This is a genomic window from Tsukamurella sp. DT100, assembly GCF_049844855.1.
Lineage (GTDB): Bacteria > Actinomycetota > Actinomycetes > Mycobacteriales > Mycobacteriaceae > Tsukamurella.
Genome location: NZ_JBNCLV010000010.1, coordinates 1 through 55301, shown reverse-complemented (window position 1 = coordinate 55301; position 55301 = coordinate 1). Strand labels below are relative to the sequence as shown.

Annotated in this window: 53 protein-coding genes and 1 pseudogene (1 of these 54 running past the window's edge); 19 read left to right on the top strand and 35 right to left on the bottom strand. The window is 71.3% G+C overall.

Going from position 1 to position 55301, the window contains the following annotated elements; translation table 11 throughout:
- The 3 genes from ACLQ3K_RS21470 to guaB form a co-directional block, all read right to left on the bottom strand.
- On the bottom strand, positions 1-323 hold the start of the coding sequence (locus tag ACLQ3K_RS21470) for a GMC family oxidoreductase N-terminal domain-containing protein (protein ID WP_224650247.1). 1447 nt of this gene lie to the left of the window's left edge; 323 of the gene's 1770 nt are visible here — the first part of the coding sequence; it begins with the start codon at positions 321-323; its stop codon lies beyond the left edge, outside the window.
- Between the two features lie 112 nt (positions 324-435).
- Positions 436-1614: a GuaB3 family IMP dehydrogenase-related protein gene (locus ACLQ3K_RS21465; protein ID WP_224650249.1), complete on the bottom strand. Its 1179-nt coding sequence runs from the start codon at positions 1612-1614 to the stop codon at positions 436-438.
- A 59-nt stretch (positions 1615-1673) separates the two neighbouring features.
- A complete protein-coding gene (guaB, locus tag ACLQ3K_RS21460) occupies positions 1674-3212 on the bottom strand; it encodes an IMP dehydrogenase (protein ID WP_304941293.1) in 1539 nt (512 codons plus the stop codon).
- A gap of 84 nt (positions 3213-3296) precedes the next feature.
- Here guaB and ACLQ3K_RS21455 point away from each other — a divergent pair, with 84 nt between their 5' ends.
- Positions 3297-3686, top strand: a complete 390-nt coding sequence (locus ACLQ3K_RS21455) for a DUF5319 domain-containing protein (RefSeq protein WP_068522523.1) — start codon at positions 3297-3299, stop codon at positions 3684-3686.
- A 77-nt stretch (positions 3687-3763) separates the two neighbouring features.
- Here the strand turns inward: ACLQ3K_RS21455 and ACLQ3K_RS21450 are convergent, their stop codons facing one another.
- From ACLQ3K_RS21450 to ACLQ3K_RS21440, 3 genes are read right to left on the bottom strand one after another with little or no spacing between them, the layout of a single operon-like run.
- Positions 3764-4975, bottom strand: a complete 1212-nt coding sequence (locus tag ACLQ3K_RS21450) for an anti-sigma-D factor RsdA (protein WP_426001480.1) — start codon at positions 4973-4975, stop codon at positions 3764-3766.
- A 1-nt stretch (position 4976) separates the two neighbouring features.
- The gene (locus ACLQ3K_RS21445) at positions 4977-5549 is read right to left on the bottom strand and encodes a sigma-70 family RNA polymerase sigma factor (protein ID WP_224650252.1); all 573 of its coding nucleotides are present in this window, start codon (positions 5547-5549) and stop codon (positions 4977-4979) included.
- A 20-nt stretch (positions 5550-5569) separates the two neighbouring features.
- Positions 5570-6406 carry a hypothetical protein gene (locus ACLQ3K_RS21440; RefSeq protein ID WP_426001479.1) on the bottom strand — a complete coding sequence of 279 codons (837 nt, stop codon included), beginning with the start codon at positions 6404-6406 and terminating at the stop codon, positions 5570-5572.
- A 418-nt stretch (positions 6407-6824) separates the two neighbouring features.
- Between ACLQ3K_RS21440 and ACLQ3K_RS21435 the strand changes: the two genes are divergently transcribed.
- Positions 6825-7127 (top strand): WhiB family transcriptional regulator, encoded by a 303-nt coding sequence (locus tag ACLQ3K_RS21435; RefSeq protein ID WP_224650256.1) that lies wholly within the window; start codon positions 6825-6827, stop codon positions 7125-7127.
- Between the two features lie 76 nt (positions 7128-7203).
- Here ACLQ3K_RS21435 and groL read toward each other — a convergent pair whose 3' ends face one another.
- From groL to ACLQ3K_RS21415, 4 genes are all read right to left on the bottom strand, one after another.
- Complete coding sequence (groL, locus tag ACLQ3K_RS21430) at positions 7204-8811, bottom strand: chaperonin GroEL (RefSeq protein ID WP_224650269.1); 1608 nt, start codon at positions 8809-8811, stop codon at positions 7204-7206.
- Positions 8812-8909: 98 nt separating this feature from the next.
- Positions 8910-9209, bottom strand: coding sequence for a co-chaperone GroES (gene groES / locus ACLQ3K_RS21425; protein WP_068528650.1), 300 nt, complete (start codon positions 9207-9209; stop codon positions 8910-8912).
- A 170-nt stretch (positions 9210-9379) separates the two neighbouring features.
- Positions 9380-10753, bottom strand: coding sequence for a DUF445 domain-containing protein (locus ACLQ3K_RS21420; protein ID WP_426001478.1), 1374 nt, complete (start codon positions 10751-10753; stop codon positions 9380-9382).
- A gap of 42 nt (positions 10754-10795) precedes the next feature.
- Positions 10796-11623 (bottom strand): helix-turn-helix domain-containing protein, encoded by an 828-nt coding sequence (locus ACLQ3K_RS21415; RefSeq protein ID WP_426001476.1) that lies wholly within the window; start codon positions 11621-11623, stop codon positions 10796-10798.
- Between the two features lie 102 nt (positions 11624-11725).
- Between ACLQ3K_RS21415 and ACLQ3K_RS21410 the strand changes: the two genes are divergently transcribed.
- A complete protein-coding gene (locus ACLQ3K_RS21410; protein WP_426001474.1) occupies positions 11726-12172 on the top strand; it encodes a hypothetical protein in 447 nt (148 codons plus the stop codon).
- On the opposite strand, the gene ACLQ3K_RS21405 is transcribed toward ACLQ3K_RS21410, so the two are convergent.
- A complete protein-coding gene (locus ACLQ3K_RS21405) occupies positions 12133-13881 on the bottom strand; it encodes a DUF2339 domain-containing protein (protein WP_426001473.1) in 1749 nt (582 codons plus the stop codon). The genes ACLQ3K_RS21410 and ACLQ3K_RS21405 overlap by 40 nt on opposite strands.
- A gap of 47 nt (positions 13882-13928) precedes the next feature.
- Positions 13929-15479, bottom strand: a complete 1551-nt coding sequence (locus ACLQ3K_RS21400) for an MFS transporter (RefSeq protein WP_426001471.1) — start codon at positions 15477-15479, stop codon at positions 13929-13931.
- A 61-nt stretch (positions 15480-15540) separates the two neighbouring features.
- Between ACLQ3K_RS21400 and ACLQ3K_RS21395 the strand changes: the two genes are divergently transcribed.
- Positions 15541-15999, top strand: a complete 459-nt coding sequence (locus tag ACLQ3K_RS21395) for a MarR family winged helix-turn-helix transcriptional regulator (protein ID WP_374201365.1) — start codon at positions 15541-15543, stop codon at positions 15997-15999.
- Positions 16000-16044: 45 nt separating this feature from the next.
- Here ACLQ3K_RS21395 and ACLQ3K_RS21390 read toward each other — a convergent pair whose 3' ends face one another.
- Entirely contained in the window at positions 16045-16737 is a 693-nt protein-coding gene (locus tag ACLQ3K_RS21390; protein WP_224651245.1) for an alpha/beta hydrolase, read from the bottom strand.
- A gap of 72 nt (positions 16738-16809) precedes the next feature.
- Between ACLQ3K_RS21390 and ACLQ3K_RS21385 the strand changes: the two genes are divergently transcribed.
- A complete protein-coding gene (locus tag ACLQ3K_RS21385; RefSeq protein ID WP_426001470.1) occupies positions 16810-17670 on the top strand; it encodes a cupin domain-containing protein in 861 nt (286 codons plus the stop codon).
- Positions 17671-17676: 6 nt separating this feature from the next.
- On the opposite strand, the gene ACLQ3K_RS21380 is transcribed toward ACLQ3K_RS21385, so the two are convergent.
- Together ACLQ3K_RS21380 and ACLQ3K_RS21375 are read right to left on the bottom strand one after the other, a co-directional pair.
- The gene (locus ACLQ3K_RS21380; protein ID WP_426001469.1) at positions 17677-17940 is read right to left on the bottom strand and encodes a (4Fe-4S)-binding protein; all 264 of its coding nucleotides are present in this window, start codon (positions 17938-17940) and stop codon (positions 17677-17679) included.
- Positions 17941-18049: 109 nt separating this feature from the next.
- Positions 18050-19537, bottom strand: coding sequence for an MFS transporter (locus ACLQ3K_RS21375; protein WP_426001468.1), 1488 nt, complete (start codon positions 19535-19537; stop codon positions 18050-18052).
- 139 nt (positions 19538-19676) lie between these two features.
- On the opposite strand from ACLQ3K_RS21375, the gene ACLQ3K_RS21370 reads away from it, so the two are divergent.
- Positions 19677-20105 (top strand): MarR family winged helix-turn-helix transcriptional regulator, encoded by a 429-nt coding sequence (locus ACLQ3K_RS21370; protein WP_336671246.1) that lies wholly within the window; start codon positions 19677-19679, stop codon positions 20103-20105.
- 10 nt (positions 20106-20115) lie between these two features.
- Here the strand turns inward: ACLQ3K_RS21370 and tsaD are convergent, their stop codons facing one another.
- The 4 genes from tsaD to ACLQ3K_RS21350 are packed head-to-tail and all read right to left on the bottom strand — an operon-like array spanning position 20116 to position 22879.
- Entirely contained in the window at positions 20116-21150 is a 1035-nt protein-coding gene (tsaD, locus tag ACLQ3K_RS21365) for a tRNA (adenosine(37)-N6)-threonylcarbamoyltransferase complex transferase subunit TsaD (protein WP_336671247.1), read from the bottom strand.
- Positions 21147-21617: a ribosomal protein S18-alanine N-acetyltransferase gene (gene rimI / locus ACLQ3K_RS21360; RefSeq protein ID WP_426001467.1), complete on the bottom strand. Its 471-nt coding sequence runs from the start codon at positions 21615-21617 to the stop codon at positions 21147-21149. The genes tsaD and rimI overlap by 4 nt, the downstream gene beginning before the upstream one ends.
- Entirely contained in the window at positions 21610-22200 is a 591-nt protein-coding gene (tsaB, locus tag ACLQ3K_RS21355; protein ID WP_426001466.1) for a tRNA (adenosine(37)-N6)-threonylcarbamoyltransferase complex dimerization subunit type 1 TsaB, read from the bottom strand. The genes rimI and tsaB overlap by 8 nt, the downstream gene beginning before the upstream one ends.
- A 49-nt stretch (positions 22201-22249) precedes the next feature.
- Entirely contained in the window at positions 22250-22879 is a 630-nt protein-coding gene (locus tag ACLQ3K_RS21350; RefSeq protein ID WP_426001465.1) for a TetR/AcrR family transcriptional regulator, read from the bottom strand.
- Between the two features lie 79 nt (positions 22880-22958).
- On the opposite strand from ACLQ3K_RS21350, the gene ACLQ3K_RS21345 reads away from it, so the two are divergent.
- Both ACLQ3K_RS21345 and ACLQ3K_RS21340 read left to right on the top strand, forming a co-directional pair.
- Positions 22959-23312: a DUF2834 domain-containing protein gene (locus tag ACLQ3K_RS21345; protein ID WP_426001464.1), complete on the top strand. Its 354-nt coding sequence runs from the start codon at positions 22959-22961 to the stop codon at positions 23310-23312.
- Positions 23309-24172, top strand: a complete 864-nt coding sequence (locus ACLQ3K_RS21340; RefSeq protein WP_426001463.1) for an alpha/beta fold hydrolase — start codon at positions 23309-23311, stop codon at positions 24170-24172. The genes ACLQ3K_RS21345 and ACLQ3K_RS21340 overlap by 4 nt, the downstream gene beginning before the upstream one ends.
- 25 nt (positions 24173-24197) lie before the next feature.
- On the opposite strand, the gene ACLQ3K_RS21335 is transcribed toward ACLQ3K_RS21340, so the two are convergent.
- Positions 24198-26522, bottom strand: a complete 2325-nt coding sequence (locus ACLQ3K_RS21335; RefSeq protein WP_426001461.1) for a DUF222 domain-containing protein — start codon at positions 26520-26522, stop codon at positions 24198-24200.
- 6 nt (positions 26523-26528) lie between these two features.
- On the opposite strand from ACLQ3K_RS21335, the gene ACLQ3K_RS21330 reads away from it, so the two are divergent.
- On the top strand, positions 26529-27161 hold the full coding sequence (locus ACLQ3K_RS21330) for a 4a-hydroxytetrahydrobiopterin dehydratase (protein ID WP_426001460.1): 633 nt from the start codon (positions 26529-26531) through the stop codon (positions 27159-27161).
- Positions 27162-27173: 12 nt separating this feature from the next.
- Here the strand turns inward: ACLQ3K_RS21330 and tsaE are convergent, their stop codons facing one another.
- The 4 genes from tsaE to ACLQ3K_RS21310 are packed head-to-tail and all read right to left on the bottom strand — an operon-like array spanning position 27174 to position 31290.
- Positions 27174-27626 (bottom strand): tRNA (adenosine(37)-N6)-threonylcarbamoyltransferase complex ATPase subunit type 1 TsaE, encoded by a 453-nt coding sequence (gene tsaE / locus ACLQ3K_RS21325; protein WP_426001459.1) that lies wholly within the window; start codon positions 27624-27626, stop codon positions 27174-27176.
- A complete protein-coding gene (locus ACLQ3K_RS21320) occupies positions 27623-28693 on the bottom strand; it encodes an alpha/beta fold hydrolase (RefSeq protein WP_426001458.1) in 1071 nt (356 codons plus the stop codon). Before ACLQ3K_RS21320 ends, tsaE begins: the two co-directional genes overlap by 4 nt.
- Complete coding sequence (gene alr, locus ACLQ3K_RS21315; protein ID WP_426001457.1) at positions 28690-29829, bottom strand: alanine racemase; 1140 nt, start codon at positions 29827-29829, stop codon at positions 28690-28692. Before alr ends, ACLQ3K_RS21320 begins: the two co-directional genes overlap by 4 nt.
- Positions 29830-29841: 12 nt before the next feature.
- Positions 29842-31290: an NAD(P)H-hydrate dehydratase gene (locus tag ACLQ3K_RS21310; protein WP_426001456.1), complete on the bottom strand. Its 1449-nt coding sequence runs from the start codon at positions 31288-31290 to the stop codon at positions 29842-29844.
- 37 nt (positions 31291-31327) lie between these two features.
- Here ACLQ3K_RS21310 and ACLQ3K_RS21305 point away from each other — a divergent pair, with 37 nt between their 5' ends.
- Positions 31328-32173 carry a hypothetical protein gene (locus ACLQ3K_RS21305; protein ID WP_426001455.1) on the top strand — a complete coding sequence of 282 codons (846 nt, stop codon included), beginning with the start codon at positions 31328-31330 and terminating at the stop codon, positions 32171-32173.
- A 27-nt stretch (positions 32174-32200) separates the two neighbouring features.
- Here the strand turns inward: ACLQ3K_RS21305 and ACLQ3K_RS21300 are convergent, their stop codons facing one another.
- From ACLQ3K_RS21300 to rplM, 7 genes are all read right to left on the bottom strand, one after another.
- A complete protein-coding gene (locus ACLQ3K_RS21300) occupies positions 32201-32383 on the bottom strand; it encodes a hypothetical protein (RefSeq protein WP_426001454.1) in 183 nt (60 codons plus the stop codon).
- Positions 32384-32391: 8 nt separating this feature from the next.
- Positions 32392-34047: a hypothetical protein gene (locus ACLQ3K_RS21295; protein WP_426001453.1), complete on the bottom strand. Its 1656-nt coding sequence runs from the start codon at positions 34045-34047 to the stop codon at positions 32392-32394.
- A 27-nt stretch (positions 34048-34074) separates the two neighbouring features.
- A complete protein-coding gene (locus ACLQ3K_RS21290; protein WP_426001452.1) occupies positions 34075-34371 on the bottom strand; it encodes a hypothetical protein in 297 nt (98 codons plus the stop codon).
- A gap of 72 nt (positions 34372-34443) precedes the next feature.
- The gene (locus tag ACLQ3K_RS21285; protein ID WP_426001451.1) at positions 34444-35133 is read right to left on the bottom strand and encodes an HAD family hydrolase; all 690 of its coding nucleotides are present in this window, start codon (positions 35131-35133) and stop codon (positions 34444-34446) included.
- 42 nt (positions 35134-35175) lie between these two features.
- A complete protein-coding gene (glmM, locus tag ACLQ3K_RS21280; RefSeq protein WP_426001450.1) occupies positions 35176-36510 on the bottom strand; it encodes a phosphoglucosamine mutase in 1335 nt (444 codons plus the stop codon).
- Positions 36511-36602: 92 nt separating this feature from the next.
- The gene (rpsI, locus tag ACLQ3K_RS21275) at positions 36603-37106 is read right to left on the bottom strand and encodes a 30S ribosomal protein S9 (RefSeq protein ID WP_224651186.1); all 504 of its coding nucleotides are present in this window, start codon (positions 37104-37106) and stop codon (positions 36603-36605) included.
- On the bottom strand, positions 37103-37552 hold the full coding sequence (gene rplM / locus ACLQ3K_RS21270) for a 50S ribosomal protein L13 (RefSeq protein ID WP_224651183.1): 450 nt from the start codon (positions 37550-37552) through the stop codon (positions 37103-37105). Before rplM ends, rpsI begins: the two co-directional genes overlap by 4 nt.
- Before the next feature lie 272 nt (positions 37553-37824).
- Between rplM and ACLQ3K_RS21265 the strand changes: the two genes are divergently transcribed.
- From ACLQ3K_RS21265 to ACLQ3K_RS21250, 4 genes are read left to right on the top strand one after another with little or no spacing between them, the layout of a single operon-like run.
- A complete protein-coding gene (locus ACLQ3K_RS21265; RefSeq protein ID WP_426001449.1) occupies positions 37825-39162 on the top strand; it encodes a hypothetical protein in 1338 nt (445 codons plus the stop codon).
- Positions 39163-39216: 54 nt separating this feature from the next.
- Entirely contained in the window at positions 39217-40650 is a 1434-nt protein-coding gene (locus ACLQ3K_RS21260) for a hypothetical protein (RefSeq protein WP_426001447.1), read from the top strand.
- Between the two features lies 1 nt (position 40651).
- On the top strand, positions 40652-41452 hold the full coding sequence (locus ACLQ3K_RS21255; protein ID WP_426001445.1) for an LLM class flavin-dependent oxidoreductase: 801 nt from the start codon (positions 40652-40654) through the stop codon (positions 41450-41452).
- A 47-nt stretch (positions 41453-41499) separates the two neighbouring features.
- Complete coding sequence (locus ACLQ3K_RS21250) at positions 41500-41826, top strand: hypothetical protein (protein ID WP_426001444.1); 327 nt, start codon at positions 41500-41502, stop codon at positions 41824-41826.
- Here the strand turns inward: ACLQ3K_RS21250 and eccCa are convergent.
- A complete protein-coding gene (eccCa, locus tag ACLQ3K_RS21245) occupies positions 41804-45853 on the bottom strand; it encodes a type VII secretion protein EccCa (protein WP_426001443.1) in 4050 nt (1349 codons plus the stop codon). The two genes, ACLQ3K_RS21250 and eccCa, sit on opposite strands and share 23 nt — an antisense overlap.
- A 188-nt stretch (positions 45854-46041) precedes the next feature.
- Here eccCa and eccD point away from each other — a divergent pair, with 188 nt between their 5' ends.
- The 4 genes from eccD (at position 46042) to ACLQ3K_RS21225 (ending at position 50634) form a co-directional block, all read left to right on the top strand.
- The gene (gene eccD / locus ACLQ3K_RS21240) at positions 46042-47544 is read left to right on the top strand and encodes a type VII secretion integral membrane protein EccD (protein WP_426001441.1); all 1503 of its coding nucleotides are present in this window, start codon (positions 46042-46044) and stop codon (positions 47542-47544) included.
- Positions 47544-48068 (top strand): S8 family serine peptidase, encoded by a 525-nt coding sequence (locus ACLQ3K_RS21235; RefSeq protein ID WP_426001440.1) that lies wholly within the window; start codon positions 47544-47546, stop codon positions 48066-48068. The genes eccD and ACLQ3K_RS21235 overlap by 1 nt, the downstream gene beginning before the upstream one ends.
- 18 nt (positions 48069-48086) lie before the next feature.
- Positions 48087-49541 (top strand): recombinase family protein, encoded by a 1455-nt coding sequence (locus ACLQ3K_RS21230; RefSeq protein WP_426001439.1) that lies wholly within the window; start codon positions 48087-48089, stop codon positions 49539-49541.
- A 241-nt stretch (positions 49542-49782) separates the two neighbouring features.
- Positions 49783-50634 (top strand): hypothetical protein, encoded by an 852-nt coding sequence (locus ACLQ3K_RS21225; protein ID WP_426001438.1) that lies wholly within the window; start codon positions 49783-49785, stop codon positions 50632-50634.
- Between the two features lie 26 nt (positions 50635-50660).
- Here the strand turns inward: ACLQ3K_RS21225 and ACLQ3K_RS21220 are convergent.
- A pseudogene (locus ACLQ3K_RS21220) lies at positions 50661-51939 on the bottom strand (IS3 family transposase).
- A gap of 740 nt (positions 51940-52679) precedes the next feature.
- Here ACLQ3K_RS21220 and ACLQ3K_RS21215 point away from each other — a divergent pair.
- Positions 52680-53225 carry a hypothetical protein gene (locus tag ACLQ3K_RS21215; RefSeq protein ID WP_426001437.1) on the top strand — a complete coding sequence of 182 codons (546 nt, stop codon included), beginning with the start codon at positions 52680-52682 and terminating at the stop codon, positions 53223-53225.
- A 368-nt stretch (positions 53226-53593) separates the two neighbouring features.
- On the opposite strand, the gene ACLQ3K_RS21210 is transcribed toward ACLQ3K_RS21215, so the two are convergent.
- Both ACLQ3K_RS21210 and ACLQ3K_RS21205 read right to left on the bottom strand, forming a co-directional pair.
- Positions 53594-55111 (bottom strand): replication initiator, encoded by a 1518-nt coding sequence (locus tag ACLQ3K_RS21210; protein WP_426001436.1) that lies wholly within the window; start codon positions 55109-55111, stop codon positions 53594-53596.
- Positions 55108-55301: hypothetical protein (locus tag ACLQ3K_RS21205; protein WP_426001435.1), on the bottom strand; the 194-nt coding region annotated here is incomplete at its 5' end. The genes ACLQ3K_RS21210 and ACLQ3K_RS21205, both read right to left, overlap by 4 nt.

The following is a 55301-nucleotide window of genomic DNA, read 5'->3' as shown; positions in this document are numbered from 1 at the left end:
AACGGCGCGGGCGGCTTGTAGAGCGTGTTCGCGTAGTTCAGCGAGCCGCCGCCCACGCCGGCGCCGGCGAGGACCACGGCGTCGTTGAGCAGGTGGATCCGCTGGATGCCGTAGAGGCCCATCTTCGGCGCCCAGACGAACTTCTTGAGGTTCCAGGTGCTCTCGGCGAAGTCCTCGTCCTCGAAGCGCTGCCCGGCCTCGAGCACGCCGACGCGGTAGCCCTTCTCCGTCAGGCGCAGCGCCGTGACGCTGCCGCCGAACCCGGACCCGATCACGAGCACGTCGAAGTGGTCGCCCGACTTCTGCCCGACTGCCTTGGCCATCTGGAACCCCTCACCCGTCCGTGGCGGACATGTGTCACCGGGCCGCGGCTGAAACGGCCCTACTGACGGGTAACGGTACTACTAAACCCCACTCAATAACAGGGCTTCGCGCTCAGTACGCGACGTTGAGCCCCACCTTCTGGAACTCCTTGAGCTCGCTGTAGCCGGCCTTGGCCATCGACCGGCGCAGGCCGCCGACCAGGTTCAACTGGCCGTTCGGCTCCGTCGACGGGCCGGTGAGGATGGTCGAGAGCGACGGGGCGGTGCCGGCGGCGGCACCCTCCCCCGCGTCCAGGCCACCGAGCTGCGCGGGCGCGACCGCGCCGCGCGGCATCGACGGGTGTGCGGCCACCGACGGCCAGTACCAGCCCTTGCCCGGCGCCTCGGCGGCGATCGCCAGCGGCGCGCCCAGCATCGTGGCGTCGGCGCCGCACGCGATCGCGCGGGCGACGTCGCCGGAGCTGTAGATGTCGCCGTCGGCGATCACGTGCACGTATCGGCCGCCGGTCTCGTCGAGGTAGTCCCGGCGGGCCGCAGCGGCATCCGCGATCGCGGTCGCCATCGGGACGCCGATGCCGAGCACCTCACGGGTGGTGGTGGCGCCTTCGGCCGAGCCGTAGCCCACGATGACGCCGGCGGCGCCCGTGCGCATCAGGTGCAGCGCGGTGCGGTGATCGCTCACGCCGCCCGCGACGACGGGGACGTCGAGGTCGCCGATGAAGGTCTTCAGGTTGAGCGGCTCCCCCGCCGACTCCTCGTTGGAGACGTGCTCGGCGGAGATGATCGTGCCGTGGATGACCAGCAGGTCGATGCCCGCCTTGACCAGCACCGGCGTCAGCTCGCGGGCGCGCTGCGGAGAGACGCGGACCGCCACCGTCACCCCGGCGTCCCGGACCCGGCCGACGGCCGCGGCCAGCAGCTCGGGATCGAGCGGCGCGGCGTGCAGCTCCTGCAGGCGGCGGATCGCCGCGATGCCGGTGATGTCGGACGCGGCGAGCTCGACGACCTGCTCCAGCTGGGCCTCCGCGTCGCGGTGCCGGGAGAACAGGCCCTCCGCGTTGAGCACGCCCAGGCCGCCCAGCTTGCCGAGCTCGATCGCGAACTCCGGCGAGCCGATCGCGTCCGTCGGGTGCGAGAGGATCGGGGTGTCGAAGCGGTACGCGTCGAGCTGCCAGGCGGTGGACACCTCCTTCGAGGAACGGGTGCGCCGCGAGGGGACGATGTTCACGTCCTGCAGCTCGTAGGTGCGCCGGGCCGTGCGGCCCATGCCGATCTCAACCATGTCGCGCAACGCGCTCAGTCCTTCCGGTTCCGGAGCGACCGCTCCGAATGTGCCTGTTCAGCAGGGTTCTAGCGCGTGTAGTTCGGCGCCTCGACCGTCATCGTGATGTCGTGCGGGTGCGATTCTTTCAGACCCGCCGCGGTGATCTGCACGAACTGGGCGCGGTTGAGGTCCTCGATGGTCTGGCTGCCGGTGTAGCCCATGGCCGCGCGGAGGCCGCCGGTGAGCTGGTGGATCACCGAGCCGAGCGGGCCGCGGAAGGGCACGCGCCCCTCGATGCCCTCGGGGACCAGCTTGTCCTCGGAGAGCACGTCGTCCTGGAAGTAGCGGTCCTTGGAGTAGGACTTGGCCTGGCCGCGGCCCTGCATGGCGCCGAGGCTGCCCATGCCGCGGTAGCTCTTGAACTGCTTCCCGCCGACGAGGATCAGTTCGCCCGGCGACTCCGCGGTGCCCGCGAGCAGCGAGCCGAGCATCGCCGTCGAGGCACCGGCCGCGAGGGCCTTCGCCACGTCGCCCGAGAACTGCAGGCCGCCGTCGGCAATGACCGGGACGCCGGCCGGCGCGCACGCCGCGGTCGCCTCGAGGATGGCCGTGATCTGCGGGGCGCCGACGCCGGCGACCACGCGGGTGGTGCAGATCGAGCCGGGGCCCACGCCCACCTTGACACCGTCGACGCCGGCCGCGACCAGCGCCGCCGCGCCGCCGCGGGTGGCGACGTTGCCGCCGATGAGCTGCACATCGTCGCCCAGCTCGAGCTTGAGCTTCTCGATCATGTTGAGCACGCCGCTCGAGTGGCCGTGCGCCGAATCGACCACCAGCACGTCGACGCCGGCGTCGCGCAGCGCCATCGCGCGCTCCCACGCCTCGTCGCCGGCGCCGACCGCGGCGCCGACCAGCAGGCGGCCGTCGGAGTCCTTGGTCGCGTTCGGGTGCTGCTCGGTCTTGACGAAGTCCTTGACCGTGATCAGGCCGGTCAGCTTGCCGCTGCCGTCGACGATGGGCAGCTTCTCGATCTTGTGCCGGCGCAGCAGGCCCAGCGCGGCCTCGGCGGTGACGCCCTCCTGCGCGGTGATCAGCGGCGTCTTCGTCATCACCTCGGCGACGGGGCGGTCGAAGTCGACCTCGAAGCGCATGTCGCGATTGGTGATGATGCCGACCAGCGTGCCCTTCTCGTCCGTGACGGGCAGGCCGGAGATGCGGAACCGGGCGCACATCTCGTCGACCTCGCGCAGCGTGTTCGACGGGCTGCAGGTCACGGGATCGGTGACCATGCCGGCCTCGGAGCGCTTGACCGTCTCGACCTGCTGCGCCTGCGCCTCGATGGAGAGGTTGCGGTGGAGCACGCCCATGCCGCCGTTGCGGGCCATCGCGATGGCCATGCGGGCCTCCGTGACGGTGTCCATCGCGGAGCTGATCAGCGGCACCTTGAGCGTGATCTCGCGGGTGAGCTTGGTGGAGATGTCGACCCCCGACGGGATCACGTCGGAGGCGGCGGGAACGAGGAGGACGTCGTCGAAGGTGAGGCCGAGCATCGCCACCTTCGCGGGGTCGTCGCCCCCGATGAAAACGTTGCCGGGTGCGGGCGCGGGAGAGGCGGAGCGCGTCATGTATCCATGGTACGCGGCGGATTCCTGTGCTCGTCACGCGCGTGTGACTGGCCTTCCCCGGTCATTCCTGCGTACCGTGGGGGCGTGCGCAACAATCTTCCTCCCGGCCTCCCGCCGGACCCGTTCGCCGACGACCCGAGCGACCCGACGGCCGCGCTGGACTCGCTCGACCCTGGTCAGCCCCTCGATCCCGCCGAACGACTCGCCGTCGAGGAGGACCTCGCGGACCTCTCCGTCTACGAGGCGCTGCTCGCGCACCGCGGCGTCCGCGGCCTGGTGATCTGCTGCGACGACTGTCAGGAAGATCACTACCACGACTGGGACATGCTGCGCGCGAACCTGCTGCAGCTGCTCGTCGACGGCACCGTCCGCCCGCACGAGCCCGCCTACGATCCGGCGCCCGACGCCTACGTCACGTGGGACTACTGCCGCGGCTACGCCGATGCGGCGATGAACCTCGCGAACGAGGAGTGATCCGGCGCTAGTCGCACCCGGACACGGCGAAGGCCCCCACCGCGCGGTGGGGGCCTTCGCTGTTCGTCATGCGGTCGCTACCGCGGGAGCCAGTCCTCCGGCACGACCGTCAGGATCGACCCGGCCGCGGCCGTCGTGGTCGTCGTCGTGGCGGTCGGCCGGGGCCGCGTCGTGGTCGTCGTCGGCGTCGTGGGCTCCGTCGCGGAGGTCGGGGCCGTGGTCGTCGTCGGCGCCGTCGTGGTGGTCGGCGTCGTGGTCGTCGGCTCCGGCGTCGTGGTCGGCACCGTCGTCGTCGGCGTGGTCGGCCGGGTCGGGTACGTCGGCGTCGTCGGGCGGGTCGGCTCCGTCGGCAGCGTGACCGTCGGCTCCGTCGTCGACGTCGGCGGAACCGACGGCGAGGGCGACGGTGACGGCGGTCGCGTCGAGGTGGGCAGGTCGGTCGATCCGACCGGCAGCCCGGCGCGCGCCTCCGCGGCGCGGATCCGCTCCTCGAGCGCGGCGCGGTCCTTCTCGTTCTTCACCTTCGCGGCCTGCTGCCGGGCGCTGACCAGCGCGGCCTGCGCCTCCGCCTGGTTGCTGGAGTCGATCGCGTTGTCCGCGCTCTCGAGCTGCGCCTTCGCCTCCGAGGTGGCGATCGTCTGCGAGGCGGCGTCCGAGAAGACGACCTCCTTGACGCTCCACAGCGCACCGTCGCCCGGGCTCGCGGAGTTCACGAGCACCGTGCCGCCGCCGAGGATCGCCACGGCAGCGGCGGCCGCGCCGGCCACCAGGCCGAAGCGCTTGCCGCGCCGCGACGGGGCGTCACCGATCGGCGTCACGTCGCCGTTCCCGTCGCCCGACGGTGGGCCGTCGGCCGCGGGGGCCGGAGGCGGGGGCACCGGACGGGTGGGCCGCGCCGGGCGGAAGCCCCGCGTACGGCGCCCGGTTCCGATGGCGGCGACCATTTCGTCGACCGACGGGCCGGCCGGGACCGGCGTGGTGACGATCTCGTCGCGCCAGTCCGCGAGCAGCGACGCGAGAGCGAATTCGGTCTGATCCGCGGTGGTGACGGCACCGCCGGCCGCGAGCGCCTCGATCAGGTCGTCGTCGCGGCGGACCGCGGCGACGTCGACGGGCGCGCCGTCGTCGGTGACGCGGTCGACGAAGCCGGTGTCGTCGGCTCCCAGGTCGAGAGGTGCACCGGGCCGCATCGGGCGCATCGGCGGACCCAGACGGTGAGCGGCCGTGCGCTCGGGGTCGTGCGGGTCGAAGCCCCCGTGGTTGTCGCCCCTGTTGTTCTCGTCGGCCATGTCAGTTCTCACCTTCTTTCGCGATCTGGTTCTTCAGCTTGGTCAGCGCGCGGTGCTGGGCCACGCGAACGGCACCGGCGGTACCGCCCACGGCCTCCGCGGTCTCCTCGGCCGACAGGCCGACGACCACGCGGAGGATCAGGATCTCGCGCTGCTTCTCGGGGAGCGTGCTGAGCAGTCGGGCCATGTCACGGCTCGCCTCGGTGGCGAGCGCGTGGCTCTCGGGCCCGCCTTCCAGCGACGCTCTCTCTGGAATCTCGCCCACGGGGTCGGATTTGTTACGCGAGGCGTTCCGGAAGCCGTCCGCGACCTTGTGCGCGGCGATGCCGTACACGAACGCCATGAAGGGACGCCCCTGGTCCTGATAACGGGGCAGCGCCGTCATCACAGCCATGCACACCTCCTGCGCGAGATCCTCAGCCGACAGCGAGTGACGCTCGCCGCCCCCGACCCGCGCACGGCAGTACCGCACGACGAGGGGTCGGATGGTGTCGAGAACATCTGCGAGCGCAGACCTGTCGCCCTGCGCTGCTTCGCGCACGGCCCGGTCGAGCTCCTCACCTGTCAGATTCATCGCCAGCCTGCATTCCGCCGTTACACCCCTGCCAGATCCGCGCCATCACGAACCCATTCCTCCTCCAGAGCAGCCGCGATCCGTGCCGCCCCCGCGCCCCGCTCCTCCCCTGACGTGCCGCTCATCATTTTCGCACCGGCCCACCTTAGAGGATTCAACACCGACTCGGTGGCGACCCGGTACGCGTTCTCGACAAGTTCCGCGGCCCGGTCGGCCTGCCCCGAGGCCATCGCCGCGGCGCCCGCGATGAGGAGCGTCTTCGCGTGATGACGCGGGCGGCCCGGTCCCGGATCGGCCGTGAGCAGGGCGTCGACGGCGTCCGCCGCGCCCGCGGTGTCCCCGGAGTACACGGCGAGCTCTGCGGCCACCCAGTCCCGGCGCAGCCGGGCGCGGGGCACTGCCCACCACGGGACCGGCCCCGACGGCGCACCGTCGGCCCCGGCCGTCGCGGCCGCACCGGCGTCGTGTGCCGCGAGGTGCTCGTCGGCGCGCGAGAGGAGCCGCGCACCGAGGGCGTACCGTCCGGTCCCCAGGGCGTCCGCCGCGAGCCCCACCGTCGCGTCGATCGTCAATGCCACGCTCATGCCGTACACAGGTTGTTCACACCCTGTGTATGCAATCGCCAATGCGGCGGCGTCGGGAACCGTGGCGGCGCGGTGCCGGCCGGACTGCCGCAGCATCGACGCCTCGAGACACCGGGCGGCGGATCCGAAGGAACCGTCGGACACCCCCGCGGTGAGGGCGCGCGCGGCGGCGAACCGCCCGGCGCCGGCCAGCGCCACCGCCCGCAGCCACGCCCGTCCCTGCGGACCGTCGAGCGGCCCGACGGGACCGCAGTCCGTTCCGAACGCCGCCACGAGGAGCGCCTCCGTGGAGGCGCCTGACTGTCCAGTTTCCAAAGATTTAACCTTCCAGAATTTGCAGGCGTGACAATGGCGCACGGAGGCCGTTCACAGGCGTTGACGTTACCGGCATGTAAGGCGATTCCGGCCCGTCGACCGCCACCGAACCATCCATCGTTACGGCGTACGATAAATCGAAACATAGCATCACCTGCAGGAATCCCTCACAGGACACTCGGTTCACGGTCGCAATTCCCAGGATGCATACCGCCGGGATGAATGAACACGACGTTAATTCTCACGCTGATCGAATCACCCCCCGGATACCCCCGAGCGGGTTGACCTTCGTCTAGCGAACTGCCTACGGTGAGAGCGCGAGAGGAACAACGACGTTTCCACGCCCGCGAGACCGCCGAGTGTTTGGAGAATGCGCATGCCTCAACCCAACGAGCTCCCCGGTCCCAACTCGGACTTCTGGGACTGGCAGATGCACGGCGTGTGTCGCGGGGTCGACAGCTCGGTGTTCTTCCATCCCGACGGCGAGCGCGGCCGGGCCCGTGCGCAGCGCGAGCGGCGCGCCAAGGAGCTGTGCCGGACGTGCCCCGTCCTCGCCCAGTGCCGCGCGCACGCGATCACCGTCGCCGAGCCCTACGGGATCTGGGGCGGCCTGTCGGAGTCGGAGCGCGCAGCCCTCGCGTCGAAGTCGCGGGTCAAGACCAGCCGCATCGCGGGCTGACGCCCCACGGAACGCAGGAGCGCCCCCGACCGGCCGGTCGGGGGCGCTCCGTTCTGCGCGAGCTCGGGAGCCGCTCCTAGTGGGAGTGGCCCGCGTGCGCGTCCTCGGCCTGCTCGGCCGGCTTGTCGACGACGGTGACCTCGGTGGTGAGGATCATCCGCGCCACCGACGCGGCGTTCACCACGGCGCTGCGGGTGACCTTCACCGGGTCGATGACGCCGTCGGCGATGAGATCGCCGAAGACCAGCGTGGCGGCGTTGAAGCCCTTGCCGGTCTCGGTCACCTGGTTGACGATGACCGCACCGTCCTCGCCGGCGTTGGTGGCGATCCAGTACAGCGGGGCGGTCAGCGCGCGCCGGAAGGCACGCACGCCCAGCTTGAAGTCGCCCTCGGCGCCGTCCTCGAGGTCGGCCAGCTGCGCGCTGACCTTGACCAGCGCGGTGCCGCCGCCGGAGACGATGCCCTCCTCGACCGCGGCGCGCGCGGCGGAGACGGCGTCCTCGACGCGGTGCTTGCGCTCCTTGAGCTCGGTCTCGGTGTGCGCACCCACGCGGATCACGGCCACGCCGCCGGCCAGCTTCGCGAGGCGCTCGGAGAGCTTCTCGCGGTCCCAGTCGGAGTCGCTGTTCTCGATCTCGGCCTTGATCTGCGCCGCGCGCTGCTTGACGTCCTCCGAGGAGCCGGCACCGTCGACGATGGTGGTGGCGTCCTTGGTCACCTCGACGCGCCGGGCGCTGCCCAGCAGGTCGATGCCGGCCGTGGCCAGGCTCAGGCCTAGGTCGGTGTTGATGACGGTGCCGCCGGTGACGATGGCGAGATCCTCGAGGAAGGCCTTGCGGCGATCACCGAAGAACGGCGCCTTCACGGCGACGGCGCGGATGGTCTTGCGCAGGGTGTTGAGCACCAGGGTCGACAGGGGCTCGCCCTCGACGTCCTCGGCGACGATCAGCACCGGCTTGCCGGTCTCGAGGATCTTCTCGAGCAGCGGCAGGAAGTCGGGCAGCGACGTGATCTTGTCGCGGACCAGCAGCACCAGGGCGTCGTCGAAGACGACCTTGCGCTCCTCGAGGTCCGTGACGAAGTTCGGGGAGATGTAGCCCTTGTCGAACTGCACGCCCTCGGTCACGACGACGTCGGTCTCGACGCCCGAGCTCTCCTCGATCGTGACGACGCCGTCGGCGCCGACCTTGGTCATCGCGGAGCCGATCATCGCGCCCAGCTCCGCGTCGCGCGAGCTGACGGTCGCGACCTGCGCGATCGCCTTCTCGCCGTCAACCGGGGTGGCCTGCGAGACCAGGATCTCGGCGGCCTTGTCCGCCGCCGCGCCGATGCCCTTGCCGAACTCGATCGGGTTGGCGCCGGCCGCGACGTTGCGCAGGCCCTCCTTGACGATCGCCTGTGCGAGCACGGTGGCGGTCGTGGTGCCGTCGCCGGCGATGTCGTTGGTCTTGGTCGCCACGGACTTCACCAGCTGGGCGCCCAGGTTCTCGACCGGGTCCTCCAGCTCGATCTCCTTGGCGATGGTCACGCCGTCGTTGGTGACGACGGGGCCGCCGAAGGCCTTCGCCAGCACCACGTGGCGGCCACGGGGGCCGAGGGTGACCTTGACCGCGTCGGCGAGCTCGTCGACACCGGCCTCCAGGCTGCGGCGCGCCGACTCGTCGAATGCGATTTGCTTAGCCATGTTTCAAAGCTCCTCAAGCTCTGCGGAAACGGCCGGACCGCCCCGTCCCGGGCTGATTCCCAGGGGCGGGGCGGTCCGGAATTCGCACGTGTGCGCCGTTACTTGCCGATGACGGCCAGGACGTCGCGCGCGGAGAGCACGAGGTACTCCTCGCCGTCGTAGTTGAACTCGGTGCCGCCGTACTTGCTGAACAGCACGGTGTCGCCCTCGTTGATGCCGGTCGGAACCCGGTTGCCCTGCTCCGTCACGCGGCCCTCGCCCACGGCGACGACGGTGCCGGTCTGCGGCTTCTCCTTGGCGGTGTCCGGGATGACCAGGCCCGACGCGGTGGTGGTCTCGGCCTCGGTGGCCTTCACCAGGATCTTGTCGTCAAGCGGCTTGATGTTCACGCTCGCCACAGTTCGCCTCCATGTGTGGAAAATCTTCTGTATGTCAGGGTGGCCCGAAAGTCACAGCCGTCGTCGCGGGTGCCGGCGTCACCTTGTGCGCGCGGATCTCCCCGCGCACACGAACCACTTAGCACTCTACCGATGGGAGTGCTAGCACTCAAGGGCGGTGTTCGGACAATTCAGTGGGTGAGATGCTCCACCATCAGAACCTGCAGTTCACCGACGAGGAAGCCGAGGATCGCGCCCACCATGATGAGCGTCTTCTCGTCCGCCTGGAACGCCGGGCGGAGCACGCCCTCGAACTCGTCGGGGGTCATCGCCGCCATCTTCTGCACCATCGTCGTGCGGATGTCGAGCTTCGCGTCGAGATAGTCGTTGGCGTCCCCCAGCATCACCGGCATCGACGCGACGAAGTCGTCCGCGCCCGCGCGCGACATCGGCCCGATCTGGGCCATGTCGAGGCCGCCCACGACCCTGCCCACCTGCCCGCCGACCGCGCCGCCCACCATCCCCACCGCGTCCGCGACCACGCCGACCAGGTTCCCCGCCGTGAGCGGGCCGACGCCGACCTTGTCGAGCCCGAGGTTCTGCGCGTTGCTCCGCAGCGCCTTCTCGACGCTGGGGATCTCGTCCTCCATCGCCTCGCGCAGCACGCCCGCCACGACGGTCACCAGCTGGTCGCGCTGCGGGCCCGTGAACAGCGAGCGGACCAGCCGCTCCGCGGTGAGCACGCGGGTGGCGATGAGCGCGCCGTACTCCTCGGAGACGGGGATGCGGTGCTTCTGGAACAGGCCCTGCCACGGGATGAAGCCGAGGTACTTCTTCGGCTCCTTCGGGTTGAAGATCAGCCGCAGCGCGGCCCAGTCGGTGAACCAGCCGGTGAAGAGGCCGAACAGCGGCATGATCCACGGATTGCGGAAGAGCGCCCAGCAGGCGGCCTGCAGCAGGCCGATGAAGAAGCCGAAGACGAGGCCGCTGTTGCGGATGAAGGCGAACTCGCGCCGGCCCACGTCGAGGAACATCTTCTCGAGCACGTCCGGGTCGGCGAGTACCTCGCGCGTGACCATCTCCTTGAGGTCGAAGACCTCGTCGATGTTCTCCCGGATCGCCGCGACCAGCTTGGGAATGAGGTCCCGCGCGATGACCTGGGCGCGCTGGATCACCAACTCCTGGGCGGTCGACGGCAGCAGGTTCCACAGCGCGGGCTGGTACTCGGCGGCCACCTCCGGCACGATCCGCGCGACCTCACGGCGCAGCTGCCGCTCCATGCGATCGCCCAGCTCGTCCGCGTCGACCTTCTCGAGGATGTCCGACGCCGAGACCAGCCGGTCGGTGAGGGTGTCGCACAGCACCTCGACCATCTGCGGCGCCCGCTTCGGGATGATGCCCTGCCAGCCGAGCTTGCCGATGCCCTTGAACTGGTGCGGCCGGAACATCATCCGGATCGCGACCACCTTGGTCCCGTAGCCGATGAGCGCCGCGATGATCGGCATGGACAGGTAGATGAGCCAGTTCCGTTGAACGTCCGCAGTGATCTCGGCCCAGGTCTGCATGGCGGACACCCTACGCACGACGTTCGGTGAACGTGATGTGAATCACACGAGGGAGAGGTATCCCGCGAGGTGCGGTGCCCGCTCCAGAGCCTTCTCGATCCGTTCGTCCCGCCGGCCCGCGACGCGGTCGAGCCGGCGGCGGGTCGCCTCGTCCATCGGATAGAAGGCCTCGAGGACGAGGCTCTCGAGGACCACGTCGTGCGGGCCGCCGAACGTGGTGAGGGTGCTGACGAAAGCCAGCTCGGCTCCGTCATCGTCCCGCATCCGGAACGGGACGAAGACCCCGCGCGCGGGATCGGGTTCGACGGTGCCTGTCGGCGCCGGGTAGCCGCTCAGCTCGCGGTACAGCTCACCGAGCCGGGGGTCCGCGGTGCGGTCGTACGAGCGGCGCACCCGGGTGAGCACGGATTCCCGCACCTGCGCGTGGTTGAGCAGGCGCGGCGCGAGACCGTCGGGATGCAGCGTCAGCCGCATGACGTTGAGTGGCGCGGCGAGCAGCGCGGCGTCGACACCCGTGACGAAAAGCGCGGTCCCGGCGTTCGCGGTCACCAGGTCGAATCCCTCGCCGAGGACCAGCGCGGGGTAGGGCGCGTGGGCGGCGAGAACCGTCTCGAGCGCTGCGCGGACGGGCCGCATGGGCGCATCGTCGAGGGCGTGCGCCGAGTAGGCCGGCGCGAATCCCGCGGCCAGCAAGGCCTCGTTGCGAGCGCCGAGAGGCATCTCGAGTTGCTCCCCCAGCGCGGTCACGAGGCGCCGGCTCGGTCGTGCACGTCCGGTCTCCACGAAGCTCAGGTGGCGTGCGGAGACACCCACCGCTAGCGCGAGGTCCAACTGTGTGCGACGCCGCCGGACGCGCCACTCCCTGATCATCGCGCCGCACGTCACAGCTCCGACGCTAACCCGAGACGATCAGCGACCGCATTACCTCGTAGGTAATCGACGCGCGGCGATGTCGCCGCGAGACTCGTCGCCATGACCTCCGCGATCACCACCTCCGACCGACTCTCGCCCGCCTTCACCGCGATGGCGGCCGGCCGCATCGCCTGGGGCTCCGCAGCGGTGCTCGCCCCACGGATCAATCTGCGAATCGCGGGCGCGCCGTCGTTGGGGGCGCCGCACACCGACTATCTGATCGGAGTGTTCGGGGTGCGGGCCCTCGCCATCGGGCTCGGCTACGTCACGGGCGACACCGCGACGCGGGCGCGGTGGCGACGCCTCGGCCTGCTCATCGACGTGGTCGACACCGTGAACGGACTCGTCCGGCTCGGCGCGGCGCACGACGTCGAGTCGCGTCGCGCCGGACGCATGATGGTGGCGATCACCGGCGCGTACGCGACCGTCGGGCTGGCGGATGCCGCCGCTGGAATCGTCCGATCCCGTCAGGCGACCCGTCGCGGGCGATCCGACCGGGCCGCGTAGGCCGCGCCTACCCCCAGCAGGGTGATGCCGACCAGTAGGAAGGCGATCACGCGGACCGCACCGTCGAGGGCGGCGAGGTCGAAGAGGAAGAGCTTCGCGACGGCCCCGCCGATGAGCGCGAGCCCGGCGACGTTCCCGGCCGCGACCCAGTCGTGGCGCCGCTGCAACAGCAGGTACGCGCCGGTCGTGATCCAGGCGACGGTGGCGACGCCATGGCCCCAGCGGGCGCCCTCCGCACCGCCGAGCGCCCAGCCGAGGTTCGCGAGCAGCGCGGTCGCCGCGCCCAGGGCCGCGACGCCGCAGACCACGCCGACGAGGTTCCGGCTCTCCTCCGGCACCTGCGGCAGCAGTCGCCATGCGGCGACGACGGCGAAGACCAGTGCGAGGGCCGCGGCCGCGATCGCGGGGGCGGTGCCGGCGCCGCGGCGGACGGCCTCGTCGAGCAGGGTCGTCGTCGCGCCGTACCGCTCCAGCGCGACGGCGAGGCCCATGCCGCCGAGGGCCGCGCCGGCCCAGCAGGCCGACGGTTCGCGGCCGGCGGCGATCAGTGCGCCGGTCCCCAGGGCGAGCAGCACCGCGGGCAGCGAGGCGGCGGGCGTGCAGACCACGGACCCGATGAGCGCGACGAAGGCGGCGACGCCGAACCACACGCCGCGGACCGCGGGCGCTGTGCCTGGCAGGAGGCCGAGGGCGATCGTCGCCGCGACCAGGGCGAGCGCGGCGAACGCGGCCGCCCAGTCGGGAACGGCGATCATCGCGAGCAGCACCGGCGCCGCGGAGACGATCCCGGCGGAGACCAGCGCCCAGCACCGGCCGGCGCGGGCCTCGGGGTCGGCGGCGGCGAGGAGGCCGACGACGGCGCCGAGCACCGTCGCGCCGAGGATCGGGAGGGCGTCGGCCGATCCGGCGCCGAGGGCGAGCGCCGCGAGGGTGAGCGAGGTGCCGGCCGAGCGGACCACGTGCAGCCACGGCCACGCGGCCGGCCGCGAGACGCCGATCGAGGCGATGGCGAGGATCAGGGTGAAGCCGCCGAGCAGGTAGGCGTTGTCGGCGAGCGGCGGCGCCAGCAGATAGGCGGGGGCGTAGAGCGCGATCCCGAGCCACTGGCTGCGCCACCGCTGGGCGAGCGCGAGCCCGCCGAGTGCGATGAGGCCCGAGAGGGTGAGGCCCACGACCGGGGGCACCCACTCGTAGATCCCGGTGACGGCGACGGTGTCGAGGTAGGCCGCGGCGACGCCGGTGGCGGCGAGGGCGATGGACCCGATTCGTCCGCCGGGGCGCCGGTGCAGCCACAGCGCGGCGCCGAGGAGGCCCGCGGCGAGCGCGGTCCCGAGGCCGACGCGGACCGCCGGGCCGAGGAGCCCCGCCTGCGCGGCGAGGACGAGGAGCAGCGCGACACCGATCAGCGTCACGAGCACGCCCGCTCCGGCGAGCACCCGCGCGACCGTGAAGACGGGCGGCCGCACCGGCCGCGCGGGCGCGGGCGCCGGGAAGGGCATCGGCGGAGGCGGCGGCACCGGGCGCGGCTGGGGCGCCGGCACGGGAGCCGGCGCCGGCCGCTGCGCCTGGCTGATGAGGACGGGGGCGGCGACGGGCCGCTGCAGCACGCCGAGCTCGGCCTGCATCCACTGCAGTCGGCGGACGGTGATGTCGAGTTCGGTGGAGAGCCGGGCGATCCGGGCGTCTGATTGCGGGGCGTTCTGAGGCATGCCCTTACGCTGCCGCGCCGGGGTGCGGCGCGGCAGCGTAGGACTACTCAGTCGACGGCGGTACTTCCCACCTCGGCCTTCACTCCGGGAGCGGAGTCGGCACCGTCGGACCTGCCCGGGCGGGCGAGGGCGAGGATCGTCACCGTGCCCGCGAGGCCGACGAGGGTGAGCCCGACGACCACGGCGATGGCGGTGGTCATGCCGGGCAGCAGCTGCCCCGGCACGGCCTGTGCGCCCGCGCTGGTGGTGATCGCGGTGACGACGGCCATCATCACGGCGCCGCCCACCTGGATGAAGGTGTTGAGCAGGCCGGAGGCGAGGCCCTGCTCGTCGTCGTCCACGCCCTCGGTGGCCTGCGAGTTCACGGCCGGGAAGGTGAGGGCGAAGCCGACGCCGAGCAGCAGGATCGTCGGGAACAGGAACAGCCAGTAGCTGGCGCCGGCCTCCGCGCGGAGGAACCAGACGTACGCGCCGAGGAAGGCGGTGAGGCCGACGGCGACGAGGACGGTGCTGTTCACGCGGTCGAGCACGGCGTCGATCTTGGTCGCCGAGGCCACCACGAGCAGGCCGGCGGGCAGGAAGGCCAGCGACATGGCGACGGGGCTCCAGCCCAGCGAGTCCTGCACGTAGAGCGTGACCAGGAACTGGAAGGCCGCGTACCCGCCGAACATGACGAAGCCGGCGAGGTTGGCGTGCACCAGCCGGACGGAGCGCAGGATGCCCAGCCGGACCAGCGGGTGCCGGTGCTTGGCCTCGATCACCACGAAGGCGACCGCGAGCAGCGCGGACACGGCGAACAGGGTGAGCACCGTGGGCGAGGTCCACCCGAGGTGCGGCGCCTGGACCACCGTGTAGACGAGGATCAGCAGGGCACCGGTCGAGGTCAGGGCACCGGCCACGTCGAAGCGCTTGAAGGCGAAGGTCTCCGGCGGTGCGGTGCGCGGGATGACCTTCCACCCCAGGATGACCAGCGCGAGGGCGACCGGGCCGGGGAAGAGCAGGGTGAGCCGGTAGGAGACCTCGGTGAGCAGGCCACCGAAGACGAGGCCCATCGAGAAGCCGGAGGCTCCGGCGACCGTGTAGATGGAGAAGGCCTTGTTGCGGGCCGGGCCCTCGGCGAAGGTCGTGGTGATGATCGACAGGCCGGCGGGAACGGTGAAGGCCGCGGCGACGCCCTTGATGAAGCGCAGCGCGATCAGCGCGGTCGGCATGTCGACGAAGGCGGTGGCGACAGAGGCCACGCCGAAGACGAGGACGGCGCCGAGGAAGACGGGACGCCGGCCGATCAGGTCGGCGGCGCGACCGCCGAGGAGCAGCAGGCCGCCGTAGCCGAGGACATAGCCGGAGACGATCCACTGCAGGGACGACGGGTCCATGCCGAGGGCGGCCTTGATGGAGGGCAGCGCCACGCCCACCATCGAGATGTCGAGGGCGTCGAGGAACAGGGCGCCGCAGAGGACGAGCAGGAGCAGCCAGGTCCGGGAGGTCCAGCCGGAGGCGGTGGTGACGTGGAGTTCTTCCCTCCCGGGGGTCGGGTTCGACGGTGCTGTCGGGGGTTCGTGTGTCGTGGTCACTCCGGAGACTCTATGCGCACGCATTAAATGTGTCCACATTTAATGCGCAGGAATATTTTGCGTCGGTCCGGTGTAGACTGCGGGCATGAGCGTCAAAGGCGACGTCGCCCCGGTCGACGTGAGCACCTGCACCCCCGCGGACGACGCGCTGGCCGAGCAGTGGCACCGGCTGATGCGCGACTACTCCCGCATGACCTGCGCGCTCGACCGCGCGCTCGCGGCGCACGAGCTGACCTCGTCGGAGTTCGAGGTGCTCGAACAGCTCGAACTGGCCCGAGCCGGGGACCGCGCCAACGTGCGCATGGCCGACCTGGCCGAGCACGTGCACCTCTCCCAGTCGGCGCTCTCGCGTCTGGTCGCGCGCCTCGAGAAGGACGGCCTCGCGACCCGCAGCATGTGCGAGAGCGATCGACGGTCGGTGTTCACCGCCATCACCGACAGCGGCCGTCAGCGCTACGACGCGGCTCGGCCGACCCAGCGCGCGGTGTTGCGTGCCGAATCGGCCGAGTGCGGAATGCGGGAGTACCTCTGCGGCGAGGAGTGAACCTCGGCTCGGAGTGAACTTCGGCTCGGAGTGACGAGCCGACGGTCAGCCGTCGAGGCCTGCCACCGCGCGGTCGATGAGATCCGCGATCTCGCGGGGATGCGAGGCCAACGAGGCGTGGCTCGCGTCCAGCTCGATCACCTCGCGGGCGCCGATGCGCTCGGCCATCCGGCGCTCGTTGTCCGGGTGGATCATCCGATCCTGCGTGGACACCTGGTACCAGCTCGGCTTGTGCCGCCAGGCCGGATCCGTCACGGTGTCGCCGAACGTCGAGCCGAGCGGGGCCTTCTGCGTGACGGCCATGACGAGCGCGGCATCCTCGTCGAGGTCCTGGGCGAAGCTGTCGCGGAAGCGGTCCTGCGCGATCCACAGGTAGCCGTCGGAGTCGGGGGCGATCGCGTCGACGGCGGCCGGCGGGTGCTGCTCGGTGATCGCGCCGGGGCTCTCGCCCGCGTCGGGCGCGAAGGCCGCGACGTAGACCAGGCCCACGACGTTGGGCTGGTTCCCGGCCTCGGTGATCACGGCGCCGCCGTAGGAGTGGCCGACGAGCAGCACGGGGCCGTCGACCTGCGCGACCATCTTCCGCGTGCGCTCGGCGTCGTCGGCGAGCGAGGTGAGCGGGTTCTCGACGGCCCGCAGCTCGGGGTAGCCGCGGCGACGCAGCTCGACGATGAGATCTCCCCAGTGGGCGGCCCCGCCCCAGAATCCGTGGACCAGGACGATCGTGGGCTTCGTCATCGGTAGTGACCTTTCGTGTGCAGTGGCTTATCCTTGCCCTGTCCACGCTAGAAGGATGCAAGGTCAAATACCATGCCTGATTCACCCTCTTTCTTTGCCGATCGTCCAGACGATGCGCCGGACGCCCTCAGCGCGCTGCTTCGCGCCGTGCACCTGCGCGGCGACCGCGTGCGCCGCGGGTCCTCCACCCGGCCCGTCAGCCTGCGCATCACAGGACGGCGGGTCGTCCACCTCGCGGTATCCGAGGGGATGACGGTGCGCGTCGGCGGCACGCCGGTGGCGCTGGGCCCCTCCGACATGGCGCTGCTCCCCCGGGGCGACGAGCACGTGCTGTCCGGTCCCGCGGGCGCGGACTGGGTCACCGGCGAGTTCACCGCCGACCACGCCGTCGCCGACCCCGTGCTCGCGGTGCTGCCACCGGTGATCCACTGCTCGGGGGCGGCGCCCGACGCGCAGTGGCTGCGCGCGAGCCTGGAACTGCTCCTCGCCGAGACGGATTCGCCGAGCCCGGGCAGCCACGTCATGGCGGCGCGGATCCTCGACCTGCTCTTCATCCACGCACTGCGCCAGTGGGCGGCGGGAGCGGAGTCCGGCCCCGGCTGGCTGACCGCCGCGATGGACCCGAGGCTCGGACCGGTGCTGACCGCGGTGCACGCGCACCCCGAACACCCGTGGAGCATCGACGAACTCGCCCGCGTCGCCGCCTTGTCACGGTCGGCTTTGGCGGCACGGTTCACCCGCTCGCTGGGCGTGCCGCCGGCCGCGTACGTCGCCGCGCGGCGACTCGATCGGGCAGCAGAACTGTTGCGCGACACCGACTCCCCCGTCGCGGAAGTGGGCCGCGCGGTGGGCTACGCGTCGGAGGCGGGTTTCAGCCGGGCCTTCCACCGCCGCTTCGGCACCCCTCCCCTGCGCTGGCGCGCGCAGCAGTAGCGGTCCTCACGCCCCCGCGGGCGCGGATCGCCACCGCCCGTCGGCGGTGCGGTAGCCGAGCGCGTAACTCGGACACCGGTCGACGACGGTGACGACCTCGTCGACCGTGGCACCGTCGGTGACGATCCAGGGACGGCGCGTGTTGTCGAAGACCGTGGGAAGTCCCCGGACGCACTCCGCCGCATGCCGGCAGCGAGCCGGTTCCCAGGTGATGACGAATCCGTTTCCCGCGTATTCGATGATGCGCGGCCGGTCGGTGCCCTCGGTCATGACGACCTCCTCGTCCTGCCACCGATTCTCTCACCGGACGACGGATCCCGCCGTGTTCCAGGACGAACGGGGCGGGATCAGTCGCGCGGAGGAATACCGTCGCGGAGCGCTACTTCGCAGCGGCCGGGGCGACCTCGGCCGGAGCGTCCGTCTCGGCGGGGTCCTCCACCTGGGGCTTGGGGATCATCAGCGCGATGACGCCGGCGAGCAGCGCGGCGACGGCGGCGACCACGAAGATCGTCTCGAACGCGCCCTGCGTGGGGATCACGTGTCCGGCCATCGTCACCGACTTGGCGGAGATGATCGCGGCGGCGACGGCGGAGCAGATCGTGGTTCCCAACGAGCGCATCAGCGCGTTCAGGCCGATCGCGGCGCCGGTCTCGCTCTGCGGCACAGAGGACATGATGATCGTGGGCATGGCGGCGTAGGCGATCGCGACGCCGACGGTGCCCACGATCGACGCGAGCGAGAGCTTCCACGCGGCGTCCATGAGGAAGTACGCGAGCACGTAGCCGCCGGCCACGACGAACGCGCCGATGGCGAGGGTCACGGCGGGGCCGACCTTCTTGATGAGGATGCTGGAGACCGGCGCGAAGATCATCATCATGATGCCGCCGGGCATCATCCACAGGCCCGCCTCGAGCATGCTCTTGCCCAGGCCGAAACCGGTGGACGTGGGATACTCCATGATCTGCGGGACGCAGAGCATCATCGCCATCATGCCGAAGCCGATGGTCACGGTCGCGATGTTGGTGATGAGCACGCGGGGCCGCGCGGAGGTCCGCAGGTCGACGAGCGGATCGTCGTGCCGCAGTTCGAAGAAGCCCCACGCGACGAGCACGATGAGGCCGCCGACGAGCAGTCCGAGCGTGGTGCCGGACGTCCAGCCCCAGTCGTTGCCCTTGGAGACGGCGACGAGGGTCGCCACGAGGCCGACGGCGAGGCCGATCGAGCCGATCACGTCGATCCGGCCGCCGACGCCGGGGGCACCGTCGGGCAGCACGAACAGGACGGCGGCCAGGATGAGCCCGGCGAGCACCGTCGAGACCCAGAACAGCATGTGCCAGTCGTAGGTCTGCGCGATCCACGCCGAGAGCGGCAGGCCGATGGCGCCGCCGACGCCGAGGGTCGCGCTCATGGCGGCGACGGCCGTCGCGGTCATCGCCGGGGGCGTGACCTCGCGCATCATCGAGATGCCGACGGGGATGAAGGCCATGGCCAGGCCCTGCAGCACGCGGCCGAGCAGCATCAGGAGCAGCCCGGTGGACAGTGCCGCGGCGAGCGAGCCCGCGACGAGCAGCGCGGCGCTGAGGATGAGGACGCGACGCTTGCCGATCATGTCGGCGAGGCGGCCGCCGATGGGCATGGCGACGGCGGCGGCGAGCAGCGTGGCGGTGATGACCCAGGAGGCGTTCGCCGTCGAGGTGTTCAGCAGCTGCGGCAGCTCGGGCTGGATCGGGATCACGAGCGACTGCATGAGCGCGGCGACCATGCCGCCGAAGCACAGGATGATCACGGTCACGAGTGGGTGGTTCCGGCGGGAGCCGCTCGATGCGAGCGCGCCCTGTCCGGTAGCGGTGCTGGTCACGGGGACCACCTCTATACGTGGGGGAACGATTGAATGTGTGTAACATACATATCGTTGAACTGTGCAACCATATGCCTCGAGCGCGCACCGTGCAACACGGACATTCCACGCCTGACAGAATCGGCGCATCGATCCTCGAGGAGGAAGCATGGACGACGCGGCGCGCCGCCTCGAGCGGGAGATCACCGCCCTCGGGCGGCACATGCGGGCGCGCCCGCGGTCGATGGAGCTGCACCTCGACCGCTCGGCGTACATGGTGCTGCTGCTGCTCGACTACGCCGGGCCGAGCACGCTCAAGGAGATCGCCACCGAGCTCGAGCTGGAGCAATCCACCGTGAACAGGCAGGTCAACAAGGCCATCGAGCACGGCCTGCTCGAGGCCGACGGTGCCGTCTCCGGCCCGAAACGCATCCGCGCGACCGCCGCCGGACGGGCCGCGTTCCAGCGCGACCGCGACGTCAAGCTGCGCGGCATCGGGTCGATCATGGCCGACCTCGACGAGACCGACCGCGAGGCGCTGATCTCCGGCCTCACCGCCCTCAACGCGGCGCTCGCCGCGCGCGCCGGGGAGGCCTGAGGACCCCCGCCTACAACTTCGTGAGCGTGACCGAGAGCCCGGGGTCGGTCGCGGCGCCGAGATCCGTGGGCGTCGGGTCCGCGTCGATGACGTGCGCGCCGAGCGCCGCGATCATCACGCCGTTATCGGTGCACAGCCGCGGCTTGGGCACGCGCAGTTCGATGCCCGCGGCGTCGCAGCGTTCCTGCGCGAGCGAGCGGATGCGCGAGTTCGCGGTGGCGCCGCCGCCGAGCACCATCGTCTCCACGCCGACGTCCTGCGCGGCGCGGATCGCCTTGAAGGTCAACACGTCCGCGACCGCCTCCTGGAAGGACGCGGCGATGTCGGGCACGTTCAGCGGGCGGCCCGCGGCGTTCTCCGCCTCGACGTGCCGCGCGACCGCGGTCTTGAGCCCGCTGAAGGAGAAGTCGTGCCGGGCGTCCTGCTGCCGGGTCATGGCGCGCGGGAACCGGATCGCCTTCGGGTCGCCCTGGCGCGCGAGCTCGTCGATCACGGGTCCGCCGGGATAGCCGAGGCCGAGCAGGCGGGCGACCTTGTCGAAGGCCTCCCCCGCGGCGTCGTCGACGGTGGTACCGAGCTCCGTGATCGGGGCGCCGAGATCGGTCACGTGCAGCAGGTGCGTGTGCCCACCGGAGACGAGCAGCGCGATGCAGGGCGGCATCGGGCCGTGCTCGAGGGTGTCGACGGCGACGTGTCCGCCCAGGTGGTTGAGTCCGTAGAAGGGCACGTCCCACGCCGCCGCATAGGCTTTCGCGGCCGCGACGCCCACGAGCAGGGCGCCCGCGAGGCCGGGTCCGATGGTGACGGCGAGCGCGTCGGGCCGGTCGACGCCGGCCGCGGCGAGGGCGCGCTGCATCGTCGGCACGATGGCCTCGAGGTGGGCGCGCGAGGCGACCTCGGGAACGACGCCGCCGTAGCGGGCGTGCTCCTCCTGCGAGGAGGCGACCTCGTCGGCGAGCAGCCGCGCCGTCTTCGACTCCGGATCCCAGTCGACGATGCCGACGCCGGTCTCGTCGCACGAGCTCTCGACACCCATGACGATCATCGCTTCACCTGCGCTTCCCGCTTCATCGTGTACGCGTCGGCCCCGGATGGCCGGTAATAGTTCTTCCGCACCCCGACGACGGCGAATCCGTTGCGCTCGTACAGCGTCCGGGCGGTGTCGTTGTCGGTGCGCACCTCGAGGAAGACGGCGCCGCCGTGCCGGTCGGCCTCATCGAGGAGAGTGCGCAGGAGCGCGTATCCCACTCCCCTGCCCTGATACTCCGGGTCGACGCCGATGGTGAGCACCTCGGACTCGGGGAAGAAGGTGTTGCCCAGCAGGCCGATGCCGGCGTAGCCGACGAGCCTGCCGCCCGCGGCGTCGTCGCGGGCGGCGAAGAAGCGGGTGTGTCGCTCGGGCGTGAACGCCGAGGCGGGCCAGGGGTTGTCGCCGGCGAACAGGACGGTCTCCAGTTCGGCGCAGCGCTCGGCCTCGTCGGGACGCAGTGGTCCGATCGGGATCTCAGGCACGCGCGGCCGTTTCGACGGCGTCGGGGCGGCGCAGGTACAGCGGCACGAGCGGCTGCGGCGCGGTGCCGAGGAGATGCCTGCCGACCGCGACCAGACTCGCCGGCGTCGGCGATCCCTCGACGGTCCGCGCGCCGTCGACGTCCAGCTCCGCGGGCTTGATGACACCCGGACCCTCCGTGCGGACACCGTCGGCGTAGCGGGCCCAGTAGACCTCCTTGCGGCGGGCGTCGGTGACGACGACCACGTCGCCGCTCTCGCTCCGCGTGAGCGCCTCGGCGGCGATGGCGTCGAGGCTGCACACGCCGTGCACCTCGATGCCGAGGGCGTCGCCGAAGGCGGCGGCGGTGGCCATGCCGACCCGCAGGCCCGTGAACGGGCCGGGGCCGCAGCCGACGATGACGGCGCCCAGGTCGGCGCGCTCCAGTCCTGCCTCGGCGAGACATTCGAGCAGGTAGGGCACGAGCACCTCGGCGTGGCCGCGCGCGTGCGTGCGGTCGCGGCGGGCGAGCACGGCGCCGGTCTCGGAGTCGACGACGCCCACCGTGAGCGCCGGCGTGGCGGTGTCCAGGGCGAGCACGTACATACCTGCAGGTTACCGCCTCGGCGCCGCGCACCCCGAATCCGCTCGGGCGTCAGTGCGGGAGCATCAGCCCGCGCACCACGCGAGCGATGACGGCGCGCATCTCGGCCAGCGCGGCGTCGGGATCGGCGGCCCGGGTGATGTACAAAGCGGATTCGTCGAGCATCCCGAGCAGCGCGTGCGCGAGTGGGCGCGTCGGTTCCGGGGTGATGTGCCCCTGGTCCATCGCCCCGGCGAGCAGGGACTCGATCACCGCGAGCCCGTACTTCTCGCCGCGGGCGCGCCAACCCTCCCACCCGAGCACCGCGGGGGCGTCGATCATGGTGATCCGCGTGACGCCGGGATCGGCGATGGCGGCCATGAAGGTGTCGACGGCGACGAGCATGGTGTCGACCGGTCCGAGATCCTCCGCGGCCGCCACGGCGGCCCGTCCGGCGGCCCCGATGCTCTCTTCTTCCACCGCGTCGAAGACGGCCTCGAACAGTCCGCGCTTGTCTCCGAACTGGTGGTAGAGCGCGCCGCGGGTGACGCCCGCGGCCTCGACGATCGCCTGGGTGCCGACGCCGGCGTAGCCGTGCTCGGCGAACAGCTCGCGGGCCGCGGCGATCAGCGCGGTGCGGGTCGCGGCGGTGCGCTCCGCCTGGGTCCGGCGGCCGCCCCGATCTTCACCATTGACTTCCATACAGGCTGCACGTAACTTTCATACCGAGTGTTCGTAACTTCGCTCCGACTCTAGCCCCCGACTCTCGGAAGGGTGTGCCATGCGGTGGTTCTACCTGGTCATGATGGTGATCGGCACCGTGGTGCCGTGGGTCCTATTCGGCGGCTTCTTCGCCGCGGAGGGGCTCGACCTCCCCCTGTTCCTCAGGAGCCTGTTCCCCAACGGAGCGGCCTCGGGCTTCACCGCCGACGTGCTGCTGTCGATCGTCGTCTTCCTCGTCTGGTCGTCGGCGGACGCTCAGCGGCTCGACGTGCGGCGCTGGTGGCTCGTGATCCCGGCGACCTGCCTCGTCGGGCTCTCGCTGTCGCTCCCCCTGTACCTCTACCTGCGCGAGACCCGCGCCGCCCGGGCGACCGGCGACGCCGCGCCCGCGCCGTCCGGAGTGCCCGCATGAGCCTCGCCTCGCTCCCCACCGGCACCGTCGACTTCCACGTCTACGGGCCGGAGGCCTCCGACCACCCGCCCGTGCTGTTCGTGCACGGCGCGGTCGTCGACCTGCAGCTCTGGGATCGCGTCGCCGGCACGCTCGGCGCGGCGGGGCACTGGTGCTGGTCGGTCACCTGGCCGCTCGGCTCGCACCGCATCGCCTGCCCGAAAGCAGTGGCCGACGGTCCGCGCGGCGTCGCCCGCATGGTCGCCGACTTCATCGAGGACCAGGGCCTGCAGGGCTGCACCCTCGTCGGCAACGACACGGGCGGCGCGGTCTGCCAGTACGTGCTGCATCATCGGCCCGAGCTGATCGGCCGGGTGGTGCTCACCAATTGCGATGCCTTCGAGGTCTTTCCGCCGCAGCCCTTCGCGACGTTCTTCGCGCTGCTGAGCCGTCGCGCGCTGGTCCGCCCGATGATGGCGATGTTGGGCTCGACGGCGCTGCGGCACTCGCCGGTCGGCTTCGGGCTGCTCGTCACCGATCCCGACCCGGGCGTGACCGCGTCCTGGGTGCGACCGACGAAGGTGGCCGCCAAGATCCGCGCCGACCTCGCGACGCTGCTCGCCGGTATCGATCCGCCCGATCTGGCGCGGGTCTCGCCGACGATGCGCGACTTCCCCGGACCGGTCACGCTCGTGTGGGGCACGGCCGATCGGTGCTTCACGCCCGCGCTGGGCCGCCGCCTCGCCGCCGCCTTCGGGGACGACCGCCCGGGCGGCACCCGGTTCGTCGAGGTCGACGGTGCCCGCACCTTCGTCTCCCTCGACGATCCGCAGGCCGTCGTGCGGGCGATCACCGAGATCGCCGCGCTACCCACCCGGTAGCTCCCGCCCCGAGCGCTCCCGACCACTAGAAGGGCGGGGGTTCGTCCGGCGGTGGGTGATGCGCGGGATTCCGTCCGGCGAGGACCGTCTCGAGGTGGTGCTCGACGGAACTGACGTTCTCGCGTTCGTCGCGCTCACGGACGAGGGCGTCGAGGTGTGCGGCGCGCAGCCGTTCGCGTCGGGCGTGTTCCTTCTGGAGCCGGGTGGGGCCGCCGGGTGAAGGCGCCTTCCGTTGCGAGGCAGCTTCGGGTGTGATCCAGGCGATCCGGGCCAGGTCGGGGAACAGGGCCAGGATGGTGCGGGTGGGGTCGACGATGATCCGCTCGCCGGTGGGACCGATCCAGAGAATGCGGCCGTCGGGCAGGCGGGCATCGGTCCACAGGCCGGCGGTCTTGAGCTGGTGGTGGGGCACGCAGAGGGGCTGGCCGTTGCCGGCCGTGGTGGCGCCGCCGCGGCCGGGGTCGCGGTGGTCGTACTCGCGGGCGTGGTCGATCTGGCAGCGCGAAGCCGGCCGGGTGCAGAGCGGGAAGACGCAGCGCGGGTAGAGCAACACGAGGTAGCGGGTGAGATCGGCGGAGAACCGGTATCCGCTGCTGCCCTGCGCGATCACCAGCACCCGCGCGCTCACTGCTGGCGGGACGGGTGACGGCAGAGCTGTCCCCTGGGCTTCGGCGGCGGGTTCATCGACCCGCGGAGGCGAATCACACTCCGTAGCCGTCGCCTCGGCAGACGTTGCGGGCTGCAGATCCAGCGTCTCGGACGCGGACTCGGGTGCATCGTCAACCTCGGCCTCGAGCGCGGAGTCGGCGATCACGGCGGGGCCTGCGTGGCAACACCGTGCGGCGAGCAGAACGCCGGCGGGTTCGCGGTGGGTCATGTCGATACCGGTCGCGCGGAACCACGCCGCCCGCGGCTGCCGGGACGATGGCCGGGCCGGAGATTCAGGCTGGTCGTGGTCGTGGTCGTGGCCGCGGTCGTGATCAGCATCAGCGGGCGAGATCTCATTCGCGGCAGGCTGCGTGGGATCCGCTGCAGCCGACGCCCCGCCGGTGCACGCGGCATCGGCAACGACATCGGCAACCTCGCCTGAGGGAGCGCTCGCGGTGCCGGCGCCGTCTGCGCCCAGCTCGATATCGCGGTTCGCCTCCGGATCGCTCGGGGCCGCGACCTGTGCCGCAGCGCCGCCCTTTTCGATCTCGCTCGTATCGGGGAGTTCCTCGCCGAAGGGGCGCAGCAACGCGTCGTCACGGGCCGCGAGATCACGGGCGTACTGCGCGGTGATCGGGCCGTGCCCGATCAGAAACCCCGCATCGCTGTTGCCCGGGTCGGCGAGGGTCTTCTCGTTCACCACCACGTGGATCAACGTGCGGTACCGGGTCACCACCCGCACACCCTCGTCGTCCGGGCCGGCGTCCCCCACCGGGCGGGCCTCCCGCAACGGGCAGCCCGGCACCGTGCACCAGCAGCCCAGCGTGACGTACCCGCGCACCAGCATCATCAGCCCGTCCGCCCGCCGCTGCGCCGCCGTCCGCGGGTCCGACTCGCACACCGTCTCGGCGATCTCGTCCACCCGCACCCCGAGCTCGAGGCCCTCATGCGCCGTCAGCAGCGCGTACGCCGCCGCCATCCCGTCCTCCGCCGGACGGAACGTCACCCGGCGGTCCTCCTCCGCCATCCGCCGCCGACGCTCCGCCGCCACCGGATCGATCTCGTGAACGAGATGATCGGCCGCCTCCCGCAACGCCGGAACCGACACCAGCTGCAGCGGATCCGCGACCAGCAGCTCCGCGAGCCGCTCATCGAACTCCACCGCCTGCGCCCCGGTCAGAGCCCGCGCGCGGCTCAGCGCCTCCATCCCGCCCCGCGGAGAGAGCACATTACGGCCGATCAACGCGAACACCCGCGGCAGGCGTTCGACGAAACCCACCGCCTGTTCGATCACCGTCTCCGTGGCCGTCGGCCCGATCCGCAGCGCCACCGAGATCTCCGCCTTCACGGCCTCGTAGGCCAGCGACAGCTCCCGCCGCACCGCATAGAAATCCGCGCCACCGATCGGATCCGACGCCAGGAATGCCGACTCCCGCTCCCCGTACCGGTCTCGGAACAGCGCATACACCGCCGACATCGTCCGACAGAACGCAACGCACTCCGACCGTCGCTGCGCCACCAGTACCGACTCCAACACCCCGGAACCCGCCGCACCGTCGGCCAACCCCGACGGCACCAGAGCCTCCGGCAGGTTCGTCAACGCGCTGGATCCGTTCACACCTTCATCGTACCCCTGTTCGATGTGATTGCAAGAGCCGAACATGAGGGATCGCGCGAACTTGTCGGTGCCGGGGAGCACCATGGAGTCATGAGCGAGAACACCGATCCTCTCCCCGACTGGGCGCCGCTCGTCCGCGGCCTGCACACCCGGTTCCGCACCCGCGACTTCACCGCCGGGCTCGAGCTGGTGACCGCGTTCGCCGCCGCGGCCGAGGCCGTGAACCACCACCCCGACCTCACTCTGCGGTACGGCACCGTCGACGTCCTGCTCTACAGCCACGACGCCGGCGGCGTCACCGACCGGGACCGCCGGCTCGCCGCGCGGTTCTCGGAGATCGCGCGCGAGCGGGAGATCACCGCGAATCCCGGGGAGTCGTCGGTGGTAGAGCTGGGCCTCGACACGGCGGACGCCGCCGAGATCGCACCCTTCTGGTCTGCGGTGCTCGGCGCCGAAGTGCAGGACGACGACGGCGATCTGGAGATCCGCGCGCACGGCGCCGACGCGATTCTCTGGTTCCAGCGCACCGACGCGCACGAGCCCCCGCGCCAGCGCTTCCACCTGGACGTCTGGGTCGACCCGCGGGAGGCGCGGGGCCGCATCGACGCCGCGGTCGCGGCCGGCGGCCGGCTGGTGTCCGGCACGCATGCCCCCAGCTTCTGGGTGCTCGCGGACGCGCAGGACAATCACGCCTGCATCTGCACCGTCGCGGGCCGGCCCTGAACGAGCCCGGGGTCAGGCCCCGTCGACCCACTCCCAGGCGACGGTGCGGACGTCGGTGCCCTCGGCCCGCCGCAGGCGGACCATGAGGTGCCGGTCGGCGAGGCGCTCGGCCACGCCCTCGCCCCACTCCACGACGACGACGCAGTCCTCGAGGTCGGTGTCGAGGTCGAGCGCGTCCAGCTCGTCGAGGCCGCCGAGGCGGTAGGCGTCCACGTGGACGAGACCCGGGCCGCCCGACGCGCCCGGACGGTGCTCCCGGGCGATGATGAACGTCGGCGACGAGACCCGCCCGGTCACGCCGAGCCCGGCGGCGATCCCGCGGGTCAGCGCGGTCTTCCCGGCGCCGAGCGGACCGTCGAGGATCACGAGGTCGCCCGCGGCGAGCTCACCCGCGAGCTCCCGGCCGAGGGCCTCGGTGTCCTCAACCTCGGGCAGGACCCGCTCGCCCCGCACCGGTCGGCTCACTGCGGCACCGCCCGCGCGACGAGGTCGGCGATCGCCCGCGCCACGCGCGGCGCGGACTCGAGGATCAACATGTGCCCCGTCTCCGCGAGCACGATGAGCTCGGAGTCGAGTTCGTCGGCGAGCGCCTTCGACTTGCTCAGCGGCGTCATCCAGTCGTGGTCGCCGCACACGACCGACGTCGCGATGCGGCGCAGCACCGGGAGCGCGCCGCGCTCGTCGTACTCCTCCAGCGCGGGCATGAAACCCGCGTAGGTGCCGAGCGGCGCCGACAGGCTCATGGTCGACGAGAAGTCGGTCATGGTCGCGCTCCGATCGCCGGGCGCGTAGGCCCCCGCGGTGACGAAGGGCGTCGCGAGCGGCTTGATCACCTCGCGGCCCCGGCCGACGACCGAGGGCAGGAAACGGATGGCCGCGCGCATCACGTCGAGCACCGGGTTGCGCAGCGCCGCAGCGAGTCCCACATCGGTGAGGGCGTGCGACGCGGTTCCGAGCAGCGACGCGCCGACCACCCTCGGGCCGACCAGCTCGGGATGTCCGGTCGCGAACGCGCAGATCGCCATGCCGCCCATCGAGTGCCCGGCGAGCACGACCGGCCCCTCGGGCACAAGGGCCCGCAGGACGGTGGCGATGTCGTCGCCGAGCAGGGCGACGGTGCTCTGCTCCGGTGTGCAGGAGCCGGAATCGCCGTGGCCGCGGCAGTCGGGGAAGACCATCCGCACGTCGTCGCCCCAGCGGGCCTGCAGTTCGTTCCGCACCAGCACCCAGGACGCGGTCCGCAGCGTGAAGCCGTGCACGAACAGCACCGTCACCGGCGCGGTCCGGGGGCCGACCTCGCGGACGTGCAGCGGCACACCGTCGGGGCTCATGACGATCGACTCGCGGTCGGACCGGAAGACCAGGTCGTCGGGCGAGACGGGGTCGTCGCCCGCGCCGCGGACGCCGAGAAGCCTTGCGGCGGCGGCGATCCCCGTCAGCGCGGCAACGGCGACGCCGGTGCCGAGGCCGGCGAGCAGGGCGGGCCCGGGCAGGCGCTCGGGGATGTGGATGCGGCCGCGGTCGTCGTTCACAGGTCCCCCGTGTAGGTGCGGACGGCGCGCCCGCGCACGCCGGTCAGGATCTCGTAGTCGATGGTGCCGACCTTCTCCGCCCAATCGGCGGCGACATCGGCGCCGGGCGCGTCGCCGAAGAGGACGGCGGTGTCACCCTCGGACACCCCGCCGCCGTCGGGCCCGAGGTCGATCACGCTCTGGTCCATGCAGACTCGGCCGACCTGCGGGAAACGCCGGCCGCCGATCGCGACCTCGATGCGGCCGCTCAGCGGGCGCCACACCCCGTCCGCGTACCCGGCGGGGATCAGCCCGACGACGGTGTCGCGCGGCGCGATCCAGCTGTGCCCGTAGCTGACCCCGTCGCCTGCGCGGATCCGTTTGATCAGGATGACGGGCGCGGCGAAGGTCATCGCCGGCCGGAGCCCGAAGTCCCTGCCGGGCACCGGGACCCCGCCGTAGAGGGCGATGCCGGGGCGGACCAGGTCGAAGTGCAGATCGGGGCGGGTCAGCGCGGCCGCGGAGTTCGCGGCGTGCACCTGCGTGGGCGTCAGGCCGTGCGCTCGGGCGTCGGCGACGGTGGCGGCGAGCGCGTCGCGCTGGACGTCGAGGAACGGGCGCTCCGGCTCGTCGCCGTGGGCCAGGTGGGTGAAGACGCCCTGCAGCTCGACGGTGCCGGCGCGCTCCGCCTCGACGAGCGCGTCGCGGGTGGCGACCCACTCCGCGGCGGAGACCCCGTTGCGACTGAGCCCGGTGTCGATCTTGGCGTGCACCGTGGCGGGGCGGCCGACGTTCTGCGCGGCGGCCACGACGGCGGCCAGCTGGCGCGGCGAGCTGATGCCGATCCGCACGTCGGCGTCGATGGCCCGCTCGAAGCCGCTCGTGCTGAGCCAGCTGAGCAGCGGCACGGTGACGCCGCCCTCGCGCAGCGCGACGGCCTCGTCGACAGTGGTCACGCCGATCTCGGTGGCGCCGCCGGCGAGCACCGCCCGAGCGACGGGCAGGGCGCCGTGGCCGTAGGCGTCGGCCTTGAGCACCGCCATCACCGCGGCTCCCGGCGCGTGATCCGCGACGATCCGTGTGTTGTGCGCGACCGCGCCCAGGTCGATCTGCGCGGTCAGCCGCTCCAGCCCGGTCGCGGGAATCGATGTCTTCATGGCGCTGTCAGCCTAGCCGCGCAGCACGTCGCGCAGGACGCGCGGCACCGCCGCGCTGATCGCGCCGGCGTGCGTCGGGGCACCGCCGGCGGCGCGGGCCGCGGCGAGGCCGTGCACCCGCGCGGCGCAGGCGGCCGCGTCGAGCGGGGCGAGACCGGAGGCGAGGAGCTTGCCGACGAGCCCGGTCAGCACGTCACCCGATCCGGGCGTCGCGGCCCAGGACGAGCCCGCGGTGTCGGCCACGACGGTGCCGTCGGGCGCCGCGATGACGGTGACGTGCCCCTTGAGCAACACCGTCGCATCGAGGTCGCGGGCCGCCTCGCGGACGGCCGCGACGCGGTCGTTGCCGACGGGGCCCACGAGCCGCGCGAACTCCCCGGCGTGCGGGGTCAGCACCGTCGGGGCGGTGCGGCCCGCGAGGAGGCCCGGGTGCTCGGCGAGCAGCGTGAGCGCGTCGGCGTCGAGCACCGTCGGCAGGTCCTGGTCGAGGACCCGGGCCAGACGGTCCGCCGCGGCGCTGTCCGTGCCCATGCCGGGGCCCGCGGCCCACGCCTGCACGCGGCCGCTGTCCGTGACGTCGTCGCTCGCGACCACCTCGGGCCAGGCGGCGAGGACCGCGTCGCGGGCGGAGCCGGCGTACCGGACCATGCCCGACGTAGCGCGGATCGCGGAGCCGGCGTACCGGACCATGCCCGACGTAGCGCGGATCGCGGCGCCGGTCGCCAGCACTGCGGCGCCCGGGTACGCGTCGCCGCCGGCGACGACGCCCAGCACGCCGAGGCTGTACTTGTCGTCGGCGGGGCCGGGGACGGGCCAGAGCGCGGCCAGGTCGGCGTCGTCGTAGGCGCGCAGCTCGCCCGCCCCCAGAGTGAGCCCGATGTCGACGAGCTCGATGCGGCCGCACTGCGCGGGGGCGAGCGCGTGCACGGGCTTGAGGGCACCGAAGGCGACGGTGACCGCGGCGGTCACGGCGGGGCCGTGGACGACGCCGGTCTCGACGTCGACGCCCGACGGCGTGTCGGCCGCGACGATCGGCGCGGTGATCCCGGCGACGAGGTCCGCCGCCTCCGGGCGCAGCGCGCCGCGCGCGCTGATCCCGACGATGCCGTCGACCACCAGGTCCGGACGGCGCGGCACCGCGACGACCCGCCCGCCCGCGCGCTCGAGGGCGCGGAGCCCGGCGGCGTGCGCACGGTCGGGGGCGAGCAGCACCGCCTCCACGGCGACGCCGCGGCGGCGGAGGAAGGCACCGGCGAAGAGCGCGTCGCCGCCGTTGTCGCCGGAGCCGACGAGCAGCGTCACCCTCCGGCCCGCGGTGCCGCCCGTGCGGTCGACGAGTTCCTGCGCGCAGACGCCCGCGAGGCCGTACGCGGCGCGGCGCATGAGGGCACCGTCGGGCAGGGCGGCGAGGAGGGGCGCCTCGGCCGCGCGCACGGAGTCTGGATGGTGGAAGTGCCGCACGCCGCCACGGTACGGCAGATCGGCTAACGTGAGCTGCGTGACGGATGCGAACAAGCTGGTGAAGCAGTTGCAGCGCCGGGGCCCGCACCGCGTGCTCAAGGGCGACCTGGGCGTCGCGGGCCTGCCGGGCGTGATCTACACGCCCGAGAGCGGCTCGAACCTGTCGGCGGTGGCCTTCGCGCACGACTGGCTGACGCCGTCGAAGCGCTACTCCAAGACGCTGGAACACCTCGCCTCGTGGGGCCTGGTGGTGGCCGCGCCGGACACCGAGGGCGGCATGCTGGCCTCCGACGGTCGCCTCGCGATCGACCTGGGCACCGCGCTCGACGTGATCACCGAGGTCCGCCTCGGCGACGGCGCGATCACGGTGAACAAGGCCAAGCGCTCGGTGGTCGGCCACGGCTGGGGCACCGGGGCGGCGCTCATCGCCGCCGCGGCCGACTCCCGCGTCGAGTGGCTCGCCGCGCTGTTCCCGGCGCCCACGTCGCCGCAGGCGGAGAAGGCCGCGACCGGCACCCACGCGAACGCGCTGATCCTGGGCGCGCCCGGCGACGAGCACTCGATGACCTCGAACGCCGGCGTCCTGTCGCTGCGCTACGCGGGGCCGACGGAGCTGCGGATCGTGCCCGGCGCCGAGCCCGGCGGCCTGGCGGAGGGCATCTCGCTGCGTGGCGCCCTCGGCGCGGGCGGCTCCGACAAGTCGACGCAGAAGATGGTCCGCGCGCTGCTGACCGGCTACCTGCTCGGCGGGCTCGCCGACGACAAGGAGTACAAGGTCTTCACCGAGGTCGGCGCCGATCTCGGCGACAGCTCGTACGTCTGGGACCCGAACGCCGAGCCCGAGCAGCCCAGCGCACTCCAGCGCCTCCGCAGTCTGGCCTGAGTCCCCGCGCCCGGCAAACGCCCGCGCTCAGCCCGCGCTGAGCCACGACTCCGGCTGCTCCGCGCGCGCGATCACCGGGATCGGCTGCGTGACCTCCGCCGGTTCCGGCGCGACGCCCGCGACGCGGAGCAGCTCGTCGAACAGGTCCTGTCGCTCGGCGATGCGGATCGCACGGGCGTGGTCCTCGGGGCACGGGTCGGTGCTGCTCATCGCCTCTCCTAGCTGCCGCTGACGGCGAATTCGGCGCCGGTGCCCTGGTCGGCGGATTCGCCGGGCGGGCACGGTTCGTCCGCGGGCGCGGGGTTCTGATCGCCGGTGTTCGACGGTTTCGCCGGGGCCGCCGGGGCCGCCGGCGCGGTCGGGACGTTCGGCACGACGGGGTTCGGCGTGGCCGACGGGGTGGCTCCGCCGCCGGTACCGCCGCCCGTGCCGGACGGGGACGCGGCCGCGGGCGTTGCGCCGCCGCCCGTTCCGGCATTGTTCTGCGTGGTGGGCTTCGCGTCGCCGGGTTTCGTCTCGCCCGGCTTCGCGTCGCCGGTCTTGCCGGTGCCGTCCTCGCCCTTGCCGCCGGCACCGGTGCCGTCCTTGCCCGCTCCGTCCGTGCCGTCGACGGGGGTGAGCTTGCCGTCCTCGCCGATCGTGAGCGTGGCCTTCTCGGCGACCGTGCCGTCCGGCTTCTTCGCGGTGACCTCGACGGTCTTGCCGTCCGGGCTGAGGGTCGCGGTGACAGTGCGGCCGAGGGCGTCGACGCCGAGCACCTTCTCGCCCTTGGTGTCCTTGTCGCTGGCCTTGTCGGCGCCCTTGTCGCCGGTCTTGTCCGTGTCCTTGCCGTCGCCGATGGTGGATTTGTCGCCCAGGCCGAGCTGTTCGGCGATCTTCGGGAGCAGCTGCGAGAGCCAGGACGGCGTGCCGCTGCCCGTGCCGGTACCGGTGCCCGTGCTGGGTGTCGCGGTCGACGGGGTGGTGCTCGCGCCGGTCGTCGTGGGCGAGGTCGTCGTGCCGGTGGTCGTGGGGCTGGTGGTCGTGGGGCTGGCGGTGGTTGTCGGGCTCGTGGACGACGGAGACGTCGTGGTCGGGCTCGTGGACGTCGGGGACGTGCTGGACGGCGATGACGTCGTGGGTGACCCGCTGCCGCCGCCACCGCCGCCACCGCTGGTGACCGGCGACGCCGTGGTCGGGCTGGTCGGGGTCTCGGTGCTGGTCGCCGTGATCGTGCCGAACGACGGTGCCGGGAACGCCGACGAGTCGATGCCCTTGGCCGCAGCCGGCACGGTCGCGTAGGCGGCCTGGACGGCCGAGACCGCGGTCGCGTTGATCTGGTCAAAGCGGGCGAGGTCCTGCGCAAGTTGCGCTTCGAACCGCTCGCGGGAGCCCGCGTTGAGTTCGACCAGCGATGTGACTCCCGGTACCACCAGACCCGCGACCCGCATCACGCCAACCCACACGCCGGCGTCCGCTTCCTTCGAAGCGAACTCGCTGAGCGCGTCCGTCTTCGTCTTCACCGCGGACAGGACCGCGCCCGGTACCGATTCCGCCGCGGTCGCGGTTCTCTCGAGGACCGTGGCTACCGGCTCGCTCCGCCTCTGCTGTGCGTCCAGGGTCGTCACTGCGGCGCGTCCGGCATTGTCGGGCCAGGCCGTCTGCACGCTCGTACGCGCCGCGGACTGGTCCGTGACTGCCTGGCGCGCGGCAGTGGCCTGCTGCCGCAGCATGACCGCATCGCCCCGAAGAGATGCGAGATCGATGCCCCGCTCGTTGTCGTAATCACGACATACGTGATCACGCCAATCGGGCCACGTCTTCTGCGACAACCACTTCGCGATGTCGAGCATCGCCTTGAAGTACTGCAAGCAATCCGCACCTGCGTCGAGCATCTGGTCGACGGTCTGTTCCGCCACGGATCAGGCCCCGGTGACCGCGGCCGCGCCGCTGTCGTCGGTGGACTTGTGCGCCGACGCCGAGGTGGTCAGCCCCGTACCGCAGGCGCGCGAGCCCACCTGCCACGCGTCGACGCCCTTCGCCAGGCTCTCCATCGTGGCGGCGTAGGCGGCACCGTCGGACTGGTACTTCCGCCCGAAGTCACCGGCCTCCGCGGTGAAGCCACGGACGCGGCCGGCGACGGTGCCGAGGTTGTCGGCCACCGTCGAATAGTTGCCGCCCGCCTTCGACACCGCGGCCGGATCGATCTTCGTGCCCATGCGATCCCCCTCGCTCACACGTCCCCTTACTCATTGGACGCACCAGCGGGCGGATCGGTTCCCGGAGTCTCCTCAGATCGCGCCGGCGGCCCGCACCGCGTCCAGCAGTCCGGCGGGGCGGTCGTCGACGGGGAGCGGCTCGACCTGCGCGAAGCCGCAGCCGATGGCGCGGGAGGCACCGTCGGCCTCCTCGCTGTCGCCGACCATGAGCACCTTCTCCGGCGGCAGCCCCAAGGCCGCCGTGGCGGCGTGGAAGACCGCGAGGTCCGGCTTGGCGTGGCCCACCTCGAAGGAGAGGACGAACTCGTCGACGAGGCCGTCGATGCCCTCGCGCTCGAACGCGGGGCGGATGTCGTAGCCGATGTTGGAGAGCACGCCCACCTTCAGGCCGGCCTCGCGCGCGGCGCGGAGGACGGCGGCGGTGTCGGGGTAGATCGACCAGTTGAGCGGGTTCGAGAACTCGCCGTAGAGCCGCTCCCGCTCGCCCTCGTCGGCGACGCCGGAGTGCTCCAGGACGTGCAGGTAGGCGCCGCGGTGGTCCGCGGAGGAGAGGTCGCGGGCGTGCCAGGTCCGCAGGGCATCGCCCTCCATCGGCACCGGGACGCCGACGGGCACCGTCATCCGGTACAGGAGCTCGCGCTGGGCGGCGTCGTCGAGCTCGCGTCCGTCGGCGGCGGTGAGCCCCGCGAACCACGCCGGGTCCGGCTCCAGCCGGAACAGCGTCCCCGAGAAGTCGAACAGCACACCCTCGTAACCGGTCATAGCCACACGCTACCGGTTATGAAAACGTTTCGACAGCGGGCTTCAGGAAATGAGACCCGCGAGGCGCTCCGCGGTGCCGCGGGCGACCTCCTCGGTCGGCGCCTCGACCATGACGCGGACCAGCGGCTCCGTGCCCGACGGCCGCAGCAGGATCCGGCCGGCCTCGCCCAGCGCGGCCTCCTCCGCGGCCAGCGCCGCGACCAGGTCCGACGAGGCCATCGCCGCAGCCTTGTCGATCACGCGCACGTTGACCAGCACCTGCGGCAGCACGGTGAGCACAGACGCCAGCTCGGCCAGCGAGGAGCCCGTCTGCGCCATCCGCTCCATGATCTTGAGCCCAGTGAGCACGCCGTCGCCCGTGGTGCCGAGCGCCGGGAGCACGATGTGCCCCGACTGCTCGCCGCCGAGGGCGTAGCCGCCGGTGCGCAGCTCCTCGAGCACGTAGCGGTCGCCCACCGCGGCGGTCCGCAGGGTGATGCCCGCGGCCTTCATCGCGAGGTGCAGGCCGAGGTTGCTCATCACCGTCGCGACCAGCGTGTGGTCGGTGAGCTCCCCCGCCTCGTTCATCGCGATCGCGAGGATCGCCATGATGGCGTCGCCGTCGACGGTGCGGCCGGCCGCGTCGATGGCGAGGCACCGGTCGGCGTCGCCGTCGTGACCGAGGCCGAGGTCGGCCTCGTGCGCGAGCACCGCCGCGCGCAGGCCCTCGAGGTGCGTCGAGCCGCAGTCGCGGTTGATGTTCAGCCCGTCGGGGGCGTCGTGGATCGCGATCACCTCGGCACCCGCGTCGCGGTAGGCCTTGGCGGCCACCGTCGAAGCGGCGCCGTTCGCGGCGTCGACGACGACCTTCAGCCCCGTGAGCGGGACGTGCACCGCGGACTCCAGGTGCGCGACGTACCGGTCGACGGCGTCGAAGGCGCGCTTGACCCGGCCGATCGCGGCGCCCGTCGGACGGGGCGGGGCGGGGTCGTCGAGGGCCGCCTCGATGGCGTCCTCCTGCGCGTCCTCCAGCTTGTACCCGCCGCGGGCGAAGAACTTGATGCCGTTGTCCGGCATGGGATTGTGCGAAGCGGAGATCATCACGCCGAGCGCTGCGTCGTACTCGGCCACCAGGTGGGCGACGGCGGGCGTGGGCAGCACGCCCACGAGCAGCACGTCGACGCCGGCGCTGGTCAGGCCCGCGGAGACCGCTGCCGACAGCATCTCCGACGATGCCCTCGGGTCCCAGCCGACGACGGCGAACGGCCTCGTCCGGCCCTCGAGATCGTGTGCGCCGAGCACCGCCGCGGCCGCGGCGGACAGGCGCAGCGCCAGGTCGGCGGTCAGATCCTTGTTGGCCAGGCCGCGCACACCGTCGGTCCCGAACAGACGCCCCATGGGTCAGTACCTCACACGTAGAGATGGGTGGAAACGAGACCAGGGCAGGCGCCCGCACGGATGCGGGTGCCTGCCCTGGTGAAAGCCTGCAATCAGCGCTTGCTGTACTGCGAAGCCTTGCGGGCCTTCTTCAGGCCGTACTTCTTGCGCTCGACGGCACGCGGGTCACGCGTGAGGAAGCCGGCGCGCTTGAGCGCGGGGCGATCCTCGGGCGAGACCTCGATCAGCGCGCGGGCGATGGCGAGGCGCAGCGCGCCCGCCTGGCCCGACGGGCCGCCGCCGGTGAGGTTGGCGGCGATGTCGAAGGACTCGAGGCGCTCGACGGTGACCAGCGGGGACTTCACCAGCTGCTGGTGCAGCTTGTTGGGGAAGTAGTCCTCGATGGTGCGGCCGTTCAGCACGAAGTTGCCGGTGCCGGCGGTCAGACGCACGCGGACCACGGCCTCCTTGCGGCGGCCGACGGTCTGGATGGGGCGCTCGACGACGACGGGGCCACGGGGGGCGCGGGTCTCGGCCGAGGCCTCGGGGGTCTCCGAGGTGTACTCGTTGGGAACGACCTCGGCGTCGGTCTCGTTGTTCTCGATCGTGTCGCTCACTGCTGCGCCACCTGCTTGATCTCGTAGGGAACCGGCTGCTGCGCGGTGTGGGGGTGGTTCGGGCCGGCGTAGACCTTCAGCTTGCCGCCGATGGCGCTGCCCAGCTTGTTCTTCGGGATCATGCCCAGAACAGCCTTCTGCACCACGCGCTCCGGGTTCTTGGAGCCGAGGACCTCGCTGATGGTGCGCGAGCTCAGGCCGCCCGGGAAGCCCGAGTGGCGGTAGTGCCGCTTGTCGGTGAGCTTGGCGCCCGACAGGGCGACCTTCTCGGCGTTGATGATGATGACGTAGTCGCCGCCGTCAACGTTGGGGGCGTAGGTCGGCTTGTGCTTGCCGCGCAGCAAGGTGGCAGCTGCGACGGCGAGGCGGCCGAGCACCACGTCGGATGCGTCGATGACGTGCCACTGCCGGGTCACGTCACCCGCCTTCGGGGTGTAAGTAGGCACAGGAGATCCTCTGCTCGATGGTTCGATGCCGGTCCCATGTGCGGCAAGAGCGCTCCCGGCGACCAACGGAGACCCGGGGCTCGACTCCGCATCGCACCCCGGTCCTACGACCGGTGGGCAGCGCGGCGCCACACACCAGCGGACCAGAGTACGCGGGTGCCCCGTCGCAGGTCAAAACGGCCTGATCCCCGCCCGACGGTGCCGCGGCTCAGGGTCCGGTAGGGGGCTTTCCCGGATGTGGCGGGGCACCGTCGGGAAATAGCGTCGAGGACATGACCACCCCGACCGTGGAGGCGCCCGCCGCGCCCGCGACCGATACCCCGCCCCCGCGCTGGACCACCGCCCAGCTCATCGGCTTCCGCCTGCTCTTCACCCTGGGAGGCGGCCTGACCATCCTCTCCGTCCTCGGCAGCCTGCAGTTCGCGCCCGTCATGTCCGTGGTGCAGGGCCCGTTCGCCCGGCTCGGCGCGCTCGTCACCGGCACGGAGCTGCAGCTGCCCGAGCTGACCAGCTCGGGCGATTCGATGGGCATCTGGCAGTACCACATCGGCTGGGCCGTGGTCGCCGTCGTGATCACCGCCGTCTGGACTCTGCTCGACCGGGGCCGCGGCGACTACCGCAGCCTCGGCGGGCTGCTCTGGCAGGTCGGCCGGATCGCTCTGGCGAGCGGCATGATCTTCTACGGCCTGGGCAAGGCGATCCCCACGCAGATGGGCTTCATGCAGCTGCCGACCTACGCGCTGCAGCCCGCCGGCGACATCAGCCGGATGAACATGCTGTGGGGCTTCATGGGCGCCTCGGACGGTTACTCGATCGTGACGGGCCTCGTGGAGCTGATCTCCGGCATCCTGCTGCTCTCGCGCCGTACCTGGATCCTGGGCGCGCTGGGCTCGATCGTCTCCATGGTGCAGGTGCTGCTCATGGACAGCTTCTACAACGTGCCGGTGAAGTTCCTCTGCTTCGAGTTCCTGGTGATCGCGATCGCCCTGCTCGCGCCGCAGTGGCTGAACCTGATCCGCGCGGGCTTCGGCCGTGCGACCGGGCCGATGCCCGCGATCTGGCCCGCCGCGGGTGCCGACCGGACGTGGCTGCGCCGTACGGGCAAGACGGCGGCCGCGCTCGCACTCATCGCGATCACAGGGGTCGGCCTCGCCGCCGGGGTCATGATGAAGTCCGCGCTCTCGGAGACGCGCGGCGACGTCGACGGCACGTGGCACGCCACGTCGTTCCGGGTGGACGGGCGCGAGGCGGCCCTCGCCACCGACCCGGCGTGGATCAATGTGGCCATCACCTACCGCGGTCGCGGGATGTGGGAGGCCGCGGGCGAGACGTACAACGCCTTCATCACCCAGGACTCCGCGGCGCGGGTCACGCCCTGGCTCCTCGACGTCAGCGACTCCGCGCTCACGATCAAGCCGAGCAAGTCCGGCCCCGAGACGGTGCTGCAGTACACGCAGCCGGATCGCGACCGCCTGACGATCAGCGGGCGGGTCGACGGCCGCGAGATCGTGGCCGCCTACGAGCGGCGCCCGATGAAGCGGGACTCCGAGCCGCTGCGGTTCACGCACCCCGTCCCCGACGAGGACGCACCGACCCTCGACTTCCCCTGAGCCCCGTTACATCTGTCACTAGGAGTGATCGTGAGCCGGACTTACGATGACGGCATGAGCGCACCCCAGAGCCCCCTGGGCCAGTCCGCACCGTTGAACCATCCCGGGCCGGGGGTGCCGCCCCTGCCCGGTCCCCCGCCGCTGCCGGGGCCCCCGCCCCCGTCCGAGCCGCCCGCGCCGGAGCCCGTGTGGTCGAACGCGCAGAAACTGGCCTTCCGCCTGCTGTTCGTGCTCGGCGGCGGCATCCTGCTGCTGTCCGTGTACGGCAACGCGGGGCTCGCCGTCCTGTGGAACGCGTCCGGCATCTGGTGGCTGCTCGCGCAGATCGGCAGCTTCGTCACCACCGGCGGGGGCGTCGACACCGTCATCTCCGGCGGCGGCGACAACCGGTGGCAGTGGTCCATGCACCTCGGTTGGATCCTCGTCGGCCTGGTGATCGTGGTGGTGTGGACGGCGCTCGACCGCAACCGCCCGAACTACCGCTCGCTGCTGGGACTGCTCGGGGTGTTCGCGCGGTTCGCGCTCGCGCTGTCGATGCTGTTCTACGGCATCGCCAAGGTGATCCCCACCCAGATGGGCTTCATGGCACTGCCCTCGCACCAGCTGCAGCTCACCGGCGACACCAGCCTGTTCTCGACGCTGTGGGGCTTCATGGGCGCGTCGGTCCCATACATGGTGATCACCGGCCTGGTGGAGCTGACGGCGGGCGTGCTGCTGCTGTGGCGGCGCACCGCGGTGCTGGGATCGCTGGTCGCGATCGTCGCGATGGGCCAGGTCTTCCTGCTCAACCTGTTCTACGACGTGCCCGTGAAGATCATCGCGGGCGAGCTGCTGATCATCGCGATCGCCCTCACCGTGCCGTACGCGCCGAACCTGCTGCGGGCCGCGATGAACCGCCCGACCGCGACCCGGGTGCCGCCGCTGCCGGTCGCCGGCGCGAGCCGCTCGTGGGCCCGGATCACCGGGCAGGTCCTCAAGTTCGGCATCGCGGGGATCCTGATGATGGTGCTCACGGCGAGCGGTGCACTCATGACCTACGTGATCCATACCCCGCGCTCCGACCTCGACGGGGTCTGGCGGGCCACGTCCTTCACCGTCGACGGTGCCCCCGCCGGGCTCGCGCAGCGCGACCCGGCGCCGTGGTCGAACGTCGCGATCACCCTGCGCGGCAACGACTCGAACGCGGCACTGAAGTCGCTGAGCACCGCGTACGACAGCGTGGTGACCCAGGATCCGTCCGGGTACACCACCGCGTGGGGGCTCGAGGTGGACGGCGACGTGCTCGCGATCCGCAAGAAGGAGGGCGACGCTCCCCTCCACATCACCGCGCGCGTCGACGGCGACAAGCTGCACCTCAGCGGCACCGTGGACGGCAAGCGCATCGACGGCGTCTACGAGCGCCGCTACATGGAACGGGAGCGATCGCACTTCCGCTTCGTCCAGCCCGACGATTCCGGCGCCGCCGGCCCGGAGCAAGGAGGTTCCTGACATGACCAGACCATTCCGCTTCGCGGTGACCGCACTGCCGGTGCCGCAGCTCGGCGACTGGGCGACCTACGCCCGGTCGGTGGAGTCCGACGGCTTCGACGTGCTCGCGCTCCCCGAGAACTACCCGCTGCCCGATGGTTTCACCTCCGCCGCGGTGGCGCTGGGCGCGACTACGACGCTGGAGGTGGCGAACTACGTGGTGGCCTCGCCGCTGCACGACCCGAAGCACGCGGCGTGGCAGGCGCATTCGCTGGCGACGATCAGCGGCGGCCGGTACCGGTTCGGCATCGGAACGGGCCGGCCCGACGTGGCCGGCGACGCCGCCGCCCTCGGCGTGCCCTTCGGCACGGGCGCCGAGCGCCTCGCTCGCGTCGTGGACACGCTCGACGCCCTGGCCGCGCTCGACGGTGCCGGGCACACCCCGGTGCTCATGGCCGCGGGCGGGCCGAAGGCACTCGCGGTGGCGCGCGAGCGCGCCGACACGGTGGCCGTCGCGACGGCGCCCACCACCACGGCAGAGACACTCGCGGCGCTGACGGCGCCGCTCCGGGACCGGGTGGAGCTGGCCTGCTCGATCTTCGCGGTGAACGGCTTCGCGCCCGACTACGTGAGCGCCTTCATCGGCACGGACCTCGACGCCCTGCGCGCCGTGGACTCCCCCGCGCTGGTGGACGGCTCGGTGGACGAGATCTGCGAGACGCTGATCCGCCGCCGCGAGGAGTACGGCTTCTCGCTCATCGCGCTCGGCGGGCACACTCTGGAGGCGATGCGCCCGGTGGTCTCGCGCCTGGCCGGGACGTGACGCGGCGACGCTGCCCCTCCCCGACCGTGCAGGCGCATGATGGAGGCATGCGCCCAGAGCTGAGGTCCGTGCCCGGTGCCGCCCCGCAGGGCGTGGTGTTCGGCGATCCGCACGTCACGCCCGACGGGACGACGGTCATCACCGTCTCCCGCGTACGGCGCCGGCGCAGCGGCGAGGACCGCGTCTCCGCGATCGGCGTCTACTCCGTCCGTGACGGGCAGGCGGTGTGGTCGCCGGCCGTGGATGCGGACCGCATCGCGCTCGTCGGGGTGGCCACCGGCTTCGTGGCGGCGACTCTCGCGACGCTCGCCGTGCTGCGGCAGCCGCCGTGGTCGGTGATGTCCGGGACGATCACAGCGATCCGGGACCGGTAGGGCCCTCCGGCTCGTCCACCATCGCCACCTGCACCAGCTCCACGCCGCGCGCCCGGGAGACCCAGGTGCCGCGCCCGGGCGGCTGCGGCGACATCTTGACCGCACCGAGGACGATGCCCTCCTCGCGCGATCCGCTCATCACGAGGCCGTCGGCGGCGAGGTCGCGGATGCGGGCGAGGAAGCTCTCGTACAGGCCGCGGGCGAGGCCGCCGCTGCGCCGCGCGACGATCACCTTGAGGCCGATGTCGCGCGCCTGCGGCAGCAGCTCCAGCAGCGGCGCCAGCGGGTTGCCGGTGGCGCTCGCGACGAGGTCGTAGTCGTCGACGATCAGGTAGATGTCCGGGCCGGTCCACCACGAGCGGTCCTTGAGCTGCTGCGGCGTGACGTCCGCACCCGAGCAGCGCTCGCGCAGGACCCGCTCGAGGTGCGCGACCATGGGGGCCAGCGCATCCGATGACGAGGCGTAGCCCGCGAGGTGGTCGCTCTCGATCACGCCGAGCAGCGTCCGGCGGTAGTCGACGAGGACGATCTTCGTCTGCTGCGGGGTGCCGCCGGCGACGAGGCCCGCGATGATCGTCCGCAGGGTCTCGGTCTTGCCGCACTCGCTGTCGCCCAGCACCAGGAAGAAGGGCTGCGACTCGAACTGCAGTGTCGCGGCGGCGAGCTCGGACTCGCCGACGCCGAAGACGGCGTGCGTGGGCGGCGCGTCCCGGCGGGCCGGGATCCGGTCCCGGAGCACCAGATCGGGCAGCATCCGCACCTCCGGCGCGTGGTCCGCGTACCGCTCGCCGATCTCGGCGACCAGGGCCTCCTGCGCGGCGGGCAGGTCCTCGGACTCCGCGCCGCAGGGCAGCGCGACGAGCATGTGCAGCTGCTCCGAGGTGATGCCGCGGCCGGGCCGGCCGACGGGCACTGAGCTCGCGACGCGGCGGCCCATCTCGGAATCCATCGGATCGCCCAGTCGCAGCTCGATCCGCGTACCCAACTGGTCCTTCACCGCAGGGCGGACCTCGCCCCACCGGGACGCGGCGATCACCAGGTGCACGCCGTAGGACAGGCCCTGCGCGGCGATGGCGTTGACCTGCGGCTCGAGCGACTCGAACTCGCTGCGCAGCACCTGCCAGCCGTCGATCACGAGGAAGACGTCGCCGAACGGATCGGCCGCCGCAGCCGGGTGCGCGCGGTACTGCTCCATCGACGCGACGCCGTGCTCACGGAATGCCGCCTCCCGCCGCCGGATCACACCCGTCACCTCCGCGACGGTGCGCCGAACCCGGTCCGGGTCGAGGCGGCCCGCGACCGAGCCGACATGGGGAACACCGGCGATGCTCGCGAGCGAGCCGCCACCGAAATCGAGCGCGTAGAACTGCACCTGCCGCGGGGTGTGCGTGAGCGCCGCCGAGACGATCAGAGTGCGCAGGGCGGTCGACTTGCCCGACTGCGGACCACCGACGACGGCGACGTTGCCCTGGGCGCCGTTGAGATCGACCAGCAGCAGGTCCCGCCGCTGGTCGTACGGCCGATCGACCACACCGATCGCGACGCGCAGCGGCGTGGAATCGTTGCGCCGCAGGTGCTGTGCCAGCTCGCCCACGGCTGCGGACTCGTCGAGCGGCGGGAGCCAGACCTCGTGGGCGGGCAGACCGCGCCCGGCGAGGCGCGCCACCATCGTCTGCAGGAGCGACGGTGCGCCGACCCCGGGCGCGGATGCGCCCGACGGGGTGGCCGGAGGCAGGGGATCGCCGGGCTGCGCGGGGATCCGCATGAGCCCCTCGGGGAGTCCGGGCGACCGCCTCCGCTCGATCGGTGCCGCGGCGTTGAGGTATTCGCGGACCGCGACACTGCCGACCGTGCCGCGGCGCACCGCCGCCGCCGCGGCGGCGGGCGGCTCGTACTCGCCCGAGACGTAGCTGGCGTGGAAGCGACGCGGCGGGTCGGCGTCGAACTTGAGGAAGCCCGCGCCCGGCGTCGACGGCAGGTGGTAGGCGTCCGGCACGCCGAGGACGGCCCGGGACTCGCTGGCGGAGAACGTCTTAAGCCCGATCCGGTAGGACAGGTGCGAGTCCAGCCCCCGCAGCTTGCCCTCCTCGAGCCGCTGCGAGGCGAGCAACAGATGGATGTGCAGCGACCGGCCGAGGCGGCCGATCGCGACGAACAGCTCCGCGAAATCCGGTTTCTGCGAGAGCAACTCGGAGAACTCGTCGACGATGACCACGAGCGCGGGCATCGGCTCCAGCGGAGCACCCGCGCGGCGGGCCTTCTCGTACTCTCCCACATTGGCGAAGTTTCCCGCCCGACGCAGCACCTCCTGCCGGCGGTTCATCTCGCCGGAGAGGGCGTCGCGCATGCGGTCGACCATCGCGATCTCCTCCTCGAGGTTCGTGATGACCGCCGCGACGTGGTTCAGCGACTCAAGGCCCAGGAAGGTCGCGCCGCCCTTGAAGTCGACGAGCACCAGGTTCAGCGCCTCCGGCGGATGCGTGGCGACCATCGAGAGCACCAGTGTCCTGAGGAACTCGGACTTTCCCGAGCCCGTCGCCCCGATGCACAGGCCGTGCGGACCCATGCCGTTCTCCGCGGCCTCCTTGAGGTCGATCTCCACCGGCTCGCCCCGCGGCCCGACGCCGATCGGTACCCGCAGCCGCTCGCGGGCGGTGCGCTCGCGCCACACCGTCTCGGGCGTGATCGCGGCGGCATCGGTGATGCCGATCAGGGCGGGCAGGCCCGGGTCGCTCGCGCCCGCGTCACCGTCGAAATCGAGCAGCTCGGCCATGGACGCCGGGCGGAACCGGCCGATCCGGCGGGCCGTCACCTGCGCGGCGCCCGCGGTCACCGCGTCGGGCTGCGCGAAGTACTCCACCCCGCCCGCACTGCGCGCGCCCAGCCGCCGGGCGTCGTCGATCACCAGCTGCAGGCCCCCGCGGACCGCGAGCGAATCGGGCTCGGGCGAGAGGTCGAGCACGGTCACGCCGTCGATCCCGACGGCCGCGTCGAGCGCGCCGCCGGGTGTCACGGCGATCCCGCGGTCGAGCAGGATCACGTAGTGCGCCCGGGCTGGATCGACGGGCGCGGAACGCGCGAACGGGCCGCGATCGGCGAGGTGGGGTGCGATCGCGTCCTCGAGCTCCGCGGCCGAGCCGTAGACCGTGCGCACGGGGCCGAGGCTGTCGCACTCCGTCGGGTGCGCCACGTGCGGCAGCCATTTCAGCCAGCCCCACTCGGCGGAGTCGACCTCGGGCGTGGCGGCGACGATCCGCACGTGGTCGGGGCCGTGCAGCGCGGCGAGGGCGAGCAGCATGGACCGGGCCACGTCGAAGACCTCGGCGCGGGGCCCGCTCAGGCCCACGGCGGGGAAGCCGCGCAGAGCCACCGCGACAGGGAGCCCGGGCACGGAGGCGCCGTGCCGGACGAAGCGGCGCAGCGCCACCGTCGACACCGGTTCGAGGTCCTCGAGCGGGCCGGTCTCCGGCGGCACCAGGCGGGTCGCGAGGCGCTGGCTGCCGACACCGACGCGCACGTGCAGGAAGTCGGGGTCGGCGGGACGGCGCTCCCACATCCGGCGCGTGCCGACGCAGCCGGGCAGCGCCGCCGGGTCGGGGTGGATCCACTCCAGGGCTGCGCGCTGCTCCGTGCGGGTGCGATCCACCTGGGCCCGGATCTGCCCCAGGTAACGCAGGTAGTCCTTGCGGTCCTCGTTGAGCTCGGCCGCGGACGTCCCGTTGCCCCGGTTGTTCATGCCGTACATGCCGAACATCGACATCAGCATCATGATCGGGAACATCATCATGAACGGGCTCTGCATCATGGCGCTGCCCGAGGTGAACATCAGCGCGATCATGCCGAGCACGGCGACCACCATGACGACGGGCAGGAGCTTGCCGAGCAACCCGCCCGGAACCGCGCGCGGGATCTCGGGCGGCGCCTGCAGCGCCACCTCGCCGCCCGGCGTGCGCGGCGGCGCGAGTCGCTGCTTACGCGCGAAACCCTCTGTGACGGGCTCGAAAACCACGTCGGTCGTGTCAGTCACCCTCGGTCTCCCCCGGGACTGCGGCGCGCCCCCACGCGCCGTCGTGGCATCACTGTGCACCCTCGCGATCGCGCGCGGAAGACTTTCCGCGAACTTCGCGCGAATGGGAACCGATCGCCGGTCTGGTGCGTCCAATGAGTATCGGGCCCTGTTCCGCGGGCGCGGATGACGGCATGCGAGGGGACGCTATGACCGACGTGATGGAGGAGACGACCGCCGAGGTGGCGCGGCTGAGCCGCGTCTCGGTGCTGTGCGGCGGGGCGCAGGTGGACGTCTCCCTGCCCCTGCTCACGCCGACGGAGGTGCTGATCCCGGAGCTGGTGCGGCTCTTCGGCGACCGGATCGGCGGCTCCGCGGAGTCGGCGTGGTCGCGCCCCTGGCGTCTCGCGCCGGTCGGGGGCGAGCCCCTGCCAGGCCCGCAGACCCCCGCGGATGCCGGCATCTCCGACGGTGCGCTGCTGGTCCTGTTCGTGGCGGAGGCGCCGCCCCCGCCACCGATCTTCGACGACGTCTTCGACCGCACCGCTGCCGATCTCGTCGCGAGCCGGCGCTGGGACGAGCGGGCGGCCCTGATCGTCGGACTCGTGGTGCTCGGACTGGCGACCCTCGCGACCGGGGCGGTCGCGCTGCGGCTGGGCCTGGCCCCGCGCAGCGCCGACGGTGCCCGGCCCGCGGTCGACCACGTCTTCGCGCAGCTGTGGTGCGGCGCAGCGGCGCTGGCGCTGCTCACCGGATCCCTGCTGTCCGTCCGCCGGATGGCCTCTCCCGGGCCGGTGCCCACCGCGCTCGCCCTGTGCGCGACGGTCCTCGCCGGGGTGACCGGCGTCCTGATCGTGCCGCTGGGCGCCGACGGCCGGTACGGCCCCGCGCACGGGCTCCTCGCCACGGCGACAGTGGCGGTGACCGCGCTGGTCGCGCTGCGGTTCACCGGCCGCGGCACGGTGGTGCACACGGCGCTGCTCGCCGCGGCCGCGCTCGCCGGACCGGCGATGTTCGCCGCGCTGTGGCTACCCGGGCGGCGCGCCGCGATCGCCGCCACCGTCGCGATCGCCGCCTACCTCGTTCTGGTCTTCGCGGCGCGGATCGCCGCCGTGGCCGCCCGCCTGCCGCTGCCGCACGTTCCCGCGGCCGGAGAGCGGATCGACCCCATCGACGACGACCCGCCGCCCACCGTCGCCGGGATCGGCGCGGTGGCCGCCGGCCTGGACGAGGACCAGCCCGAGCGCGTCGTCCCGCCGCGGTCCGGCCTCGCGCAGCTCATCTGCACCGGGATCACCGTGGGTGCAGCGGTCGCGGGCGCGATCGCCACCCTCGCCGTGGGCGCCGCTTCCCGCGAGCTCCCGGGCCATCACCTCGCCTTCGCCCTGGTCATGGCCGTCGCCTTCTGCCTGCGCGGCCGCACCCACGCGGAGCCGCTGCAGGCGGGAGCGGGCGTCCTCGCCGGCGCGGTCATCGCGATCGGCACCGCCACCGGCCTCGCGTGGGGGTTCGGCTCGTGGCCGGTGATCGGGCTGGTGGGCCTCGCGCTGATCGGGGTCCTCGCGCTCGCGTGCGGGGCGCTCGCGCCCGGCATCGTCTTCAGCCCGGTGCAGCGGCGCCTGGCGGAGCTCGGCGAGTACCTCACGATCGCGGCCGCCGGGCCCCTGCTGGGCTGGGTGTGGGACGTCTACGCGACTGTCCGGAACCTCTGATGGGACGGCGGATCCGCGCCGCGACCGCGGCGGCGGTGCTCGCGCTCGCCGTACCCGCGGTCCCCGTCGGGCCCGCGTCCGCGGATCCGCCGCCCGACGGTGCGCCGCGCGGCCCCGTCGCCCCGCTCGCCCCCACGGTCCAGCGCTCCCAGTGCAACACGCTGCGCACGCAGGCCGGAACCGACTACGCGCGTGCGGATCACGCCGCCCGGTCCCTGCGTTTCGACCAGGCCTGGCGGTTCACCCGCGGCGAGGGCCAGAAGGTCGCGGTGATCGACACCGGGGTCACGCCCCACCCACGGCTCGGCGAGGTGATCGCCGGCGGCGACTACGTCTCGTCGGGCGACGGCCGCGACGACTGCGACGCCCACGGCACCGCGGTGGCGGGCATCATCGCGGGTCGGCCCGCCCCGGGGGACGCCTTCGCGGGGGTCGCTCCCGCGGCGTCGATCATCGCGATCCGCCAGGCCAGCGCGGCCTTCGAAGCCCAGCAGCGCGGCGTCAACAGCCACGGCAATGTCTAAAATCGCTATACTACCTTCATGACAAAGACCGACGTTCCCCCTCACCGTCGGATCCTCTCAGCTGCAATTTACGCTCGAATCTCGTCGGATCCGTTGGGCCAATCCCTTGGCGTGCAACGGCAGTTGGAGGACTGCCGCTCGCTTGCCGAGTCGCGCGGATGGAATGTCGGTGAGGAGTACGTCGACAACGATGCGTCGGCGTACTCAGGCAAGTCGCGGCCGGCATACCAACGGATGCTCGATGACCTTCGTTCCGGAAAACGGGATTCAGTAGTGGTCTACAACCTGGATCGGCTGCATCGTCAGCCGTCGGAGCTGGAGGCGTTCGTCGCGGTCTGCGAATCGGCAGGCGTGCGTGACGTCGCGACTGTGACCGCCGACATCGACCTCGGCAACGATGACGGACTGTTCATGGCTCGGATTTTCGCGGCGTTCGCGGCAAAGGAGTCGGGGCGCAAGTCCGCTCGTATCCGGCGCAAGGCGCTGGCGAACGCGCAAGCTGGACTTCCCCACGGTCCAGTTCGTCCGTTCGGGTACGAGGACGACAAGATCACCATCCGCGAGTCCGAGGCCGCAGTAATCAGACAGGTCGTCGAACGATTTCTCGCTGGGGAGTCGATGCGCTCGCTGTCGGCGTGGCTAACAGAGACGCAGGTGCCGACCGCCCGGGGCGCGGAATGGCGACCGTCCTCTCTCGGTACAGTGATCCGTTCAGCCCGGATTGCCGGGCTCCGTGAGCACAAAGGCGAGATCGTCGGCCCGGCAGTCTGGGACGGAATCATCACTGTCGATCAGCGCAATCAGGTGCTCGCTCGGTTCGCCGCCCGAAAGGCAAGCGGCCGCCGGGCTCCGCGCCGCTACCTGCTGTCGGGGTTGTTGCGGTGCGGACGCTGCGGGACTCCCTTGTACACCTCAACCCAGCATGTGAAGTCGACAACCAACGGTCGACAGGTTCGTCGATCGCGGCGGTACAGCTGCATGTCGGGGCCAGATCACAACGGGTGCGGAAAGTTGACGATCGTCGCGGAACCGGTCGAACAGATCATCACCGCCGCTGTCCTGGCTCGACTGGACTCGCCGCAGCTCGCCGACGCATTGTCAGGGCGCATCGCAGCTGACGAGCAGCTCGCGAAGCTCCAAGAGCAGGTCAACGCCGATCAGAGCAAGCTCGACGAACTCGCCGGCCTCTACGCGGACGGAGCGATCACAGCGCGGGAGTGGATGGCCGCACGCGTTCCAGTTGAGACACGAATCAAGACGGTGAGTCGCCAGATTACCGATCAGACGACGGCACCAATCCTCGACGGCCTCATCGGCAACGGCACCCAACTCGCCCAGTCGTGGGAATCCCTCAATCTTGATCGACAGCACGCCATCATCCGCGCTGTGCTCGACTTCGCCACCATTCTGCCGGGGAGACGCGGAGCGCAATCTGTTGCACTCGAACGTGTTCAGCCGCAGTGGATTCATTAACAGCACCAGGAGAGTCAGTCGCGGAGTCTCCTGAATCGCCCCCGGCGAGTCAGGAGACTCCGTTCCTTGGGAAGGATGGAGTCATGTCAGGGAGTACGCCGAATTGGTACCCGGCCGAGTTGCGTGAGCGTGCGGTGCGGATGGTCGCCGAGATCCAATCGGAGCACGATTCGGAGTGGGCGGCGTTGGGCAAGGCGTATGAACCCTATCCTCCAGCGCGATTGTTTGGCATGCTCAGATCATGAGTGCTGCCGCAAAGGGAGTCCCTTCGCCCAAGTCCCACAAGTCGTCGAGCTGTGAGCGCGCACTGAACCGCGAGTGCGTGTGCGGCTGCTACTCGCTGCTACACCAATGCGATCTGCTCGACGCAGTGCTAGCGCCCCTACCTGCTGTCAGCAACGGCCATGCGGTCGGTGACGAGATCAAAAACCTGTACGGGGCTGCCTTTCCGAATCTCCTCGACCCGCAATCCAAGACGGATGTTAGTCCCGCGCGCAGGTGGGTGGACTGGGCGACGCCGCCCGGCACGAGGCAGTCGGCATCGCAGACCGAGCAGCGCATCCTTGATGTCACCCTGCACGATGTTCTCGTCATTGCTCACGGGAAACAGCGCTCGGGAAAGTGGCTGCCTCTGGGGAACGCGTTGCGCGCCAAGAAGGACTGGCGTTCCGTAGCAGGATCGATCGCCGCGGCCATGACCTCTGCCCAGGTGCTATCCCCCGTACAAACACGAGGGTACTTCTGGGCGTCCATGCTCGCCGCGACGATCACCGCCGCTGATGCCGCGGGAACGTGGCCACCTACCGCCCAGCAGATCGCCGCCGCGGCGCAGGCAGCGCCGACGGGTGCCCCTGGCACTAACGACACCGCCAATGGAGAGCCGGTCTTCGCCCGAGTTGTGTACCCGCGAGCGCAGATGCCCAGCATCATTGCTGAAATCGGAGTTCCTGCGGCCGTCGACATCGCTGCGCAGGTCATTGGCAGCGCCCTCGCTACCGCGACAGCTCTCCCCTCCCCCGAAGCACGGTTCGTGGTCCAAGCTGTCGGCGTAACGGTCTCCCCTGACCTCTGGTATCACCCGGCAGCAGTTTGAACCGCCCCGGCGAGTCCGGAGACCTTCTAGTTTGAGACTCCAGCCGGTGCTGGGCTCTGGTGGTGAGCGTAGTGCGCCTGCTCTGCTTCGACCGGGGTGAGGTCGTTGCAGTACTCGAACGGGCGTCGGTGGTTGAACCAGTCGACCCATTCGGCGGTGGCGATCTCGAGGTCATCGAGCCCTGTCCACGGCCGGCGGGGCTTGATCAGTTCGGTCTTGTAGAGCCCGTTCACGGACTCGGCCAGGGCGTTGTCGTAGGACGAGCCCACCGCCCCGGTGGAGGGCCTGATTCCGGCGGCGTCGAGGCGTTCGGAGTAGGCCACGGACATGTACTGCACTCCGTGGTCGTGGTGGGCGATCAGGCCGGTGAGGTCGCGGCCTTCGCGGCTGCGGGTCCAGATCGCCTGCTCGACCGCGTCGACGACGAAACGGCTGGTCATTGACGTTGAGACGGACCAGCCGACGATGCGGCGGGCGTAGGCGTCGATGACGAAGGCGGTGTAGCACCAGCCCGACCAGGTCGAGACATAGGTGAAGTCGGCTACCCATAGCCGATCCGGCGCCTGGGGTGCGAATCGGCGTCCGACCAGATCGAGTGGTTTCGGCGATGACGGGTCGCTGATCGTGGTGCGTTTGACCTTCCCGCGGACCGCCCCGGCCAGGCCGAGCGCATCAAGCGTTCGACGGTGCAGCGGGCGATCGGTGCGTCCCCGTGTGGGCGTTGACGATTCAACGTCAGCCACACCTTCCGGGCGCCGTAGACGCTGTAGTTCGATGCGTGCACCGCGGCGATCTTCGGCTTCAACTCCTCGTCTCGAACCTCACGAGAGGTGCGCCTGCGTGATCGGTGTTCGTAATAGGTCGCGGGGGCGATCTTCGCGCCCAGCTCGGTGAGCTGGTTGCAGATCGACTCGACACCCCACCGCAGACCATCCTCACCCTCGCGCCCGCCGACATGCTCATCGATGTACTGCACGATCAATGCTGTGGCCGGTCGAGTTCGGCCGCGAAGAAAGCCGACGCCGACTTCAGAATCGCGTTGGCGCGTTTGAGTTCTGCATTCTCCCGCTTGAGCCTACGCAACTCCGCCGACTCCTCCGAGGTCATCCCCGAGCGGTCGCCGGCATCGACCTGCGCCTGACGACACCACTTGCGGACCGTCTCCACCGTCCCGATCCCGAGCAACTCCGCGACCTTGCCCATCGCCGCCCACTCCGAATCGTGCTCCGCCCCGATCTCGGCGACCATCCGCACCGCCCGCTCACGCAACTCGGCCGGGTACCAATTCGGCGTACTCCCTGACATGACTCCATCCTTCCCAAGGAACGGAGTCTCCGGACTCGCCGGGGCGGTTCACTATGACCGTTGCTGCTCATTCGCGCTACTACGCCGCGACTGTTCGGGACTTCACCGCCGCGGGCACGCCGCCTGACCTCATAGGCCAGATTGCTCCGGGCCCGCATGGGACTCGCGTAGCCGCGTCGGACATAGTTACACAGCACCGCCCATCCCCGGCTGCGCTGCGTCGCGTGGCCAGGGTGTGCAGCAGGTGTCTACGGAACATTCGATCTCCGCGCCGGGTACACCCGCGCTCCCGAGGCGTGGGGGGCCAGATACCGACTTCCAAATGATCGACACCGCCCAGACCGCTGCCGACATGCTCCGTACCGCCGGAGAGGGCTCACGTGTCCTGTGGTGCCTATACGCCCTCCGCCCTGGCGAATGGCGGACGGTACCCGGCGCACGGCGCTGTCCGTCGAGAGCCTGATACAGCTCGGTCCTCAGCTCGACACTGACGACCTCGCCAACGCTGAGCAGCTACTTCAGCCCGCATGGTCCTGGGATGGCGGGTTCGGATGGCGGCGCCAAGATCTCATTGGCCCAGATCAGCCCGTAAATACGCGCTACAGGCTGCACGGCGCACGTATCTACTCCACCACGTGGGGATAGGAGCCGTGAAGGTTTGGCGGATGCGGTACTCGAGGTCCGCCGCTACGATGTGAACTACGCCACTGTAACTACCTTTGAATGAAGTCGGGCACCCCATGACGCTTGCTGATCTCTACACCACCGAAACGACGAGCACTGCGCTCAATCACTTGTCCAACTGGACAGGTTGGACCTGGGCGGCTGCGGTTCTCAGCTTGATCGCCGTCGTCGGAATTGCTGCCCCGCTCGCAATGGCTGTGCTGAGCGACGAGTACAACCAACTGACCGAGGAGAAGTTCAACCTCTATCTGGGCATCGTCTTGGCGCTGACGTCGATCGCAGGATTCGCCGTGCTGATTTTCCAGATCGCGCGTCACTCGGCGATCTGGCAGCGGGGCGCCCTGGTAACCGCCCTAGCCGTCGGCATCGTCGTAGTGGCCGCGTTCATGCTGACCAAGGGACTCACTGCAAAGGTCATCGCTGGCGGCGTTGTGGTGTACGGGGCAGGGGTTCTGATCATCGATGGCCTCCACCGGGTCGCCTCCTGGATTCCCACCACTGTTGGCACGGTAGTGCTCGCGATCGCCGCATTCAGCCTCTACGCCTACACTTCCGCGAACGGCAGCGGCTCTCGGCCCGTGTATCGACAGGCCCGCTGGTAGCGCCAGCAGCAGGCTCCCGCTCAAACGCGGCGCGTTTGGTTTGGGCCCGAGTGTCGTGGTTACGTGAGAGCGTCGCACTATGACGATCCTGGGGTCTGCGCGCGTCTCGACCGGAGATCAAGACCCCTGCGCTGCAGCCTCCACTCCCCCAGGGTTCCCAGGCTGGGGTTCGAGGGGCTGCCCGAGCAGCTTGGTGATACGTTGCAGCGTTGTCGGGTCGGAGATGGCTATCGGGAGGTTTTGGCGGGCGCATGATGCTGCTAGCCAGGTCTTGAATTCGTCGCTGTCGATGAGGTCGCAGACCGCAGGCCGAGCGCGCACGTTCCGGTGCGAGCGGTGCTGTTCTGTTGCGGGGGCGCCGGCCGGGTTCATGATGATTCCGCTGGTGGCGTGCAGTGGTCGTCTCGGCGTGCCCAGAGCTGTTCGAGGTGGGCTCTGGCTGCAGCGGCAGTGAGGTGGTAGTCGCCTCGGGTGTCGTGTCCCGAGCGGACGTACGTCCACTCGGCCGTGATCGGCGTTTCCGCGTCAGCATCATGGTCACCGTGCTGGTCGCCGGGTTCGGGTGTGGCACCGGGGCGCGGGTCCGCGGGTGAATGTTGGTTGCGTCGCCAGAGGGCTCGGGTGGCGCGGAGCGCGCCCATGGTGGTGCTGTAGTTCCGTGATTTGGTGGTGACGTGTCCGCGGTAGCCGAGGGTGTGGAGCCACCTCAGCATCGCCACGTACGGGGAGCCAATTGCAGCCCTTGTACCGTCCCCGCCCTTATCGCTGTCCCTGTCTGTGTACCTGCCTCTGTCTTTGTCTGCGGTGTGGTCGATGTTGTCGGCCGGTTCCGTTCCTGCCGTGCCGGTGTCGGCGAGGGCGGTGAGTGTGGCGATGATCGCCTTCGTGTGCTCGCTGAGCCCTGCGAGCACATCGTCGTCGCGGGCCACCTGCGGGCTGACTCGGCGGGCGGAGACACCGTAGTCGGTGACCGATTTCGTGACGTACTTGGCGAGATACCCGGCGATGCGTTTACGGGCCGCGACCGACAGCGTTGGATCCAGGGGACGGGCGTCGACCTGTGTCCCGAAACTCAGGGTCCGCTCGCCGGCCGGCCGGGTGGGGTCGGGCACGTCGAGGTGGATCTGCGCTGCGGCGCGCAGCGCGATGCTCGCGAGTTCGGGACTGCTGAAGCCGATTCCATCCGAGGTTGTGTTCGGGTCGCTTGCGGATCGTGGTTCGGTGGGGTCGAGGCGCAGCACGGCGTGAAAGTGCGGGATCAACCGGGCTTGGTTCTCGGTAACTTTCAGGAAGGTCAACCGCACCTGGTTGGGGTTGTGTCCGCGGTCGCGGAGATGTTTGGTCAGGAGTCGGCGGGCGCGGATGGTGAAGCGGCGCCACAGTTCCGGCGCCCACCAGGTGAACAGGACGTGTCCGGCGTAGTCATAGCGGTCGGGATGGACGGGCTGGCCCGCCTTTGGGCCGTCGGGGTGCACACGACCGTAGGACGGGGCGGTGAGGGTGACGAATGCCATCGGGTGCTCGGCCACTGTGGTGGGGATGCCTTGGTGGCCGCCGAGGATCCCGGCGTGCACGAGCTGCCAGGTGTCCCCGGCATACAGGCGCGAGCACGGTGGGCAGACAGCTGCGCGGCGGTTGCCGCACCGCAGCATCAAACGGTCCCCGGCGACCTGGCCGTGGCGGCGGCGCAAGTGGATCGGATGCGCGCAGTATCCGGTCCCGGTCACAGCCCGCCACCACGGCCGATAATCAGTTCCCGATGCCCGGTTGACCATCTCCGTGATGGCGTCCGCGGGCAAGTCACACTGGTTGGATGCCAGCGCCTCGACCGCGGAGGGATTGGTCGGTGTGCCCGCAAAGGGCCGGTTCAGATGGTGTGGAGTCATTTCGGCACCGCGCCACCGTTGTCGCCGTTGGCCTTGCCGCGTGCATCGGGATCGGCCACGCCGTCGTCAGTTGCGGCGCGAGCACCGGCACCGGACTGCGCGCCGCGAGTGCGGGGACTGCTGCACCGATAGGTGACATCTGATCTGGCTTGCCCGAGGGGTGGGCCTGGAAGGATGGCCATCGTGCCTA

Excerpts from the sequence above, each read along its gene's own strand:
- ACLQ3K_RS21215 (WP_426001437.1), top strand. The coding sequence starts at position 52,680 with ATGACGCTTGCTGATCTCTACACCACCGAAACGACGAGCACTGCGCTC.
- ACLQ3K_RS21380 (WP_426001469.1), bottom strand. The coding sequence starts at position 17,940 with ATGACCGAGGGCACCGACCGGCCGCGCATCATCGAATACGCGGGAAAC.
- ACLQ3K_RS21255 (WP_426001445.1), top strand. The coding sequence starts at position 40,652 with ATGACCAGACCATTCCGCTTCGCGGTGACCGCACTGCCGGTGCCGCAG.
- ACLQ3K_RS21405 (WP_426001473.1), bottom strand. The coding sequence starts at position 13,881 with ATGCCTCAGAACGCCCCGCAATCAGACGCCCGGATCGCCCGGCTCTCC.
- alr (WP_426001457.1), bottom strand. The coding sequence starts at position 29,829 with ATGAAGACATCGATTCCCGCGACCGGGCTGGAGCGGCTGACCGCGCAG.
- ACLQ3K_RS21300 (WP_426001454.1), bottom strand. The coding sequence starts at position 32,383 with ATGAGCAGCACCGACCCGTGCCCCGAGGACCACGCCCGTGCGATCCGC.
- ACLQ3K_RS21450 (WP_426001480.1), bottom strand. The coding sequence starts at position 4,975 with ATGGCCGACGAGAACAACAGGGGCGACAACCACGGGGGCTTCGACCCG.
- ACLQ3K_RS21410 (WP_426001474.1), top strand. The coding sequence starts at position 11,726 with ATGACCTCCGCGATCACCACCTCCGACCGACTCTCGCCCGCCTTCACC.
- ACLQ3K_RS21260 (WP_426001447.1), top strand. The coding sequence starts at position 39,217 with ATGAGCGCACCCCAGAGCCCCCTGGGCCAGTCCGCACCGTTGAACCAT.
- ACLQ3K_RS21435 (WP_224650256.1), top strand. The coding sequence starts at position 6,825 with ATGCCTCAACCCAACGAGCTCCCCGGTCCCAACTCGGACTTCTGGGAC.
- ACLQ3K_RS21395 (WP_374201365.1), top strand. The coding sequence starts at position 15,541 with ATGAGCGTCAAAGGCGACGTCGCCCCGGTCGACGTGAGCACCTGCACC.
- ACLQ3K_RS21265 (WP_426001449.1), top strand. The coding sequence starts at position 37,825 with ATGACCACCCCGACCGTGGAGGCGCCCGCCGCGCCCGCGACCGATACC.
- ACLQ3K_RS21385 (WP_426001470.1), top strand. The coding sequence starts at position 16,810 with ATGCCTGATTCACCCTCTTTCTTTGCCGATCGTCCAGACGATGCGCCG.
- ACLQ3K_RS21235 (WP_426001440.1), top strand. The coding sequence starts at position 47,544 with ATGGGACGGCGGATCCGCGCCGCGACCGCGGCGGCGGTGCTCGCGCTC.
- ACLQ3K_RS21390 (WP_224651245.1), bottom strand. The coding sequence starts at position 16,737 with ATGACGAAGCCCACGATCGTCCTGGTCCACGGATTCTGGGGCGGGGCC.
- glmM (WP_426001450.1), bottom strand. The coding sequence starts at position 36,510 with ATGGGGCGTCTGTTCGGGACCGACGGTGTGCGCGGCCTGGCCAACAAG.
- ACLQ3K_RS21290 (WP_426001452.1), bottom strand. The coding sequence starts at position 34,371 with ATGGGCACGAAGATCGATCCGGCCGCGGTGTCGAAGGCGGGCGGCAAC.
- ACLQ3K_RS21225 (WP_426001438.1), top strand. The coding sequence starts at position 49,783 with ATGAGTGCTGCCGCAAAGGGAGTCCCTTCGCCCAAGTCCCACAAGTCG.
- ACLQ3K_RS21445 (WP_224650252.1), bottom strand. The coding sequence starts at position 5,549 with ATGAATCTGACAGGTGAGGAGCTCGACCGGGCCGTGCGCGAAGCAGCG.
- ACLQ3K_RS21285 (WP_426001451.1), bottom strand. The coding sequence starts at position 35,133 with ATGACCGGTTACGAGGGTGTGCTGTTCGACTTCTCGGGGACGCTGTTC.
- guaB (WP_304941293.1), bottom strand. The coding sequence starts at position 3,212 with ATGACGCGCTCCGCCTCTCCCGCGCCCGCACCCGGCAACGTTTTCATC.
- ACLQ3K_RS21230 (WP_426001439.1), top strand. The coding sequence starts at position 48,087 with ATGACAAAGACCGACGTTCCCCCTCACCGTCGGATCCTCTCAGCTGCA.
- tsaB (WP_426001466.1), bottom strand. The coding sequence starts at position 22,200 with ATGTACGTGCTCGCCCTGGACACCGCCACGCCGGCGCTCACGGTGGGC.
- ACLQ3K_RS21250 (WP_426001444.1), top strand. The coding sequence starts at position 41,500 with ATGCGCCCAGAGCTGAGGTCCGTGCCCGGTGCCGCCCCGCAGGGCGTG.
- ACLQ3K_RS21415 (WP_426001476.1), bottom strand. The coding sequence starts at position 11,623 with ATGATCAGGGAGTGGCGCGTCCGGCGGCGTCGCACACAGTTGGACCTC.
- ACLQ3K_RS21335 (WP_426001461.1), bottom strand. The coding sequence starts at position 26,522 with ATGGTGCTCCCCGGCACCGACAAGTTCGCGCGATCCCTCATGTTCGGC.
- ACLQ3K_RS21400 (WP_426001471.1), bottom strand. The coding sequence starts at position 15,479 with ATGCGTGCGCATAGAGTCTCCGGAGTGACCACGACACACGAACCCCCG.
- ACLQ3K_RS21350 (WP_426001465.1), bottom strand. The coding sequence starts at position 22,879 with ATGGAAGTCAATGGTGAAGATCGGGGCGGCCGCCGGACCCAGGCGGAG.
- ACLQ3K_RS21345 (WP_426001464.1), top strand. The coding sequence starts at position 22,959 with ATGCGGTGGTTCTACCTGGTCATGATGGTGATCGGCACCGTGGTGCCG.
- ACLQ3K_RS21295 (WP_426001453.1), bottom strand. The coding sequence starts at position 34,047 with ATGCTCGACGCAGGTGCGGATTGCTTGCAGTACTTCAAGGCGATGCTC.
- ACLQ3K_RS21330 (WP_426001460.1), top strand. The coding sequence starts at position 26,529 with ATGAGCGAGAACACCGATCCTCTCCCCGACTGGGCGCCGCTCGTCCGC.
- eccD (WP_426001441.1), top strand. The coding sequence starts at position 46,042 with ATGACCGACGTGATGGAGGAGACGACCGCCGAGGTGGCGCGGCTGAGC.
- ACLQ3K_RS21340 (WP_426001463.1), top strand. The coding sequence starts at position 23,309 with ATGAGCCTCGCCTCGCTCCCCACCGGCACCGTCGACTTCCACGTCTAC.
- ACLQ3K_RS21370 (WP_336671246.1), top strand. The coding sequence starts at position 19,677 with ATGGACGACGCGGCGCGCCGCCTCGAGCGGGAGATCACCGCCCTCGGG.
- ACLQ3K_RS21420 (WP_426001478.1), bottom strand. The coding sequence starts at position 10,753 with ATGCAGACCTGGGCCGAGATCACTGCGGACGTTCAACGGAACTGGCTC.
- tsaD (WP_336671247.1), bottom strand. The coding sequence starts at position 21,150 with ATGATCGTCATGGGTGTCGAGAGCTCGTGCGACGAGACCGGCGTCGGC.
- ACLQ3K_RS21210 (WP_426001436.1), bottom strand. The coding sequence starts at position 55,111 with ATGACTCCACACCATCTGAACCGGCCCTTTGCGGGCACACCGACCAAT.
- groL (WP_224650269.1), bottom strand. The coding sequence starts at position 8,811 with ATGGCTAAGCAAATCGCATTCGACGAGTCGGCGCGCCGCAGCCTGGAG.